The sequence below is a fragment of the Plantibacter sp. genome (assembly GCF_059073635.1).
This window is the reverse complement of record NZ_JCACOF010000012.1, coordinates 168699-225378: the sequence shown is the minus strand read 5'-3', so window position 1 is coordinate 225378 and position 56680 is coordinate 168699. Positions and strand designations below refer to the sequence as shown.

Below are 56680 nucleotides of genomic sequence, written 5' to 3'. Positions count from 1 at the left end.
CTGCCCGACGTCGTCGAGGACGAGGTCGGGTGGCCCGTCGGCGAGGACACCGCCGTCGGCGTCGAGCACGACGACCCTGGTCATCAGCTCGCGCCAGACGTCGACGCGGTGTTCGATGACGACCAGGGTGGACGAACCGTCATCGACCAGCCGAGCGACGGCGTCCCGCACCTCGGCCACCCCGGCCGGGTCGAGGTTCGCGGTCGGTTCGTCGAGCAGGAGGAGCGAGGGGTGCATGGCGAGTACGCCGGCGAGGGCCAGCCGCTGTTTCTGACCGCCGGACAGCGCCGAGGTCGAGTGGTCCAGCGGCAGGTCCAGTCCGACGGCCTCCAGCGAGGCGTCGACGCGGCGCCAGATCTCCTCGCGCTCGACGCCGAGGTTCTCGCAGCCGAAGGCGACGTCGTCGCCGACCTTGGACAGGATCACCTGCGAGTCGGGATCCTGCAGCACGAGCCCGATGCGACCCCTCGCTCGTTCAGGCGGAACGCCGTCCACGAGGAGCGAGCCGTGGGACTCCCCCTCGTCCGCACCGCCGAGGACGCCGGCCAGTGCGTGGATCAGCGTCGACTTGCCGGCACCGGACGCCCCCAGGAGGAGGACCCGCTCGCCCGGTTCGATCACGAGGTCGAGGTCGCGCACCGCCCAGGCCTTCCGACCGGCATGACGCCACCCCCAGTCCCGCGCGACGACGCGCGCCGGACCGGTCGCAGCCGCTCCCGGCACGATCAGACCTCGCGCCGAGCGTCCCGCCCCGACGCGAACCGACTGAGCGCTCCGGTCGACGCGAGTGCCCTGACGAGTGCCCAGCCGACGACACCGGCGAGGATCGCGCCCGAGACGAGCAGCGAACCGAGGTAGATCGCGTTGAACTCGACACCCTTCTCGAGGTTGCCCGACATCACGAGCTCGAGGAGCCACGCGCCGGCCCCGGCGCCGGCACCGGCGAGGATCGCCGGAACGAGGCCGAAGCGCTTGTACGCGAGCGCCGCGAACACCAGCTCGGCACCGAGGCCCTGAGCGAGGCCGGAGTACACCGTCGTGACGCCCCATGCGTTGCCGATGAGGGCGGAGACGATCGCACCGATGGTCTCGACGAGGAGTGCTGCGCCGGGCTTCCGGATGATGAGTCCGCCGAGCACCCCGCCGAGGAGCCAGATCCCGACGGCGATCCCGCCGAAACCGGGCGTGACGGCGCTGGCACCCGCGTACCAGAGTGATCCGAGCGTGTTCCACGCCCAGAAGATGAGGCCGGTCGCGACGCCGAGCACGGCGACCACGACGATGTCGACGACCCTCCAGCGCAAGGTCCGCGACGCAGCGCGTTCAGAGGGTGAGATCTTGGTCGATGCTGACACGATACGTGCCCTTCCTGTAGACGGAAAAGAGCACGGGATAGCGAGAAATGGTCTCCCTGCGCTGGCATGATCCAGATCAGGTTCGACGGTCGAAGGCGAATACCTTCCTCTCAGCCCGGTTCACCGGACTCCCGTGGTGGCACGAGTCTAACCCCTGCCGTGCGCAGTCGCACGACAGGGGTTCGACGGGGAGGGCTACTTCTTGAGGGCCTTGATGAGGCCGGCCAGCGCCTTGCCGCTCACCCAGATGAACGGGATCGCGACGGCGATGAGCGAGATGAGGTTCGGGTCGAAACGGAGACCCTCGTCGGTCTTGATGTAGGCACCGACCGGGATCGAGACGCCACCGCCGCCACCGCCGCTCGGGGCGTCGTCGCCGTCGCCCTCGGAGCCGCCGCCGAAGCCGTAGTACGTCAGCGCGACGGGCACGAGCTTCGTGCCGTCGACGTCCTGCTGCTCCCCGTAGGCTGCGGACACGCCGAGCCCCTTCGCCTGTTCTGCCAGCTTCTCCACGAGATTCGTCATACCGCGAGGCTACCGCTCGGTATCCACCGGTCCAAGGGGTTGATCCGTGCTCCCAGCACCCTGCGAGTCTCCGCGACTGCCGAGTCCGCGACGCCTCGGCTTGCCGAGGAGGGAGGCGGGAGCGATCGCGAGATCGCCGAACCGGCTCGCGACCCGGTCGATCGTCTGCTCGGCTTCACGCCACTCCTCGTCCGGGTCCCAGAGCCCGGCACCGGCCTCATCGGCGGGGACGAGCTGGTCGACCTTCACCCCGACGAGGCGCACGAGACGCCCACCGCGATCGAGGTCGTCGAACAACGACGCCGCCTCGTCGTAGACCCGACGCCCGACGTTCGTGGCCTCGCCGATGGTGCGCGACCGGGTGATGACGCTGAAGTCCGCATAGCGGACACGGATGCTGATCGTCCGGCCGGCGTAGCCGCCCTTCCGGAGCCGGATCGCGACGAGACCGGCGAGGTTCAGCAGCTCGCGCTTGAGGATGGTCGGGTCGGAGACGTCCGTCGGGAAGGTCACCTCGTGGCTGACGCTCTTCTCGCGTCGTGCCAGCTCGATGCCGCGCGGATCGATCCCGTTCGCGAGCTCGAGGAGTCGGCGACCGGAGGCCTCACCGACCGCGCGCTGGAGCATCGACAGCGGGGTGGAGGCGAGCTGACCGATGGTCCGGATGCCCCGGTTCGTCAGCTGCTCCTCCGTCCGACCACCGACGCCCCACAGCGCGCCGACCGGCAACGGGTGGAGGAACGCCAGGGTCTCGTCGGCGGGCACGACCAGCAGGCCGTCGGGCTTCGACAGGCCGGAGGCGAGCTTCGCGACGTACTTCGTCGATGCCAGGCCGACCGAGCACGGCAGACCGGTCGCGTCGAGGACCCGTTGCTTCACGAGCGCGGCGATCGTCCGTGGGCTCCCGAGCAACCGGACCGCGCCGGACACGTCGAGGAAGGCCTCGTCGATGCTCAGCGGCTCGACGAGCGGCGTGACCGACTCGAAGACCTCCATCACCCGGTCGGAGTACTCGCGGTACCTGCCGTGGTGGGGTGGCAACACGACGGCGCTCGGACAGAGGCGCATCGCCTGGGACACCGGCATCGCCGCGCGCACGCCGTACCGGCGAGCCTCGTAACTGGCGGAGGTGACGACCGACCGCCCCTCCTTGTTGCCCACGATGATCGGCAGACCGCGCAGCTCGGGCCGTTCCAAGAGCTCGACCGAGACGAAGAACGCGTCCATGTCGACGTGGAGGATGGGGGTACCGCTGTCGTCGGCATCGTGCGCCGAGACGCGACGAGACGCTCCATCCTGCCGACTCATGCCTCCATTGTCGCAGTCGCCTCCGACACGCTCTCCACAAGGGCCGAGGCGGGAGGGCCCGGCGACGCTAGGCTGTCCGGCGATGAGCACGCGAACGCGGACCGGGTCGGCCCCGGCGGTCCCAGACCTCTCCGGGCGGGACCTCGCCCTCGACCTCGTGCGCGTCGCGTGCGTCGTGACGGTCGTCATCGTCCACCTCCTGATGGTCGCGGTGGCCGTCGAGCCGGACGGCACGATCGGCATCTCCCGAGCGCTCGAGCAGCAGCCGTGGTTCGACACGGGTACCTGGTTCGGCCAGATCATGCCGCTGTTCTTCATCGTTGGCGGCTTCGCGACGATCACCGGCTGGCGCAGCACCGTCCGACGTGGTGGCGGGACCAGCGACTTCCTCCGGTCCCGGGTCTTCCGACTCGCCCTGCCGACGATCCCGGTCCTGCTCTTCCTCGCCGCGGGGCTGTGGCTCGCCGGGGCGCTCGGTGTCGACCCCGCCATCATCGAGGCCGTCGCCGCAGGCGTCGGCTCCCCGCTCTGGTTCCTGGCCGCCTACCTGCTGTGCCAGGCGGTCGCCCCGTTCCTCGCCACCTGCCACGACCGCCACCCCGTCCTGACCTGTGCGGCACTGCTGGCCGGCGTGATCCTCGTCGACGTCGTCCGTTACTCGACCGGTCTCCTGGGCATCGGTCTCGTCAACCTGGTGTTCGTCTGGCCGCTGCTGCAGCAGTTCGGGTTCTTCCTGGCCGACGGACGTCTCCGCTCCGTTCCGCGCCTCGTCCTCGTGGCCGTGGTGCTCGTCTCCTACGGTGCGCTCGTGCCGATCACGACCTGGCTGCCGTACTCGACCAGCATGCTCGGCAACCTCAACCCACCGACCCTCCCCCTCGTCGTCCTCGGCGTCGGGCAGCTCGCCCTGCTCGCCCTGGTGCACCCGCTGCTCACCGCCGATCATGCGGACCCGCGCCGCGCGAGCGGTCGTCTTCCTCATCGGGTCCCGGCTGATGACGGTGTACCTCTGGCATCTCCCCCTGATCATCGCGGTCGCCGGTCTCCAGCTCGCCCTCGGCATCCCCTTCGCGGAACCGCTGAGCGCGGCATGGTGGTGGACCCGACCGGTCGTACTGCTCGTCGTCGCGGTCCTGCTCGCGGGCGTCGGCACACTCCTCGGCCGCGTCGAGCACCCCCGCAAGCTGCGCCTCGACCCGGAGCGCAAGCCTGCACACGTCGCCGTGTGGATCGCGCTCGCGAGCGCCTTCATCATGCCCTTCGCGGAGATCTCCCACCCGCTCACCGCCGCGATGGCGGCTGCCGGCGCTGTCGGCTCGATCATCGCGGTCGTGCTCCTGAACCCGACCCGTCGGCCGGTCGAGCGCGTCGCGAGCGGATCAGACCAGGCCGTGGACCAGCGGCCGTAGCCATTCGCGGAAGGCCTCCCGGTCGTCCCGGAGCGACTCACTGACCACGATCGTGTCGGGCGCGACCACCCAGGCCCCCGGTCGGCAGATCGGGAGCACCTCGAGGTCCAACCGGAACGAGCTGGATTGCCGGCGCAACTCGAACTGGCGCTCGCGGATGAGTTCGTAGACGTCGGTGAGGCGGCTCGGCGATCGGCCTGCGAGCGCGCGCTCGTACTCCCGGATGCGAGCCGCCGCCCACCGGTGCGCCTCGTCGTACGCCCGGTAGGCGAGCTCCTGCAGGTCGAGGGCTCGATCGAACACCTCGAAGTGTGGTGGACGGACCTCGGCCATGAAGAGGCGCGTGTCGCGACGGGCGATCCCGGTCCACCAGCCGTCGAACTGGACCGCGAGCGCGTCGAGGTCGAGGCCGGCGACGTCGACCCGCTCCAGCCCCGGCGTGACCGCGGGAAGCTGCGCGACGCATCGCTCGCCGAGCCCTGCCATGTCGCGGAACGCGAGCGCCAGCATGAGGGCCATCGGAGCGTCTTCCGTGACCTGCCACCGCATGGTGCCTTCGACCAGCATGGCGGAAGTGTATGCCGGGCCAGCAGTCGGCACCAGGGCTTCCCCTGGCCGACGACATCGGGCCCGAGCCGCCGTCATCGACGGTGGCGCGGGCCCGATGGTGCAGCAGTGACCGCTACTGCGAGGCGCGCTCCAGGACGAGTTCGCGCACACGCGCCGCATCGGCCTGTCCGCGCATCGCCTTCATCACGGCGCCGATGACCGCGCCGGCGGCCTGGACCTTGCCGTCGCGGATCTTGGCGAGGACGTCCGGCTGAGCGGCCAGTGCCTCGTCGATGGCGGCGATCAGCGGACCGTCGTCGGACACGAGTGCGAGACCGCGAGCGTCGATGACCTCCTGAGGAGTGCCCTCCCCGTCGATGACGCCCTCGAGCACCTGGCGTGCGAGCTTGTCGTTGAGCGTTCCGGCCTCGACGAGCGCCGCGAGTGCCGCGACGTGCTCGGGTGACACGAGGCTCGTCGCCTCGACATCGCGCTGGTTCGCGATCCGCGAGATCTCGCCCGTCCACCACTTCCGTGCGGCGGCCGGAGCGGCGCCGGCCTCGACGGTGGCCGTGATCTCGTTCAGCAGACCACCGTTCACGACGTCCTGGAACTCCAGGTCGGTGAAGCCCCACTCGCTCTTCAGCCGACGACGACGGACGGCCGGCTGCTCGGGCAGGGCCGCTCGGAGTTCCTCGATGAGTTCGGGCGACGGCACGACCGGGAGCAGATCGGGCTCCGGGAAGTACCGGTAGTCGTCGGCGTCGCTCTTCGGCCGGCCGGCGGACGTCGCACCGGTGTCCTCGTGCCAGTGCCGCGTCTCCTGGACGATGGATCCGCCGTCCTTGAGGATCGCCGCCTGCCGCTGGATCTCGTAGCGGACGGCGCGCTCGACGGAACGCAGGGAGTTGACGTTCTTCGTCTCGGTTCGCGTGCCGAGCTTCTCCTGGCCGCGCGGGCGCAGCGAGATGTTGGCGTCGCAGCGGAGGTTCCCGCGCTCCATCTTCGCGTCGGAGATGCCGAGCGCCACGACGATGTCGCGGATCGCGGAGACGTAGGCCTTCGCGATCTCGGGTGCCCGGTGCTCGGTGCCGTAGATCGGCTTGGTGACGATCTCGACGAGCGGCACACCCGCGCGGTTGTAGTCGACGAGCGAGTACTCGGCACCCTGGATACGGCCGGTGGAACCGCCGATGTGCGTGAGCTTGCCGGCGTCCTCCTCCATGTGCGCGCGCTCGATCGGCACCGTCACGATGGTGCCGTCCGCCAGCTCGACGTCGACCGAGCCCTCGAAGGCGATCGGCTCGTCGAACTGCGAGATCTGGTAGTTCTTCGCGAGGTCGGGGTAGAAGTAGTTCTTCCGCGCGAAACGGCTCGAGGGTGCGATCGAGCAGCCGAGGGCGAGCCCGAGGCTGATCGAGTACCGCACCGCCTGCTCGTTCACGACCGGGAGCGACCCGGGCAGACCGAGGCAGACCGGCGAGATGTTCGTGTTCGGAGCGTCGCCGAAGCCGTTCGGCGCCGAGGAGAACATCTTCGTCTTGGTGTTCAGCTCGACGTGCACCTCGAAGCCGAGCACCGGCTCGTACAGTTCGAGGGCTTCTTCGTAGGAGAGGAGCTTGTCCTTGGCCATGGGTTACCGACCTCCGAGAGCGGGTGCCTGCGAGATGAGGGTGTGCCCCCACGTCGATTCGAGAAGCGCCTCGAGAGCGGCGCCGACCCGGTAGAGCCTGGCGTCCTCCCGTGCTGGCGCCATGAACTGGATGCCGACGGGCAGACCGTCTTCCGGGGCGAGCCCGATCGGCACGCTGATGCCGGGCACGCCGGCGAGGTTCGCCGGGATGGTGGTGACGTCGTTCAGGTACATCGCCAGTGGGTCGTCGATACGCTCGCCCAGCTTGAACGCCGTCGTCGGGGCGCTCGGGCTCACGAGGACGTCGACCTGGTCGAACGCCGCCGCGAAGTCGCGCTGGATGAGCGTCCGGACCTTCTGGGCGCTGCCGTAGTAGGCGTCGTAGTAGCCCGCGCTGAGCGCGTACGTGCCGAGGATGATCCGTCGCTTCACCTCGGGACCGAAACCGGCCTCGCGCGTCGCGGACATGACCTGCTCGACCGTGCCGCCACCCTCGGGCGTGACCCGCATGCCGAAGCGCACCGAGTCGAACTTCGCGAGGTTGCTCGACGCTTCGGCGGGGAGGATGAGGTAGTAGGCGGCGACGGCGTACTCGAAGTTCGGAGCGGAGACCTCGACGATCTCGGCACCGTTCGCCTCGAGTACCGCGAGCGCCTCCTGGAAGCGGCTCTTCACGCCGGCCTGGAAGCCCTCACCGTTGAGCTCGGTGACGACGCCGACCCGGAGGCCGCGCAGCACGTCGCCGCGCGCGCCCTCGCGGGCCGCAGCGGCCATCGACGGCCAGGCGTCGCGGAGCGAGGTGGAGTCGAGGGCGTCGTGCCCGGCGATGACGTCGTGGAGGAGGCCCGAGTCGAGGACCGTGCGGCTGACCGGCCCGACCTGGTCGAGCGAGGAGGCGAGCGCGATCGCCCCGTAGCGGCTGACCGCGCCGTAGGTCGGCTTCACGCCGACCGTGCCGGTCACGTGCGCCGGCTGGCGGATGGACCCGCCGGTGTCGCTGCCGAGGGCGATGGGCGCCTCGAACGCGGCGACCGCGGCAGCGGAGCCACCGCCGGAACCGCCGGGGATGCGGTCGAGGTCCCACGGGTTGTGGGTCGGGCCGTACGCGGAGTGCTCCGTGCTCGAGCCCATGGCGAACTCGTCCATGTTCGTCTTGCCGAGCGGCACGAGACCGGCGGCACGCGACCGGGCGACGACGGTCGCGTCGAACGGTGACAGGTACCCCTCGAGGATCTTGCTCCCCGAGGTGGACGGCATGTCCGTCGTGACCAGCACGTCCTTGATGGCGAGCGGGACGCCCGCCAGCTCGCCGAGGTCCTCGCCCGCGGCACGGCGTGCGTCGATGTCGGCGGCGACGTCGAGTGCGTGGTCCGACACGTGGAGGAAGGCGTGGACGTCGCCGTCGACCTGCGCGATGCGGTCGAGGTGCGCCTGGGTGGCTTCGACGCTGGAGACCTCGCCAGCGCGGAGCTTGCTCGACAGCTCGGCTGCCGTGAGACCGATCAACCCGCTCACTGCTCCTCCCCCAGGATCGCCGAGACCTTGAAGCGACCGTCGGCCGATTCCGGCGCGTTCTGCAGCGCCTGCTCCCGCGTGAGCGTGTTGCCGACGACGTCGTCGCGGTACACGTTCTCGAGCGGGATCGGGTGGCTCGTCGCCGGGACGTCAGGCGTGGCCACCTGCTGCACCTTCTGGATGTTGTCCACGATGGAGTCGAGCTCCGTCGTGAGGTGGGCGATCTCGTCCTGGCTCAGGGCGATTCGAGCGAGGTTCGCGAGATGCGCGACCTGCTCGGTAGTGATTTCCGACATGCGTCTCCCGTACGTGTAGCGGTGGCGGTCGCTCCAGTCTATTCGCCAGGGACGTGGTCGTCCGTCGGGCTCCGCCCCTACAGTGGGACGGTGACCCAGAACGACTCGAGCAGCCGTCCCCGTCCCCCGCACGAGCGTCCCTGGCTCGCGAGCTACGCCGCCGACGTGCCGGACGACATCCCCGAGCAGACCGGCAGCCTCGGCGATCTCGTCGAAGCCTCCGCCGCGAGCTACCCGGACGCCGTCGCGCTGGAGTTCTTCGGGTCGACCACCACCTACACGGAGCTCGAGGCGCTCATCGCCCGTGCCGCCGCCGGCCTGCGCGCACTCGGTGTCCGGGCGGGAGACCCCGTCGCCCTCATGCTCCCGAACTGCCCGCAGCACATCGTCGCGTTCTACGCGGTCCTCAGGCTGGGCGCCGTCGTCATCGAGCACAACCCGCTCTACACCCCCCAAGAGCTCCGCCACCAGTTCGAGGACCACCGCGCGACGTTCGCGATCGTCTGGGACAAGGTCGCCGAGCACCTGCAGGACTTCCCGGCCGACCTGGCGGTGCACTCGCTCGTGACGATCGACGTGACCCGGGCGATGCCGCTCCACATGCGCGCCGCTCTCCGTCTGCCCATCCCGAAGGCGAGAGCCTCACGGGCTCAGCTCACCGCGCCGGTCTCGGGCACCGTGCGGTGGGAGCAGCTCCTGACCTCGGGGCCGCTGCCGGCGAGCCACCCGAAGCCCGCGACCGACGCCCTCGCACTCATCCAGTACACGAGCGGGACGACGGGCTCGCCCAAGGGTGCCGCACTCACCCACGGCAACCTGCTCGCGAACGCGGCGCAGTCCCGCGCCTGGGTGCCCACGGTCAAGCGTGGGGAGGCCGTCGTCTACGCGGTGCTCCCGATGTTCCACGCCTACGGCCTGACGCTCTGCCTGACGTTCGCCATGAGCATGGGCTCGCGCCTCGTCCTCTTCCCGAAGTTCGACCCGGCGCTCGTCCTCAAGGTCATGAAGAAGCGACCGCCGACCTTCCTGCCCGCCGTCCCGCCCATCGCCGACCGACTCCTGACCGCGGCGACCGAGCAGGGCGTGTCGCTGCAGGGCACCGAGATCGCCATCTCGGGCGCGATGCCGCTGCCGCACGACCTCGTCGTCCCGTTCGAAGCCGCGTCCGGCGGCTTCCTCGTCGAGGGCTACGGGCTCTCCGAGTGCTCCCCGGTCATCTCCGCGAACCCGGTCTCGACCGCACGGAAGCCCGGGACCATCGGCCTCCCGCTGCCGAGCACCGAGGTGCGCGTCGTGGATCCCGACGACCCGGAGACCGACCGTCCGGCCGGCGAGGCGGGCGAGTTGCTCGTCCGCGGCCCGCAGGTCTTCAACGGCTACTACAACAAGCCCGAGGAGACCGCCGCCGTCCTGCTCCCAGGCGGTTGGTTCCGCACCGGTGACATCGTGTCCATCGACGAGGAGGGGTTCATGACCGTCGTCGACCGGATCAAGGAGCTCATCATCACCGGCGGGTTCAACGTGTCGCCGAGCGAGGTCGAGCAGGTGCTCCGCGGGCACGCGTCGGTCGCTGACGCCGCCGTCGTCGGGCTCCCCGATCCCCACTCCGGCGAGCAGGTCGTCGCGGCCGTCGTCGCGGCTCCCGGTGCCACCGTGGATCCGGATGCCCTCCGAGCCTGGGCGCGGGAGATCCTCACCCCGTACAAGGTGCCGAAGCGGGTCGTCGTCGTCGACGAACTCCCCAAGTCGCTCATCGGCAAGGTGCTGCGGCGCCAGGTCCGCGACGAGCTGCTGCAGGCCGACCAGGACTGAGGTCAGTCCGTCGGCACCTCGTCGGCGGACGCCGCACCCTCGGCCTCATCCGCGGCCGGGGCCTCCGGCTCGCCGAGCGCCGCCGGACCCTCGGAGACGAGCAGGGCGAACTGCTCGGCGTCGATGATCCGCAGACCGAGTGCTTCGGCCTTCGCGAGCTTCGACCCGGCACCCGGGCCGGCGGCGACGAAGTCGGTCTTCTTCGAGACGCTCGACGCAGCCTTCCCGCCCGCCTGCACGATCGCTTCCAGCGCACCCTCCCGGGTGAAGCCCTCGAGCGAACCGGTGGCGACGACGGTGACACCGGACAGCACACCACCGGCCGCGACCGCCGCGCCAGGCCCCGGGTGTCCGGGTGTCGCCCACTGCACGCCCGCCGCAGTCCACTCCTCGACGATCTCGCGATGCCAGTCGACCTCGAACCAGGCGATGAGGGCGTCGGCGATGATCCCGCCCACGCCGTCGACCTCTGCGAGCTCGTCGCGGGTGGCCGCACGGATGGCGTCGAGCGAACCGAAGTACTCCGCGAGTGACCGGGCGGCGACCGGGCCGACGTGGCGGATGTTGAGTGCCACGAGCAACCGTGCGAGCGGGCGGGTCTTCGCGCCGTCGAGGTTGGCGAGGAGTTCGATCGCGTTCTTGGACGGCACCGAGGACTCGTCGCCGTCGAACTCGGCCGCGGCCGGATCGTGCACGCCGTCCTTCTTGGCGCGTCGGCGGCGGAAGGGCGTGACGCGCTTCTCGGATCCGTCCTCGTTGAGCTTGGGCAGCCCGGTCTCGTTGTCGCGGACGATCACCGTGACCGGGAAGATGTCGGCCATCGTGAGCGAGAAGAGTCCGGCCTCGGTCGTCAGCGGTGGTTCCGCGGGCTCCACCGGCTGGGTGAGCGCCGCTGCCGCCACCTCGCCGAGCGCCTCGACGTCGAGCGCGCCACGGGAGCCGATGTGCTCGACGCGTCCGCGCACCTGCGCCGGGCAGCTCCGCGCGTTCGGGCAGCGCAGGTCGATGTCGCCCTCCTTCGCGGGGGCGAGGGTGGTACCGCACTCGGGGCAGTGCTCGGGCATGACGAACTCGCGCTCCGAACCGTCGCGGAGCTCGACGACCGGGCCGAGGACCTCGGGGATGACGTCGCCGGCCTTCCGGAGGACGACGGTGTCGCCGATGAGCACCCCCTTCGCCTTCACGACGTCCTGGTTGTGCAGGGTCGCCTGACGCACCTCGCTGCCGGCGACGAGCACCTTCTCCATGACGGCGAACGGGGTGGCGCGACCGGTGCGCCCGACGCTCACGACGATGTCGAGGAGCTTCGTGTTCACCTGCTCGGGCGGGTACTTGTAGGCGATGGCCCATCGCGGAGCACGACTCGTCGCGCCGAGCTCGCCGTGGAGCGCGAGATCGTCGACCTTCACGACGACGCCGTCGATCTCGTGCTCGACGCTGTCGCGGTGGGCGCCGAAGTACTCGATGAACTCCGCCGCACCGGTCGCCTCGTCGTGGACCCGGTAGTGCGAGGAGGTCGGGAGCCCCCAGCTGTGCAGCAGCTCGTAGACCTGTGACTGCCGAGCGACGGGCGGCTGTTCCCACGCGCCGATGCCGTGGACGAGCATCTGCAGGCGGCCGAGCCGGTCGTGCATGAGTGCGAGCTGGGCCGGGTTCTTGCTCTCCGCCTTCTGGCGCAGGGAACCGCTCGCCGCGTTGCGCGGGTTGGCGAAGACCCGTTCACCGGCGGCCGCCTGGTTGGCGTTCAGTTCGCGGAAGGCCTCGACCGGGAAGAAGATCTCGCCCCGGACTTCGACGACCTCCGGGAACTCGACCTCGGGGTCGGACGACGTCAGGCGTTCGGGGATGGAACGGATGTACCGCACGTTCTCCGTGACGTCCTCGCCGACGACGCCGTCGCCGCGCGTGGCCGCGCTCACGAGGCGGCCGCGCTCGTACCGGAGGTTGATGGCGAGGCCGTCGATCTTCAGTTCGCAGAGGTACTGGACGGACCCTCCGGCGTCGCGCTCGACCTTGGCGGCCCAGGCGAGGAACTCCTCGATCGAGAAGACGTTGTCGAGGCTGAGCATGCGCTCGAGGTGGGTGACCGGGGCGAACAGCGTGGTCTCGGCACGCCCGCCGACGGTCTGGGTGGGGCTGTCCTGGCTCTGCAGCTCGGGGAAGAGACGCTCGAGCTCCTCGAGCCGACGGAGCATCGCGTCGTACTCCTCGTCGGAGGCGAGCGACTCGTCGCGCTCGTAGTACGCGTCGCGAAGCTCGAGGATGCGCGAGGTGAGTTCCTCGGCCTCGGTCGATGCCTGCTGGAGGGTCTGTCCGGTGCTGTTCGCCACGGCGTCCAGTCTACGAGCGGCGTCCGACACCGGCGGGCGCTTGACACCCGGCACGTCCTCCCAGATGTGCGCAACCGGGTCGGGGCGGGTCTCATCGAGGAGTAGGGTGTCGCAGTGCCGCAGGAACCATGCGCGCGGAATCGGAGGAACCATGTCCCAGTCCAGCAGTCCGGGAACGGGGGCGGCTCCTACCAGCAAGCAGCTGACCGCGCGCGTCATCGGCATCTCCGTCTCGGCCGCGGTCGGTGGCTTCCTCTTCGGGTTCGACTCCTCCGTGGTGAACGGCGCGGTCGACGCGATGCAGGACCACTTCGCGCTCAGTGAGGCGCTCATCGGCTTCGCGGTCGCGTCAGCGCTGCTCGGTTGCGCGCTCGGCGCCTACCTCGCGGGCCGGATCGCCGACAGCCGCGGCCGCATCTTCACGATGCTGCTCGGTGCAGGCCTGTTCTTCATCTCCTCCTTCGGAGCCGGCTTCGCCTTCTCCCCCTGGGACCTCGTGATCTGGCGCATCGTCGGCGGGCTCGGTATCGGCATCGCCTCGGTCGTGGCTCCGGCGTACATCGCCGAGATCGCCCCGAGCGCCATCCGCGGCCGTCTCGCCTCGCTGCAGCAGCTCGCCATCACGCTCGGCATCTTCGCCGCGCTCCTGTCCGACTCCGTCCTGGCGGGCGCCGCCGGCGGCGCCTCGAACCCGCTGTGGTTCGGCGTCGAGGCCTGGCGCTGGATGTTCATCGCCTGCGCGCTCCCGGCCGTGGTCTACGGCGTGCTCGCGATGCGGCTCCCCGAGTCGCCCCGGTTCCTCGTCCGCAAGGGCAAGTCGGACGAGGCCCGTCGGATCTTCGCGACCGTCTGGCCGCAGGAGGAGGTGGATCGCGCCGTCAAGCTCGCCGAGCAGGCGGTGAAGGACGATGAGCAGCAGAAGAAGGCGACCCTCTGGGGCGGACGCTTCGGGCTCCTGCCGATCGTCTGGATCGGCATCATCCTGTCGATCTTCCAGCAGTTCGTCGGCATCAACGTGATCTTCTACTACTCGACGACGCTGTGGAAGGCCGTCGGGTTCCAGGAGTCCGACTCGCTCCTCATCTCGGTCATCACCTCGGTGACGAACGTCGCGGTCACCGTCGTCGCCATCCTGCTCGTGGACCGCATCGGTCGACGGCCGATCCTCCTCGCGGGTTCCATCGGTATGACGGTCTCGCTCGGCGCGATGGCGATCGCGTTCACGCAGTCGGTCACCGACAGCGCCGGCGAGGTCTCGCTGCCCCAGCCCTGGGGCACGATCGCCCTCGTGGCCGCCAACGTGTTCGTCGTCGCGTTCGGCGCGTCGTGGGGACCGCTCGTCTGGGTGCTCCTCGGCGAGATCTTCCCGAACCGCCTGCGCGCGAAGGCGCTCGGTGTCGCGGCGATGGCGCAGTGGATCGCGAACTTCCTCATCACGGTCAGCTTCCCGGCCCTCGCCGCGTTCTCCCTGCCGGTGACCTACGGCATGTACGCGCTGTTCGCGCTCCTCTCGTTCGTCTTCGTCCTCGCGAAGATCCCCGAGACGAACGGCCTGACGCTCGAAGAGGCGGAGACCCTCTTCGTCAAGAAGCCCAAGAAGTCCAAGGCGGGCGCACAGACCCGATCCTGACGACCGACGCAGAACGCCCGACGAGCCTGGCTCGTCGGGCGTTCCGTCGTTCCTGGGGTCCTCAGGCGGAGGCGGCGGCTCCGACGGGCACCGCACTGACGGTGCGGTCGATCGTGAACTGGCCGAGGACGCGCGTCCCGCTGTACAGCACGGCGGTCTGTCCGGGAGCGACGCCGTCGAGTGGCGTCTCCGGGTGGACGACGAGCTCGCCGTCGACGAGCGTCAGCGCGGCGGGGACCGGGTCGGCGTGCGCACGGATCTGGACGTCGCACGGGATCGGTGCGACACCGACCTCCGGCGTCCTCCCCGCCCAGGTGAAGCGCGAACCGGCGATCTCGCCGATGGCGAGCGCCTCCTTCGGCCCGACGACGACCGTGTTGTCCTTCGGACGCACCTCGAGGACGAAGCGCGGACGTCCATCCGGCGCCGGCACGCCGAGGTGCAGGCCCTTGCGCTGGCCGACGGTGAAGGCGTGGGCACCCTCGTGCGAACCGACGACGGCTCCGTCTCGGTCGAGGACCTGGCCGGTCTCGGTGCCGACCCGCTCCCCCAGCCAGCCCTTCGTATCGCCGTCGGGGATGAAGCAGATGTCGTGGCTGTCGGGCTTGTTCGCCACCGTGAAGCCGCGCTCCGCGGCCTCGGCTCGGACCTCGGCCTTCGACGGTGTCGCGCCGAGCGGGAACATCGAGTGCGCGAGCTGTTCGGCGGTGAGCACGCCCAGGACGTACGACTGGTCCTTGGCCCAGGCACTCGCGCGGTGCAGCTCACGATCGCCCTCGGGGCTCGTGACGATCGTGGCGTAGTGACCGGTCACGACCGCGTCGAACCCGAGGTCGAGCGCCTTCTCGAGCAACGCCGCGAACTTGATCTTCTCGTTGCAACGCATGCACGGGTTCGGGGTCCGGCCGGCGCGGTACTCGGCGATGAAGTCGTCCACCACGTCGAGCTTGAAGCGCTCCGAGAAGTCCCACACGTAGTACGGGATGCCGATCAGGTTCGCCGCACGCTGGGCGTCCATCGAGTCCTCGATGGTGCAGCACCCGCGACTGCCGGTCCGGAGCGTGCCCGGCATCCGGCTGAGCGCCAGGTGGACGCCGACCACCTCATGGCCTGCGTCGACGGCGCGTGCCGCTGCCACGGCGGAGTCGACTCCGCCACTCATCGCTGCCAGAACTTTCACCGGGCAAGTCTACGCGCCAGCCGCTGGACGGCCACCCGCAAGCGGTGACGGGACGGCTGCTCAGGGACGAGCGCCCAGCGCCGTGTCGCGGTCGGCGGAACCGGCCCGACTCGCCTGTGCGTACGCGCGCGGCAGGGCCTGGAGGAAGTCGTCCACGTCCGTCTCGGTCGTCGTCCGACCCAGCGTGATCCGGAGGACCGATCGGGCCTCCGTCTCCGGGCGTCCCATCGCGAGCAGGACATGCGACGGTTCCGGGACGCCGGCCTGGCAGGCGGAACCCGTCGAGACCGCCACCCCTGCGAGGTCGAGGAGGAAGAGCATCGAGTCTCCCTGTGCGCCGGGGAACACGAAGTTCGCGTTCGACGCGAGTCGCTCGCTGGGATCGCCCGTCAGCTCGGCCTCCGGAACGGTCGCCCGCACGCCGGCCACGAGTCGGTCGCGCAAGGTGCCGAGACGCTCCTGCTCCGCGGTCCGCTCGAGCGCCATGAGCTCCGCGGCGACGGCGAATCCGACGGCTGCCGCGACGTCCTGCGTGCCGGAGCGGAGTCCGCGCTGCTGTCCGCCACCGTGCTGCAACGGCTCCACCACGGCTGCGCGGCTCACGACCAGCGCTCCGATCCCCACGGGACCACCGATCTTGTGCGCGGAGACGCTGAGCGCGACGAGACCACTGGCACCGACCGATCCGGATGCGGCGCGAAGGTCGGCGAGGTCGATGGGGAGGTGTCCGTAGGCCGAGACCGCGTCCAGGTGGAACGGCACCGCGGCCGCTGCGGCGAGCGCCGCCAGCCGGACGACGGGCTGGATGGTGCCGACCTCGTTGTTCGCCCAGAGCGCCGTCGCCACGGCGATGTCGGGGCCGTGGTCGGCGAAGCGCTCGGCCGCCGTGTCGAGTGAGACCCGGCCCAGGTCGTCGAGCGGGATCCAGAGCGGGGATGCACCCTCGTGGCGCTCGAGCCATTCGACGGTGTCGAGCGTGGCGTGGTGCTCCCCCGCGGGTGCGAGCACGGCGGCGCGGCGTCGATCCTGCTGGCGGTGCCAGTAGAGCCCCTTGAGGGCGAGGTTGATGGATTCGGTGCCGCCGGAGGTGAAGACGAGTTCGATGGGGTCGCACCCGAGGGTCGCAGCGACCCGCTCACGTGCCTCTTCGAGGAGGCGGCGGGCCTGTTGCCCGGGGCCGTGGATGGAGGCCGGGTTGCCGACGGTCGCCATCGCGGACGCGTAGGCCTCGATCACCTCGGATCGCACCGGGGTCGTCGCGGCGTGGTCCAGGTACACCACCATGCCGCTCCTCCCCTCGCCGCGGTGTCCGCGGATCTTCGCGCACTCCCGCACTCACTACTGTAGAACCCATGAACGCTGGTGACCCCTTCCACGATCTCGGCGTCCGCCTCGGCCCGTCCGGTGGTGAGCTCCGTGTGTGGTCCGAGCATGCGGATGCCCTCGAACTCGTGATCTTCGACGACAAGGATCTGAACTGGATCACCCACTCGGTCGAGATGACCCGCGACGACGACGGGGTCTGGAGTGGGAGTTCCGAGGAGCTGGTGCTCGGCCGACGCTATGCGGTCCGCGCCTCCGGGCCGTCCTCGCCGAACAACGCCTTCGACCCGAGCCTGCTGCTGCTCGACCCCTACGCCCGCGGGCTCGCCCGCGTGTCGGCCGAGCAGTGGCGTTCCGTCGTCGTCGACGACGCGTTCGACTGGGGCGGTGTGCAGAAACCCCGTGTCCCGCTCGACCGGACCGTCGTGTACGAGGCGCACGTCAAGGGGCTGAGCAAGCTGCACCCCGACGTGCCGGAGGAGCTGCGGGGCACGTACGCGGGCCTCGCCCACCCCGCGATGATCGCGCATCTGCACGATCTCGGGGTGACGAGCGTCGAACTGCTGCCGGTGCACGCGTTCACCTCTGAGCAGCGTCTCATCAAGCAGGGCCTCGTCAACTACTGGGGCTACAACACCCTGAACTTCTTCAGTCCACAGGCCTCCTACGCGACGAAGACGGCTCAGGCGGGTGGCGCGGACGAAGTCCTCCGCGAGTTCAAGGGCATGGTGAAGCTGCTGCACGAGGCCGGCCTCGAGGTCATCCTCGACGTCGTCTACAACCACACCGCCGAAGAGGGGCCCGGCGGCCCCCGCACGAGCTTCCGCGGCATCGACAACGCGACCTACTACCGTCAGGACGCCACCGGCGCCTACATCGACGTGACGGGCTGCGGCAACACCGTGGACTTCGGCCACCCGGTCCCCCAACAGCTCGTGCTCGACTCGTTGCGGTACTGGGCTGACGAGGTGCAGATCGACGGCTTCCGGTTCGACCTCGCTGCGACGCTCGGTCGGAACGAGGCGGTCGAGTTCACGCCCGACCACCCCCTGCTCGAGGCGATCGTCCACGACCCGTCGCTCGTCGACGCGAAGATGATCGCCGAGCCCTGGGACGTCGGGATGGGCGGCTGGCAGACGGGGAACTTCCCTGACGGTTGGCACGAGTGGAACGACCGGTACCGGGATCGTGTCCGCAACTTCTGGCTCTCCGACATCGACTACGCGAGACGGGCGGACGCCCCGGTCGGGATCGGTGGGTTCGCGACCCGTCTGGCCGGATCGAGCAACACCTTCTCCGCTGAGCGCGGTCCGCTGGCCTCCGTCAACTTCATCACGGCCCACGACGGGTTCACCCTGGCCGACCTCGTCTCGTACGACGTCAAGCACAACGTCGGGAACGGCGAGTCCAACCGCGACGGGACGGACAACAACCGCTCCTTCAACCACGGTGCCGAGGGCCCGACGGACGACCCCGCGATCCTCGCCGCTCGTCGCAAGGCGATGCGGAACCTGCTCGGCACGCTCCTGCTGTCGGCGGGTGTCCCGATGCTCACGGCAGGCGACGAGTTCGGGCGGAGTCAGCGCGGCAACAACAACGCGTACTGTCACGACTCCGAGCTGACGTGGGTCGGATGGACGAGGGAGCCCTGGCAGGACCAGTTGCTCGCGCACAGCCGTCGGCTCCTCGAACTCCGGCGCGAACACCCCGCCCTCCGACCGGAGCACTTCGCCGCCGCCGGGACGACGGTGCCCGGCGCGAGCGTCATGGACTGGTTCGACGCTTCGGGCGCGACCATGAGCACCGAGGACTGGACGAGTCCGCGGAACCGGACACTGCAGTTCTTCTCGACGAGCACGCCGGAGTCCGAGGAGCTCGACCGCGTGCTGCTCATCGTGCACGGCGTCGAGCAGCCGGTCGAGGTCACCTTGCCCGAGCACGAGGGCGTGACCGCGTTCGTGCGCATCTGGAACTCCGCGGACGACGCACCGATGTCCGAGGAGGAGCAGTTCGTCCCCGGCCAGACGGTCCCGGTCTCCGCCACGTCGATGCAACTCTTCCGAGCCGTCTGACGATGGCGAAGCGCAGGGCCGAGGGTGGCGGCACGCCGGCGACGGTGACGTTGACCTCGCTGGGCATCCCCTTCACCCCGCGCGCCTACCGACACGACCCGTCGGTGACGGCCTTCGGTCTCGAAGCCGCCACGGCGCTCGGCGTCGACCCGCCCAGGGTGTTCAAGACCCTGCTGGCGGAGGTGGACGGGTCGCTCGTCGTCGCGATCGTCCCGGTCGCCGACCAACTCGACCTCAAGGCGCTCGCGGCGGCCCTCGACGGGAAGCGGGCGACGATGGCGGACCCTGCCGTCGCCGAGCGGAAGACGGGCTACGTGGTCGGCGGCATCAGCCCGATCGGGCAGCGCACCACGCTCCCGACGGTGCTCGACGAGAGCGCCTTCGAGCACGAGACGGTGTTGGTCTCGGGTGGTCGGCGCGGGTTCGACCTCGAACTCGCCCCGTCCGACCTCGGATCGGCCGTCTCCGCCGTCGTCGCGCGGATCGCCAGATAGTCGGATCCCTCGACGCACCGGTCCGAGGGTCGCACCGGCGCGTCGGAGGAGATCGCCCTACTGGTCCGCCACGGCGACGAGCCCGAGTTCCGCGGGGGTGAGGAGCAGCTCGTGTCTCGGCACGATGCGCACCGTGTACCCGAACCCGCCGGCCCGATCGAGGGGAAGCGTCCCGGCGTACTCGAGCGTGTGCTCCGGCCGACTCGTCGACGGGGACTGCTGCTGCTCGAGCGGCTGCGTCCGGATGTCGAGCAGTTCACCCCCGGCACCGGGTACCCCGCAGACCACCTCGACGGTCACGTCCTCGGGTGACAGCGATCCCAGCTGGACGTAGGCGCGCAGCCGCAGCACGTCACCGACCTGCGGGACCGCGTCGACACCGCCGCTCTCGACATGGGCGACCGCCAGCTGCGGCCAGGCCTCGCGCACCCGCTGCTTGTAGGCTGCCAGCTCGCGCGCCCGCTGCTGATCGGACGCGTTCAGCTCGCGCTCCATCGCCGCCGCCGGGAGGTACATGCGCTCCGTGTACTCGCGGACCATGCGGTCGGCGCTGAGCGGTTCGGACAGCGTCGAGATCGTGTGTCGCACCATCTGCATCCAGCGCTGCGGCAGCCCGTCGTCCTCGCGCTCGTAGAACCGCGGCACCAGCTGGTGCTCGAGGATCTCGTACAGCGCCGTGGCCTCGAGGGCGTCGCGTTCCTCGTCGTCCGCCGCCCCGTCCGCCGACGGGATGACCCAACCGTTCTCGCCGTCCGCGTACTCGTTCCACCATCCGTCGAGGATCGACAGGTTCAGGGCTCCGTTGAGTGCGGCCTTCATGCCGGACGTCCCGCAGGCCTCGAGGGGACGCAGCGGGTTGTTCAACCACACGTCACAGCCGGGGTAGAGCGTCTTGGCCATCCCGATGCCGTAGTCCGGCAGGAAGACGATGCGCGATCGGAGCTCGGGATCCTGGGCGAACTGTACGAGGCGCTGGATGAGCCGCTTGCCGTCGTCGTCCGCCGGGTGTGCCTTGCCCGCGACGACGATCTGGACGGGCCGTTCGGGGTGGAGCAGGATCGCGCGCAGTCGGTCGGGATCGCGCAGCATGAGGGTGAGCCGCTTGTAGCTCGGCACCCGCCGGGCGAACCCGATCGTCAACACCTCGGGGTCGAGCAGTTCGTCGATCCAGGACGGGAGCACCGCTTGCGGGTTCTGGGTCCGATACCCATCGGCGATCCGGCGTCGCACGTCGGCGACGAGGCGCTCCCGCATCCCGTGCTTCCGCGACCAGAGCTCGGCGTCCGAGAGCGAGGGATCGGACCAGTCCGCCCGACTCGTGTCGGTCGTCCCCCACCGGTCCACGGCGAGGTCGACGAGCGACGGATCCGTCCAGCTCGGGGCGTGGACACCGTTCGTGATCGACGTGATCGGCACGTCCGAGACGTCGAAGCCGGGCCAGAGCCCTCGGAACATCGCCCGGCTCACCTCGCCGTGCAACCGACTGACGCCGTTCGCGCGCTGCGCCAGACGCAGGCCCATGATCGCCAGGTTGAACACGTCGGCCGAGCCGCCGTTCGCCGTCTCGTCGCCGAGTGCGAGGACGTCCGGTGCGGCGACGCCCGGGAGCAGGTCACCGCTGAAGTAGCGCGTGATCACCTCGCGGTCGAACCGGTCGATCCCGGCTGGAACGGGGGTGTGCGTCGTGAAGACGGTCCCGCCGCGCACGAGCTGCAGCGCCTCGTCGAAGGAGAGTCCGTTCCCGACGAGGTCGCTGATCCGCTCGAGCCCCAGGAAACCGGCGTGGCCTTCGTTGGAGTGGTAGACCTGCGGCAGCGCGTGGTCCGTGAGCTCGCTCCACTGCTTGATCGCTCGGACGCCGCCGATGCCGAGGAGGAGTTCCTGCAGGAGTCGATGCTCGCCACCCCCGCCGTACAACCGGTCCGTCACGCCGCGCAGGTCGGCGACGTTCTCCGGGATGTCCGTGTCGAGCAGCAGCAGTGGCACCCGACCGACCTCGGCGATCCAGACCCGTGCCGACAGGCTCCGGTCGTCGGGGAGCGCCAGGGTGACGGTGACCGGTGTCCCGTCCGGTTCCCGGAGCACGGTGACCGGGAGTCCGTCGGGGTCCTGCACGGGATAGGACTCCTGCTGCCAGCCGTCGTTCGTGATCGACTGCGCGAAGTATCCGGAGCGGTACAGGAGACCCACGCCGACGAGCGGCACCCCGAGGTCGGAGGCGCTCTTCAGGTGGTCGCCGGCGAGGATGCCGAGTCCGCCCGAATACTGCGGCAGGGCCGCGGCGATACCGAATTCGGGCGAGAAGTAGGCGATCGTCTGTGGTTTCGGGTCCGGGAGGCCCTGGTACCACCGCGGCTCCTCCAGGTACCGGCGGAGGTCGGCGTGCAAGGCGTCGGCCCGGCCGACGAAGTCCGCATCGGCGGCGAGTTCCGCCAGTCGCTCCGGTGTCACGAGTCCGAGGCCGCTGATCGGATCGTGGTCGGACTCGCGCCAGACGTCCGGTGCGATCTCGTCGAACAGGCGCTGCGTCGGCTCGTGCCACGACCACCGCAGGTTCGCAGCGAGGGCGGTGAGCGAGGTCAGGGACTCGGGGATGAGCGCGCGGACGGTAAACCTGCGGATAGCCTTCACGCGCTCACTCTATGGCAACCGCGGAACGCACCCGAACGCTCATCGGGCGGCCACCCGGGACACGGCAGCGCCCAAGGCCTTAGCATGACGCGCGACACCCCGCGCGCCCCTTCATCGGTGGTCGTTTCGCGGTACGGTCGGACCAGTGGCACCGAAGGAGATGGAACGCACTATGCCGAAGTCAGTACCGCAGTCCTCCACCGTCGACGACGCCGTACCGGTGTCGCTCACGCTGTCCCCGAGCATCGGGCGCATCCCGATCCTGGATCCGACGCCCTCGGTCGAAGGTGGCCGTTGGCCGGCCAAGGCGTTCTCGGGCGAGGTGGTGCCGTTCGGCGCGACCGCGTTCCGCGAAGGACACGACCTCATCGGCGTCGAGCTCCTGCTCACCGATCCGCGCGGGAAGACGGTCGCGCATCGGATGGCTCCGGGCGCCCCGGGCACGGACCGCTTCGAGGTCGAGGTCCAACTCGCGACCGAGGGCACCTGGCGGTACCAGGTCCGCGCCTTCGCCGACGAGTTCTCGACCTGGGAGCACAACGCCCGGGTCAAGATCGAGGCCGGCGTCGACGTCGAGCTCATGTACCTCATCGGCGCGGAACTCCTCGAGCGCGCCGCGACGGACAAGCTCCGCCCGGCGAAGGACCGCCGCTTCCTCACCGCCGCCGCCAAGCTCCTCCGCGACACCGACGCCGAGCCGGCAGCCCGGTTCGCGGTGCTCGACGACCCCGAACTCCTGGCCATCGCCGACCGCCGGCCGTTCGCCGGTCTCGCGAGCACGAGCGACGAGCGCGTGGTCCGCGTCGAGCGAACCCGGGCCGGCGTCGGTTCCTGGTACGAGTTCTTCCCGCGGTCGGAGGGTGCCGAGCGGAACCCGGACGGCTCCTGGACGTCGGGCACCTTCCGCAGCGCAGCCGGTCGGTTGCCGGCCGTCGCCGCGATGGGGTTCGACGTCCTCTACCTGCCGCCCATCCACCCCATCGGCGTGACGTTCCGCAAGGGGCCGAACAACACCCTCACGCCCGGCGAGCACGACCCGGGTTCCCCCTGGGCGATCGGTGGTGCCGCGGGCGGTCATGACGCGATCCATCCCGACCTCGGCACGGAGAAGGACTTCGTCGCCTTCGTCCGCCAGGCGAAGAAGGTCGGCCTGGAGGTCGCCCTCGATCTCGCGCTGCAAGCGTCGCCGGACCACCCCTGGGTGACCGAGCACCCCGAGTGGTTCACGACCCTCCCCGACGGCACGATCGCGTACGCCGAGAACCCGCCGAAGAAGTACCAGGACATCTACCCGGTCAACTTCGACAACGACCCCGAGGGCATCCGGGCCGAGGTGCTGCGCATCGTCCGGCACTGGATCTCGCTCGGTGTCCGCATCTTCCGCGTCGACAACCCCCACACCAAGCCGCTCGACTTCTGGGAGTGGTTGCTCGCGACCGTCAACCGGACGGACCCCGACGTCGTGTTCCTCGCGGAGGCCTTCACCCGTCCGGCCCTGCTGCAGGGTCTGGCGAAGGTCGGGTTCCAGCAGAGCTACACCTACTTCACGTGGCGCAACACGAAGGAGGAGCTCGAGGAGTTCCTCGGCGCGGCAGCGACCGAGACCGCCGACTTCCTCCGGCCCAACCTGTTCGTCAACACGCCGGACATCCTCACCGAGTACCTCCAGTTCGGTGGCCGGGCGGCGTACAAGGTGCGTGCGGCGATCGCCGCGACCGCCGCGCCGACGTGGGGGGTCTACGCCGGGTACGAGCTCATCGAGAACGTCGCCCGTCCCGGTGCCGAGGAGAACATCGACAGCGAGAAGTTCGAGTACCGTCCGCGGGACTGGGCCGCTGCGGAAGCCGCCGGCACCTCGCTGTCGCCGTACCTCACCCTGCTCAACCAGATCCGGCGTGCGCATCCCGCCCTCCGGCAGTTGCGCAACATCAGCTTCCACTGGAGCGACGACGACCAGATCCTCGTCTTCAGCAAGCATCTCGACCAGCGGTTCACCGGCACCGGTGAGCACGACACCCTGCTCGTCGTCGCCAACCTCGATCCGCACTCGGTCCGACAGACCATGGTGCACCTCGACCAGACCGTGTTCGGTGGCGTCCCGGGCGGCAGCTTCGACGTCACGGACCTCGTCACGGGAGCCGAGTGGATCTGGTCCGACAGCAACTTCGTGCGCCTCGACGCCTTCACCGAGCCCGTGCACATCCTGAGCGTGAGGATCCGACCATGACGACCAGCCCTGTGACCCCAGACGGAGCCGCTGCACCGAAGCGCTCCGGCCGTCGAGCCGCACCGATGCCGGTCGACGCCACACCGGCGCCCCGGGAGCTCCCGCTCCCCTCCGTCGAGGACTGGATCCTCGACGCCGTCGCGGAGGGCCGCTACCACGATCCGCACCAGATCCTCGGCCAGCACCTCGTCGACCTCGGCGGGGTGAGCGACCCCCTCGTGGTCGTCCGCGCCAGACGCCCGCTGGCCGAGCAGGTGACGGCGGTGCTCGCCAACGGTGCGCGCGTGGAGCTCGCGCACGTCCGCGCCGGCATCTGGCAGGGCTTCCACGTCGACGGCATCATCGACTACACGCTCGACGCCCGCTACAGCGACGGGTCGATCTGGAACGCCGACGACCCGTACCGGTTCGCGCCGTCGATCGGCGAACTCGACCTGCACCTCATCGGCGAGGGTCGCCACGAACGACTCTGGGACGCCCTCGGCGCACACGTCACCGAGCTGCGTGGGGTCACCGAGTCGGTCGCCGGCACCGCGTTCGCCGTCTGGGCACCCCACGCGCGCGCGGTCCGGGTCATCGGCGACCTCAACTCCTGGGACGGCACGGCGCACGCCATGCGCAACATGGGTGCGACGGGTGTCTGGGAGCTGTTCATCCCCACCATCGGCGCCGGCGAGCTGTACCGCTTCGAGATCCTGACCCAGCACGGCGACTGGGTCCGTCGGTCCGACCCGATGGCCCGGTTCACCGAGCGCTCCCCCGCCACCGCATCCGTGACCGGTGTCAGCGACTACCGCTGGACCGACGAGGCGTGGCTCGATCGGCGGGCCGCGAGCGATCCGCACAACGGACCCATGAGCGTCTACGAGCTGCACGTCGGCTCCTGGCGTCCCGGGCTCGGCTACCGGGACCTCGCGGACCAGCTCATCGAGTACATCGCGGAGCTCGGCTACACGCACGTCGAGTTCATGCCGCTCGCCGAGCACCCCTTCGGCGGCTCCTGGGGCTACCAGGTCACCGGCTACTACGCGCCGACCAGCCGCTTCGGTTCGAGCGACGACCTCAAGTACCTGATCGACCGTCTCCACGGCGCGGGGATCGGCGTCCTCATGGACTGGGTGCCCGGCCACTTCCCCAAGGACGAGTGGGCCCTCGCGAACTTCGACGGTCAGCCCCTCTACGAGCACCCCGACCCGCGACGTGGCGAACAGCCGGACTGGGGCACCCTCGTCTTCGACTTCGGCCAGCCCCAGGTCAAGAACTTCCTGGTGGCCAACGCCCTCTACTGGCTCGAGGAGTTCCACGTCGACGGCCTGCGCGTCGACGCCGTCGCCTCGATGCTGTACCTCGACTACTCGCGGAAGGACGGCGAGTGGCTGCCGAACGTCCACGGCGGGCGCGAGAACCTCGAAGCGATCAGTCTCCTCCAGGAGGCGAACGCGACGGCCTATCGACGGAACCCCGGGATCGTGATGATCGCCGAGGAGTCGACGAGTTGGCCCGGCGTCACCGCGCCGACGAGCGAGGGCGGACTCGGGTTCGGCCTGAAGTGGAACATGGGCTGGATGCACGATTCGCTCCAGTACATCGAGCACGACCCGCTCTACCGGTCGCACCACCACGGCGAGATCACCTTCTCGATGGTCTACGCCTTCAGCGAGAGCTTCCTCCTGCCGATCAGCCACGACGAGGTCGTCCACGGCAAGGGGTCCCTCCTCGCGAAGATGCCCGGTGACCACTGGCAGCAACTCGCGAACATGCGGGCCTACCTCGCCTTCATGTGGGCCCACCCCGGCAAGCAGTTGCTCTTCATGGGCCAGGAGTTCGGTCAGCCCTCCGAGTGGTCGGAGGAACGCGGTCTGGACTGGTGGATCCTGGACCAGCCGAGCCACCGGGCACTGCTCGGCCTCGTGTCCCGACTCAACGCCGTGTACACGGAGCACCCGGCTCTCTGGGCCCTCGACCACGACGCCGCCGGCTTCGAATGGCTCGACGCCGGGGACGCACAGAACAGCGTGCTCTCCTTCCTGCGCTGGGACGACGACGGCAACGTGATCGCCGCGCTCGTGAACTTCTCCGGTGCCCCCGTCGGGCCGTACCGGGTCGGTCTGCCTCGCGCGGGTCGGTGGGAGGAACTGCTCAACACCGACGCCGTGGAGTACGGCGGATCCGGCGTGGGCAACTACGGATCGATCGAGGCGTCGGCGTCACCGTGGGCGGGACGCCCGGCTTCCGCCGAGCTCACGCTCCCTCCGCTCGGCATGATCTGGCTCAAGCACGTCGGCTGACCAGGCTTCCGCAGCACCCGGATGCACGACGAAGGCCCGCCTCCTGAGGGAGGCGGGCCTTCGTCGTGCATCGGTCCGGTCAGTAGAGGAGGCCGGTCAACCGGGCCCTGGCCTTCATGACGCGCGGATCGGTGACGCCGGCGACCTGGAACAGCTCGAGCAGGCGCGTCCGGACGGTGTCCTTGCCCGACTGGTCGAGGTCGGGGAACAGCGTCAGCAGCCGGTCGAAGGCGTCCTCGAGGTGTCCTCCGGAGAGGTCGAGGTCGGCGACGGTCAGCTGGGCGTCGAGATCGTCGGGAGCGGCGGCCGCTCGTCCGCGGATCTCATCGAGGGTCTTCCCCGTGAGGCGGTGCAGCAGACGGACCTGGGCGAGGCCGGCCACAGCCATGTCGTCCTTCGGGTTCTGCGCGATGGCCTTCTCATACGCGGCGATGGCCGTCGGGTAGTCGGCGCGCTCGATGGCCTCGTACGCCTCGGCGTGGAGGGGCGGCAGCGGCTCTTCCACGGGCTCGGCGGGGGCTGCAGCGTCGCCATCGGCGACGACGGCCCGACCGGAGACCCCGTTCTGCTCGGCCAGCTGCAGCAACTGCTCGATCACGTCGCGCACCTGCGACTCCGGGATCGCGCCGTTGAACATCGGCACCGGGCGTCCGCCCACGACGGCGACGACCATCGGGATCGACTGCGCCTGGAAGGCCTGGGAGAGCTGCGGGTTCGCGTCGACGTCCACCTTGGCGAGCACGAAGCGACCGGCGTATTCCGCGGCGAGGCGCTCGAGTACCGGCGAGAGCTGCTTGCACGGTCCGCACCATTCGGCCCAGAGGTCGATGACGACGGGGACCACGGAGGACAGCTCGACGACCTGTCCGAACCCGTCGTCCGTCGCGTCGAAGACGAGGGACGGGACCTGGACGGTCTGGTCGGTCGTCGCGCCGGGCGCTTCTGCAGGCGCGCCTGGCTGGGTCGGCGCACCGGCGGGCGGCGTCTGGTGGCGACGCGCGAGGCCGGAGAGGTCGACGGCGCCGCGCAGGTGTGCCGCGCTCGGCTCCGCGGCACTCACGGGAGCTCCGATGCGGCGATGAGGGTCTGGGTGAATCCGAGCAAGGTGATCTTCTCTCCGGAGTTGACGGCTGGCACGTAGAACAGGAGCTGGTCGCCGTAGGTGGCCTGTGTCCCCTTCGCGCTCTCGGTGATCCCGGAGAGCGCGGCGACCGCACCCGAAGGTTTCACGGTAGCACCGGCTGTGACGACGGAGACCACCTCGCCCTCCTGCACGTTGACGGCGACGATCGCGCCGGAGTCGTTGGTCGCCAGCGCGACGTTCGGGCCGGTACCGGCGGCCGCCGAGAAGGCGATGCTCGCCGTCGTCGGCAGGTTGGCGGCCTTCGTCGCGCGGTCCGCGGCGACCTGCGTGCGGAAGACGTCGCCATCGGCGTTGAACAGGCCGGCGAAGGTGCTCGCGTCGCCGTTCGTGATGATGTCGGCGTAGGCCGCGGCGATCTCCTCCGGCGGCATGACGAGCAGCTTCGAGTCCGGCGGGACGCTCGCGGCACCGATGGTCGCGGGCGCGACGTTCTCGAGTCGGGCGCCCTCGAGGAGCTTCTCCGCGTAGACGACCTGGTAGTTCGACCGCGGGTCCTGCTGGGTCATCACGAGGACCGTCGGCGACACCGTCTCGTCGGCCTTGTCCTGGATCGCGGTCATGACCGTCCGTGGCCAGGCGTCCGTCGCCTGAGGCAGGGTGAGCGTGACGGGCGAGGCGGGGATGGGGGTCGCTCCGGCGGCGTCGGCCACCTTCGAGCGGAGGGCGTAGTTCGCGGTGCGCTCCTCGAGCGCCGGCCCGGAGAACCGGACGGCCGCAGCGGTGCCGTCGAGCGCAGCATCGGCCTCGGACGCCGCCGTCGAGATCCGCGACACGATCCGTTCGACCTGTGGCACGGTGACGACGGGCGCCGCGAAGTCCTGGTCCTGGCTGTCGGCCGGCAGGTCCGTCGCGGTGACGGTGGGCGTCGGTGACGGCGCTCCGATGGTCGGCCAGTAGTCCTGGGAGCAGCCGCTCAGGCCGAGCGTGCCGATGAGGACGAGCGGGACGCCCACGACGAGGGAACGGCGGAGCGGGGAGCGCTTCGTCTTGCCGGCTCCGAGTTCACGGGGGCGGCGCGGCTTCGGTTGTCTCGACATCTTCGTGATGCCCTTCTGTCCTTGTCCCGGACCCTTGCGACGCGGGCCTCGCGAGCGACGCATGCGCTGGATCCCCGAGAGGTAGAGCACGATGCCGGCGAGGAGCACGAGGATGCCACCGGCGATCAGCGGGCCGGCCCACGGGGTGGCGTTGTCGAGTGGCCAGGAGAGGCGGAGGGAATCCGGAGCGGCGGCCGTACCGTCGGTCGCGATGAGCACGTCGATGTCCTTCGGCAGGTTCATCGTCGCGATGACCGCGCCCGCCTCGTCGTACTCGCCGAGCCAGAGGTCGGATCCGCGCGGGTCCGGGCCCTTCTCGGAGGTGGTGGTGTCGTCGGTGGCCTCGGGGGCCGGCGTCGCCGACGGCTCCGGACTCGGGGTCGCCCCGTCGTCGGTCGCGTCCGCCTCGGCGGTGACGGTGGTGGTCGTCAGGGCGGTGCCGGCACTGTTGACGCCGACGCGGCTGTAGGGCTCGTCGCCGAGCCAGGCCGTGATGTCGTCGGAGCGCCCGTAGCTCATGAACACCTGGGTGTCGCCGCCCGCGCCCGCCACGATGGACTGCGCTCCCGGCTGCGACTGCAGCACGCTCCCGGGGATGACGATGAACCGATCACCGCTGTCGACCGTCGTGGACAGGCTGAAGGTGCCGGGCGAGAGGAACACGGTCCGTTGCGCGATTCCCGTCACGATCATGACGGCTGCCACGACGAACGCGGCGATGGCGAGAACGAAACGCACGGATTACTCTCCTCTGGCGTCGGAGCGACGCGGGTGATCCTGCGTCCGACGGGATCCGGCGGGTCGGGCCGGCAGGAGACGCAGGTGGTTCAGGCTATCGGAAATGACTGGGAGGCGGCTAGACGGCCGCTGAGAGGCCGGGGGCCGGCCAGTGGGTCGGGAGCGGCAGCGCCTCGGGACGCACTGCAGCGACGATCTCGGTGAGCACGCGTCGGGTCTGGCTCTCCCCCACCCACAGGTGCTTGGCACCGTCCACCGGGACGAGGGTGGCCCCGGGGAGGACGCCGAACCGTTCCGCCGCTTCCGCGGGTCGGAGGTAGTCGTCGAACTCGGGCACGAGGACGACCATCGGCCGGTCGTCGCCGGCCCAGGCCCGGAGCTCGTCCTCCGTCGTGCGGTGCAGCGGCGGAGAGAGGAGGATCACGCCGTCGACGGCCGGGTCGCGCCCGTACTTCAAGGCCAGCTCGGTCCCGAACGACCATCCGACGATCCACGGATGCGGAAGCCCGCGCTCGGCCACGAACGCCAGCGCGGCCTCGACATCGGCCCGCTCGCCGACGCCGCCGTCGAACGCGCCGTCGCTCGTCCCTCGCGGAGACGAGGTGCCGCGGGTGTTGAAGCGGAGCACCGCGATCCCCGCGAGCGCAGGCAGGCGCGCCGCGGCCTTCCGGAGCACATGGGAGTCCATGAACCCGCCGGCGGTCGGCAGCGGGTGGAGCGTCACCAGGGTCGCGACGATCTCGCCGTCGGCCGGCACCGCGAGCTCGCCGACGAGGGTCAGGCCGTCGGCCGTGTGCAGCTCGATCTCCTCGCGGACGGCGGGGAGCTCGGCGCCACCACGGATCTCGATGGTGTCGGTCATGAGTCAGTCCTCCGGGGCAGTGTGGTCGGGTCGTTTCGCGGCGTGCGTGCGTTCACCGGATCCGCCAGCAGTGGGAGTGCCAGTGCCGCCGGGCAGCGATGTCGGCCTGGTCGCCCAGGACCCCGTCAGCGCGCCACGTCACCACATGGGCGGTGCCGGGCGGGATGGACTGTCCGCATCCAGGACACACATAGGTCTTCTGCGCACTGGAACCGCTGACGGGCTGGACGAACCAGGATCCGTCTCGATGGTCCTCGGTGCGTTTCCACCCCGCCATCAGCCGTTCGAGACCGTTACCCTCGTCGTCGCCGGGCCGTGGCCGGTGGCGGTGGTGTCGGGGCATGGGTCAAGTCTAGGCTCAGCCTCCACGACCGTGTCGGGAGGCGGTTCCGGTCAGTACCAGCCGTTGGACTCCGAGTGGGCCCACGCGCCACACGGCGTGCTGTACCGACTCGTGATGTATCCGAGACCCCAGGTGATCTGCGTCGCGGGGTTGGTCGCCCAGTCGGCTCCGGCCGAGGCCATCTTGGAGCCGGGAAGCGCCTGCGGGATGCCCGTGGCGCCGGAGCTGGCGTTGTAGGCGTACACGTTCCAACCCGACTCGCGGTTCCACAGGGAGACGAGGCAGCTGTACTCGCCCTCGCCCCAGCCGTTGGCCATGACCATGTCGTAGGCGATGGCCTGAGCCGTACCCGGGTCGGGCGTGCCTGCCGCGGGAGCGCTGCCCGTGGACGAGGAACCGCCGCCGGTCGCGGCCGGCGTCGCCACGGGAGGCGGCGGAGGCGGAGCGACGACCTCGTAGCTGTCGCGGGCGAAGGTGTACTGGTAGTTCGAGCTTGCGACGACGGACTGCGCGGCGTTGCCACCGAACTGCGCCTGCTTCTCCGCATAGGAGGACGCCACGACGCTCGAGGTCGGGTCGACCATCGTCACGGCGACGAAGCCGAACGCAGCCGTCGCCGCGAAGATCCCGAGGACCTTCTTGCCGCGAGAGCGCGGCCGACGGTAGGGCTGAACCGCCTTACCGGTGTTCGGCTGGGCTGATGGTTTCCACGGGGTCACGTCAGTTGAGTCTTGAGGCACGATGCATCGATGGTAGCCGAGAATGCCTGATCAGGCCACCTGGTCGGCCGACGCTCAGCGAACCGCCAGCATGACGTCCACGACGCTGTCGAGCAGTGCGTCGACCTGGGACTCGCGGTAACCGGCCCATTCGTTGCGGAACACGGCCGTGCGGACGCGGTCGACGTTGAGCGGCGTGCCGTCGTGGAAGTAGGCGACGAGGCGATCCGCGAGGGCGTCCACGTCCTTCCGGCTGTAGCCGCGGGCGAGCAGGCTCACGCGCTGGAACCGCTGGCCCTCCGGCCTCGTCAGCCGGTTGAGGATGACCTGCGCGGTGCCGCGGGCGTCGCGCAGCCACTCCTTGGCACCGCGCTCCTCGACCGACCGCTCCCGCTCGCGGAGCGAGAAGGCGTCCTCGAGTCGCTCGAGCGCCGCGTCGACGTGCTCGGTGCTGTAGCCACCCCGGACGAGCCGGAACGCCACGTGCCGGATGTCCTCCGCGCTCAGGATCGCATCGGCGTCGGCGTCGGTGTCCTGCCCGTAGGCGGCGCGAGCGCGGTCGAGGAACTCGTCGACCTCGGCCGGATCGTAGCCACGCTTCGAACGTTTTGCGGTGGGGAAGATCGTGCTCACCGGACCATTCTCCCCCATGAGGGGCTGATCGGGCGAAATCGGACCGAGCCGGGACTCAGACCGCGAGTCCGCCGAACAGGAGGTAGACCACGTAGGCGACGACCGCCGACGGCAGGATCGAGTCCAGGCGGTCGAGGAATCCCCCGTGCCCGGGAAGCCACGAGCTCATGTCCTTCACGCCGATGTCGCGCTTGATGAGCGACTCCGCGAGGTCGCCGACCGTGGCACTGCCGAGGAGCAGCAGACCGAGCAGGACACCGACCCACCACGGGACACCGAGCATGAGGATCGCGAGCAGCACGCCGGCCACGACCGAGACGACCCCCGCCCCGGCGAAGCCCTCCCAGGTCTTGTTCGGGCTGATCACCGGCGCCATCTTGTGCTTGCCGAACGACAGGCCGCTCACATAAGCACCGACGTCGACGCAGATGACGAGGATCAGGAACGCCAGCGTCCACCATTCGCCCTCGGGCTGGGCGACGAGGAACACGGCGAAGGAGGCGAGGAAGGGGACGTAGACCTGGATGAACGTCCCGGACGCGAGGTCGCGGACGAGCGTGGGAAGGTCGGTCCGCTTCGAAGCGATGGCCTGCTCGGCCACGCGCCAGACGATGACGAGCAGGATGCCGAGCAGGACGACGGACCAACGCCAGACGTCGTGGAGGAAGAACGCCGCCGGCTGCATCGCGACGGCCGAGATGACGGTCGGGATCGCCGGCACCCGGCGCCCGGTCTGCTCGAGGGCCTTCCGCAGCTCCAGCGTGGCGAAGGCCACCACGGCCGAGGCCAGGACGACGAAGATCACCTTGAAGATGATCAGGCTCACGAGCATGATGCCGCCCGCGGCCACCCCGATGAGGATGGCGTTCACGAGGTTGCGGCCGACCCGCGCCTCGATGCGTTCGTTCGTCGCGTCGAACTGCGCCTTCGTCGCCTGGACCTGCCGTTCGATGTCGGCACGTTTGGCGTCGACCTGCCGCTCGAACTTCGCGCGGCGGTCCTTCAGCTGGGAACGCAATTCCTGCGGACCCGACTTGCCGGACCGGCCGGGTTCGGGCTTCGACGGATCGCTCGATCGCCCGGGAGCGACATCGTCTTCCACAGGTACCTCCAGCGGGCGTGCCGTCGGTCGAGGGACCGGTCGGCGAACGGAATCAGCGGTGGGACAGCGGCTCAGATGGAGAGCAGCTCGGTCTCCTTGGCCTTCAGCGCGGCGTCGACGGCGTCGATGTGCGACTTCGTGACGGCCTCGAGCTCCTTCTCGCCGCGTGCGACGTCGTCATCGCCGACCTCGCTCTTGAGCGCCTCGAGGTCGTCCTTGCCCTTGCGACGGATGTTGCGGATCGACACCTTCGCGTCTTCACCCTTGCCGCGGACGATCTTGACGTATTCCTTGCGACGCTCAGCGGTCAGTTCGGGCATGGTGACCCGGATGACGGTGCCGTCGTTCGTCGGGTTGGCGCCGAGGTTCGGGATGTCGCGGATCGCCTGCTCGATGTCGCGCAGTGCGGACTTGTCGTAGGGCGTCACGACGATCGTGCGAGCTTCCTGGTTCTGCAGGGAGGCGAGCTGCGCCAGCGGCGTCGGCGTGCCGTAGTAGCTCACCAGGACCTTCTGGAACAGCTGGGGGTTGGCGCGACCCGTACGCACCGTGGCGAAGTCATCCTTCGCGGCCTCGACGGCCTTCGACATCCGGGTACCAACATCCGAGAGGACATCCGCGATCACGAGCACTCCTTTGATTGCATTACTGGGTTCAGTCTAGTCGGGCGGCGGGCCTCGGCCTGGCCGCCCTGCCGCCTAGGCGGAGGTGACGAGGGTGCCGATCGCGGCACCGCGGATGGCCGCCGTGACGTTGCCGGCCGGCTCCATGCCGAAGACGCGCATCGGCATGCCGTTGTCCATGCAGAGGCTGAAGGCCGTCGAGTCGACGACCTTGAGGCCGCGCTGGAGCGCCTCCTGATAGGAGATGGTGTCGATCTTCGTCGCCGTCGGGTCGACGCGGGGGTCGGCGGTGTAGACGCCGTCGACGCCGTTCTTGGCGACGAGGACCTCGACGGCTCCGATCTCGAGCGCGCGCTGTGCCGAGACGGTGTCGGTCGAGAAGTACGGGAGTCCGGCGCCCGCTCCGAAGATGACGACGCGACCCTTCTCGAGGTGTCGCTCGGCACGGAGCGGGATGTACGGCTCGGCGACCTGCGTCATGGCGATGGCCGACTGCACGCGCGTGGCGGCGCCGGCCTGTTCCAGGAAGTCCTGGAGCGCCAGGGCGTTCATGACCGTTCCGAGCATGCCCATGTAGTCGGCTCGGCCGCGGTCCATGCCGCGCTGGCTGAGCTCGGCTCCGCGGAAGAAGTTGCCGCCTCCGACGACCACTGCGACCTCGACCTCGGCGGTCGCTTCAGCGATCTCGCGGGCGATCGACCCGACCACGTCGGGGTTGACGCCCAACTGGCCGCCTCCGAACGCCTCACCTGACAGCTTGAGCAGTACCCTGCGCTTCTTCTCCGGCATCCGCCTGTCCTTCCTCGTCCCTCACACAACTTAGCGTCAGGAGCCGCCCGCTGTCCGCGACAGCCGTCGACTCGCTGGCTGGATCGTCACCGATCCCACGTGCACGGGTATGCCCGCGCACGCAAAGGGGTCCGGATCGCCACTGGCGATCCGGACCCCGTCACAACTGCTACGCGCCGACCTTGAAGCGGGCGAACCCGGTCACGGTGAGGCCCGCGTCAGCGAGCACCTTCTGCACGGACAGCTTGTTGTCCTTGGCGTAGTCCTGCTCGAGGAGCGCGACCTGCTTGAAGTACGAGGTCACGCGGCCCTCGACGATCTTCGGCAGTGCGGCCTCGGGCTTGCCCTCGTTCTTCGAGATCTCGGTGACGATCTCGCGCTCCTTCTCGACCTCGTCGGCCGGGACGTCGTCGCGGCTGAGGTAGGACGGGTTGGCGAACGAGATGTGCTGCGCGATGCTGCGAGCCGTCTCCGCGTCGTCGCCCGTGTAGCCGACGACCACGCCGACCTGCGCGGGCAGGTCCTTGTTGGTCTTGTGGAGGTAGACGGCGAAGTGCTCACCGTGCACCACCGCGAGGCGGCGGAGCTCGAACTTCTCACCGATGATCGCAGCGGAGTCCGCGATGACCTCGGCGACGGTCTTGCCGTCGGCCGGAGCCGCGTTCCCCTCTTCGACGGTGGTCGCGCCGGCGGCGACGACCGCGTCGAGGACGAGGTCGGCCAGAGCGAGGAACTTCTCGCCCTTCGCGACGAAGTCGGTCTCGCAGGCGAGCTCGATGAGCGTGGCGGTGTCGCCGTTCTCCTTCGCGGCGACGAGGCCCTCGCTCGTGGAGCGGTCGGCACGCTTCGCGTTGCCCTTCGCACCCTTGAGACGCAGGATCTCGGTCGCCTTCTCGACGTCGCCATCGGCTTCGACGAGTGCGTTCTTGGTGTCGACCATGCCGGTGCCGAGCTGCTCGCGCAGCACCTTCAGGTCAGCGAGAGAAAAGTTGGCCATTGCTGGTGTCCTCCTTGATTACTTCTCGTCGGCGACGACGGCGGCAGCTGCGCCCTCGGCGTCGGCGGCGGACTCGGTTGCAGCGACCTCGACGTCTTCGACAGCCGGGGCTGCCTCGACGGCGTCGGTTGCGGCGATCGCCTCATCGGCGACCTTCTCGGTCTCGGCGGAACCCTGCTCGCCGCCCTGGAGCAGCTCCTGCTCCCACTCGGCGAGCGGCTCGGCCGGGGCGTCGCCCTCGGTCGGCTTCTGGTGGCGCTGGATGAGACCCTCGGCGGCGGCGTCGGCGATGATGCGCGTCAGCAGGCCGACGGAACGGATCGCGTCGTCGTTACCCGGGATCGGGTAGGTGACCTCGTCGGGGTCGCAGTTGGTGTCGAGGATGCCGATGACCGGGATGCCGAGCTTGCGCGCCTCGTCGATCGCGAGGTGCTCCTTCTTGGTGTCGACGACCCAGAGCGCCGACGGCGTCTTCGAGAGGTTGCGGATACCACCGAGCGACTTGTGGAGCTTGTCCAGCTCGCGCTTCTTGATGAGGAGTTCCTTCTTGGTGAAGCCGCTCTTGGAGGCGTCTTCGAAGTCGAGCTCCTCGAGCTCCTTCATGCGGGCGAGTCGCTTCGACACCGTCTGGAAGTTGGTGAGGAGGCCACCGAGCCAACGCTGGTTGACGTAGGGCTGGCCGACGCGCGTCGCCTGCTCGGCGATGACTTCCTGCGCCTGCTTCTTCGTGCCGACGAAGAGGATGGTGCCACCGTGGGCGACCGTCTCCTTGACGAAGTCGAAGGCCTGGTCGATGTAGCCGAGCGACTGCTGCAGGTCGATGATGTAGATGCCGGAACGCTCGGTGAAGATGAAGCGCTTCATCTTCGGGTTCCAACGGCGGGTCTGGTGCCCGAAGTGCACGCCGCTGTCGAGCAGCTGGCGGATGGTTACGACGGCCATGAGCCGTTCTCCTGTTCTGCGCTCGCCACCGCACCGCTGACGCGGACGGGTGGGAGTGCCTCGGTTGTCTGACGGACCGGATGGCCTCGTCCCTGGTGCCCGGCGCACGTCCGCCACGCTCCGGAGAGCGAGGACCGATTGGAAGTGGTGGCCGAAATGGCACGCGTAGTCACCCCGACGAGCGAGGTGCTCCGTTCAGCATAGCATCAGGCCACCGTGATGACGGCGCTCCACAGGCCGTCCGACCAGCGTCCGTCTCCCCGCTCCGAGGTGCCCACCCGCCCTCGCTCTCCCGAGCCCGTCAGGCTCGGATCATGATGACCTCGATCGCCAGTTGGTTCCTCGTCTCCTGCCTGGTGCTCCTCGCACCCGTGAGCACGTCTGGGGCGGCGCCGGCCTGGAGCTGGCCGATCGCTCCCCCGCACGTCGTCACCGAGCCGTTCGTCGCGCCGCCCGACCCGTACAGCGCCGGCCACCGGGGTATCGACATCGCGGCATCAGCCCGGTCAGCCGGTCGCCGCAGCAGCCGCCGGCGTCGTGACGTTCAGCGGGACGGTGGTCGACCGCCCACTCGTCGTGATCCGGCACGACGACGGACACGTCTCGAGCATCGAGCCGGTGGTGGGTTCGGTCGACGTCGGTAGCCGCGTGACCCGCGGGGCACCGATCGGGACGGTCGGCGTCGGCGGACACTGCGCCGACGGCTGCGTGCACTTCGGGGTGCGGCTCGACGGCGTCTACGTCAATCCGATGCTGCTGCTCGGCGAGGTGCCTCCGGCCGTCCTGCTCCCACTGACCGCGACCGCGGGGGCTCAGGCCCGCGGGTGGGCGTTGCGGTAGCTCTCCTTGATGCGTTCGACGGAGACGTGCGTGTAGATCTGCGTCGTCGCGAGACTCGCGTGGCCGAGGAGTTCCTGGACCGCGCGGAGGTCCGCTCCCCCGTCGAGCAGGTGCGTCGCGGCGGTGTGCCGTAGGGCGTGAGGCCCTGCCGGACCACCACCGGGCACGGCGTCGAGGAGCCGGGCGACGAGCGTGTAGACGGAGCGCGGGCCGAGCCGCCCTCCGCGCGCGCCGAGGAAGAGGGCTGCGCCGGGCGTCGGTCCGCGGTCGTTCGCGGCTGCACGGGCGACCAGCTGCGGGCGGGCGCTCGTGAGGTAGTCGACGATCGCCGACTGAGCGGGGACGCCGAACGGAACGACCCGCTCCTTGTCACCTTTGCCCGTGACACGGACGGTGAGCCGATCGAGGTCGAGGTCGTCCCGGTCGAGTCCGCACAGCTCGGACACGCGAAGCGCTGACGCGTAGAGCAGTTCGACGACGGCGAGGTCGCGGAGGGCGTTCGGCTCCCCCGATGCGGCGCGGTCCTCGAGCCCCGCGAGGAGGTCGTCGAACGGGCCCCGGCCGACGACGCGTGGCAGGGTCCGACCCGTCTTCGGACTCCGGAGACGTGCCGCGACGTCCGAATCGACCCTGCCGGTGCGCAGGAGCCAGGCGCTCCAGGCCTTGGCCGTGGCGGTGCGTCGCGCGAGCGTCGCCTTGGACGAGCCTGCCTCGGAAGCTGCCCAGAGCCAGTCGCGGAGGAGGTCCAGCGTCACGCCGTCGACGCCCTCGACATCGCGTCCGGTGGCGAAGTCGGCGAGCTGCCGGAGATCGGATGCGTAGGCGCGAACGGTCTGCGGCGACAACCGACGCTCTGAAGCGAGGTGCTCCGAGAACCCGTCGATGCTACTCCAGATGTCCACGTGGACAGCATGCCCCACGCGTCCGACGCCGTGGCCTTCCCCCGCCGACCGATCACCTCACGCCCGTCCGCCGACGAGCACCCAACCCTCGTTCGCGTTCCTCGACGGCCCCGGCGAGATCGAGCGCACCGAGCACGCCGGTGACCTCACGAGGACTCAGACCACTCGCTTTCGCAAGCGCCTCGACGGTGCGCGGCGAGCGAGCGCTCATCACATCACGGACCCGGCGTTCCTCCGGTGAGGCGAACGCCTGCGCGTCCGCGTCGACCGCGGTCCACCCGGCGAGCTCCGCCATCTGCGCGGCGTTCGTCACGCAGGTGGCGGCGTACTCACGGATCAGGCGGTGACAGCCCGCCGACGACGGACTCGTGACCGGGCCGGGCACGGCTCCGAGCGGACGCCCGAGGGACGCAGCGTGACCCGCCGTGTTGATCGACCCGGAGCGGTCTCCGGCCTCCATGACCACCGTCGCAGCCGAGGCTGCGGCGATGAGTCGGTTCCGCTGCAGGAATCGCCATTTGGACGGTGTGGACCCGCACGGTGATTCGCTGATGACGGCTCCACCGGCCTCGCGGATCCGACGGATGAGCGCGTCGTGACCGGCAGGGTACGGCCGATCGACCCCGCCTGCGAGGTAGGCCACGGTCACGCCTCCGCTCCCGAGGGCGGCTCGGTGCGCCGCGCCGTCGATGCCGTACGCGGCACCCGACACGATCGCGAAGCCCCGGTCGACGAGCCCGGCCGCCGCCTCGAGGGTGACGTGCTCGCCGTACCCGGACGCGGCCCGGGCCCCGACCAACGCGATGGCGCGTTCTCCCGCAGGCACGTCGGGAGAACCGCGCAGCCAGAGGGCGTGCGGCGCGTGCACACCGAGGTGGTCGAACCCCGCATGCCAGCCCGGAGCGCCTGGCAGGAGTAGTCGTACGCCGACCTCGATCGCGGTCTCGCACGCGGCGACGAGGTCAGCCGAGACGAGACGGGGGCGCCAGCGTTCCAGCGCACTTCCGAGCACGCGGGAGGCGGGAATCGCGGCGGGATCCTCGGACTCGGCATCGGCATCGGCCGACGTCGAGCCCGAGCCACTGGACCACTCGCTGCCGAGGATGCGGCGCTGCAGTTCGGTCGGCCCCACCCGGTCCAGGACCGCTGACAGTGCGCCCGCAGGGCCGAGCGCACCGACCACGAGCCCGGCCACGCCATCGCCCGGTTCGGCGATCATCGTCCAGGCCGCCCGAGCGAAGGCCGCCCGGATCCCGGTGTTGCCGACGTTGTCGTCGGCCACCGAGACGTGCTCGGCACCTCCATCCGCGCGAGGACTACCCACGGCCTCGGCCGGCTCCAGGCCGCCGAGTCCGCGGACGAGGCGTTCGACCAACTCGCGGTCCAAGCCGAACCACGCACTCATGAGATGCCCTTCCGCAGGAAGAGGGCGCGCCCCAAGTGCTCGGCTGTGGGGCTACCGGCCCCGTCGAGGTCGGCGAGCGTCCAGCTCAGTCGGAGGATGCGGTCGTAGCCACGCATGGTGATGCCTCCCCGCTCGAGGGAGCGGTCCAACGCGCTGGTGACGGATCTGGGCAGCCGCATCCGCGGGCTCCTGAGCCAGGTGCCGCTCGCCTGTGCGTTCGTGGTCCAGCCGGTGCCGGCCAACCGCTCGGCACTCGCGGCCCGCACCGCTTCGACGCGGGAACGAGCCTCAGCGGTGGAGACCCCGCCCTCCTGCGAGAGACTCGTCAGTGCCGAGGTGATCCGGTGCACCCGCACGCGGATGTCGATCCGGTCGAGGAGCGGCCCCGAGATCCGCCCGAGATAGCGTCGACGGGCCTGCGGTGGACAGGTGCAGACGCCGTCCGCCGTGCCGTACTGACCGCAGGGGCAGGGGTTCGCGGCGAGGACGAGTTGGAAGGCGGCCGGGAACGTCGCGCTGCCGTGCGCACGATGCACGGTGACCACGCCGGCTTCGAGTGGCTGACGCAGCGAGTCGAGGACGTCGGCGCGGAACTCCGGCGCTTCGTCGAGGAAGAGCACGCCGTGCGCCGCGCGCGCGGCTGCTCCGGGCCGGATCTGGCGCGAACCGCCACCGATGATCGCCGCCGCCGATGACGAATGGTGCGGGCTCTCCCACGGTGGTCGTCGGGCGAGCGCGCCGTCCGGCGGCAGACCGATGAGCGAGCGGAGGCAGCTGACCTCGACCGCGGCCTCGGGCTCGAGGTCGGGAAGGATCTCGGGGAGCCGGGCGGCCAGCATGGTCTTGCCGGCACCGGGAGGTCCGACCATCATGACGTGGTGCCCGCCGGCCGCCGCAGCGACCATCGCGTCGACCGCCTCCGGTTGTCCGACCACGTCCGCGAGATCGAGTGGGTCGGGCGTGGGCAGCCGATCGACCCGCTGTCGGACGGGTTCGAGGTCGATCGCGGAGAGTTCTGCACCGTGCCAGATGGCCGCATCACGCAGCGAGGTCGCCCCGATCACCGTGACGCCGGGCACGAGCTGCGCCTCCTCGACGTTGGCGGTCGGCACCATCACCGCGTCGTAGCCGGCGCGGGCGACGGCGAGGACGGCCGGCAGCACGCCGACGAGCGGACGGAGCCGACCGTCGAGCCCGAGCTCACCGAGATGGACGACCCGCTCGGCGGACTCCCGGCGGACGAGGCCGCCCACGGCGAGGCAGGCGATCGCCATGGAGAGGTCGAATGCGCTCCCCTGCTTGGGCAGCGACGCGGGAGACAGGTTGATCGTGAGCTTGCCACCGGGCAGCTCGCAGCCGGAGTTCGCCGTCGCACTCTTGATGCGGTGCGCGGCCTCACCGAGCGACTTGTCGGGAAGGCCGACGATCGCCATGCCCGGTACGGTCGCGGCGGCCGACGCCTCGACCTCCACGATCGCGCCCGTGAGGCCGGCGAGCGCGACCGACCAGGTGCGTGCGACGGCCATCAGGAGACTCCCCGCAGGTGCTGGAGTCGCATGTCCCCTTCGGACGGCAGCACGATGCCGACGACGTCGACGCGCATCCGCCGCGAGCGCGGTCGGTGCTCAGCGCACCAAGCCCCGGCGAGACGACCGATCCGGGCCAGCTTGCTCGGCGTGACCGCCTCCGCGGGATCGCCGAAGCCGACGCCGGAACGGGTCTTCACCTCGACGAAGACCAGCGTGCCGTCGTCGTCCGCGACGAGATCGAGTTCGCCCTGCGGGCATCGCCAATTGCGGTCGAGGATGCGGTATCCGCACGCCTCGAGATGATCCGCCGCCACTTGCTCGCCGCGTCGGCCGAGCTCGTCCTTCCGTGCCATGTGCACCTCCTGGCATCCAGCCAAGCGTGCAGACGAGGCTCGTTACCCAGAGGTGGGTCTGTCGTCGACGATCGCGCGGCGAGGCGTGCCTGTGGAGCGCTGTCGGTCGCGGGGGCCTCGCCCTACTCGTCGAGCGTGAGTTCCTTCGGGAGCTCGAAGTCACGCGAGGACAACTGCTCGACGTTGACGTCCTTGAACGTGAGCACCCGGACGCTCTTGACGAACCGGTCGGAACGGTAGACGTCCCACACCCACACGTCGGTCATGGAGAGCTCGAAGTAGAAGTCGTTCGCCGTGTCGCGTCGCACGAGGTCGACCTCGTTGGCGAGGTAGAACCGGCGCTCGGTCTCGATCACGTACTTGAACTGCCCCACGACATCGCGATACTCGCGGTAGAGGGCCAGTTCGACCTCGCGGTCGTAGTCTTCGAACTCGTCTTCGTCCATGGTCTCTCCAGTCTACGTGTAGGCGGGCAGCCAGCTGCTCCGGTGGTGGAGGGTCAGGCCGTGCTCGGAGAGGGCCGACAGATGCTGCGCCGAACCGTATCCCTTGTTGCCCTCCCACCCGTACTCCGGCAGTGCCTCGTGCAACTCGATCATCAGTCGGTCGCGGTGCACCTTGGCGAGTACGGACGCCGCGGCGACCGAGGCGCAGTCCCGATCCGCTTTGACCCTCGTGGCGATGGTGAGCGGTCGCTGGAGCGCCCGGCTCAGCCAGTCGCTGTTGCCGTCGAGCAGGACGGTCGATCCCGTGACGTCCGCGCCGACGGCGTGCAGTTCGAGCAGTGCCCGACGGCCCGCGAGTCCGAGACACGCGGTGATGCCGAGCTCGTCGACCTCCGCCGGACTCGCGAGTCCGACGGCCCCGTACAACACCCACTCGCGGGCCAGCGGTTCCAGGCGGGTCCTCGCTCGCTCGCTCAACAGCTTCGAGTCGCGGAGTCCCTCAGGGAACGGCCCGCACGCCGGGGCGACGACCGCGGCGCCGACGGCCACCGGGCCGGCGATGGCTCCGCGACCCACCTCGTCCATGCCGATGACCGACGGGACACCCGCAGCGAACAGTTCGTGCTCGACCTCGAGGGTCGGTTCGCTGACGGCCATCACTCCTCTTCTGGGGCGGGGATGCCCTGGAAGACGGACGGGTAGTTGTCGAGCCAGGCCCAGTTGCTGGACGGCCAGGTGATGACGAACGCACGCCCCACGACGTTGTCGATCGGGACGAAGCCCCCACCGGGGGTGTCGCCGTTGTACCGGGAGTCCTTCGAGTTGTACCGGTTGTCGCCCATGACCCAGAGCGAGCCCTCCGGGACGACGATGTCGAACGGGTCTCCGGACACCTTCTCGGTGCCTGCCGGAAGCTTCACGTACGGTTCGTTCAGCGGAACCCCGTTGACCGTCATCTGCCCGAGCGGGTTGCAGCACGACACGTGGTCGCCCGGCAGGCCGATGACGCGTTTGATGAGGTGGTCGTCGCTGTCGGGAGCGACGAGGCCGAAGATCGACAGCACCCATTCGACGGCTGCGGTGACGGGAGGCTGCGGAGCCTCGACCGTCTGCGGGAGCCAGCCGCCCGGATCCTGGAAGACGACCACGTCGCCTCGATTCAGCGAGACCACGTCGGGGACGAGCTCGTTCACCAGGATGCGGTCCTGGATCTGCAGCGTGTTCTCCATCGACCCGGACGGGATGTAGAACGACCGCACGAGGAAGGTCTTGATGAGGAAGGAGACCAGCAGCGCGACCACGAAGATGATGAGGAGGTCGCGAAGGAAGAGCAGCGCTCCGCGTTTGCCGCGGGGGCGCTGCTGGTGGTCGGGCGACGCGTCTGCCGCCAGGGAATTGTCTGTCATTTAACCGCCTGAGCTCCCCACCAGCTTATCCGGTGGGGAGCTCAGGAATGATCGCGGAGGGCGACCGGGAGGACGACTAGTTGTCGCGCTTCTCCTTGATCTTCGCCTTCTTGCCACGGAGCTCGCGGAGGTAGTACAGCTTCGCGCGACGGACGTCACCGCGGGTGACGACCTCGATGTGGTCGATGTTCGGGGAGTGGACCGGGAAGGTGCGCTCGACGCCGACCTGGTAGCTCACCTTGCGGACCGTGAAGGTCTCGCGGACACCCTCGTTGGAGCGGCCGATGACGACACCCTGGAAGACCTGGATACGGGACTTGTTGCCCTCGATGATGTTCACGTGCACCTTGACGTTGTCGCCGGCGCGGAAGTCGGGGATGTCCGACTTGAGGGATGCTGCATCGACTGAGTCGAGAATGTGCATGATGATTCCATCTCTGCGACCGCCACAGGTCGACCGCTGAATACGTTCGGAAGGAAGGGTGTGCCCGATGCCGGCGTTCCCCTGTGGCAGAACTGCGGAGGCACAAACAGCAATTGTGTCATGAAAGGGCCTCGGATGGGAAACCGGGCCCCGGTACGGCGCAGGCGACAGCGGCGGATACGGCCGCTCAGCGACGCTCGTCGGGCTTGGACTCCTCGATCACGATGAACTCGCCGCCGTCGATCGGACCGGGATCGAACCGCGGCTGCGGCGGGATCGCCGATCCGGGGACCGTGCCTGGCCCGGCGGCAGCGGCCATGCGCTCGAATTCGGCCATCGTCTCCCGGGCGCGGCGTGCCGTCTCGGAGATGAGTTGCGCGATGACGCCCCAGAAGGCGGCGAGGCCTGCGACGACGCCGAGGACCGCCCAGAGGGCGACGCCCGAGCTGAACGAGCCGAAGCAGATGATCGTGACGTGCCAGAGCGTGAGCAGGCCGACGTCCGTCCACGACACGAGCTTCGTCGTCCGGACGCTGGCCCTGGCGGAGATGAGGAACGCGATCGCGGCGAGCGCGATGGCGAGGATCGGCATGGCGATGAAGAGCCCGAACAGGCTCCAGCCGCTCTCACCGAAGAGTCCCCATCCGACGAACGGCCAGGCGGGCAGCACGAAGATCGCGGCGAATCGCCAGTAGTAGAACGCCCGACGGATGATCATGCCTCTCAGGCTACCGCCGGGCTCCTGAGCGCGCACTGGTCGTTCGCTGTCGGCCGATGTCGGTTCCGGGCCCGAGTGGTCAGAGGAGCTTGCGCTGCAGCGCCCAGGCGGCGAGTTCGTGGCGCGAGGACAGCTGCAGCTTGCGCAGCACGCTCGACACATGGGTCTCCACGGTCTTCACGGAGATGAACAGCTCTGTCGCGACCTCCTTGTAGGCGTAGCCGCGGGCGATGAGGCGCATGACCTCCTGCTCACGGGCCGACAGCCGGTCGAGCTCGTCGACGGACTCCGCCGTCTCCCCCGTCACGGCACCGAAGGCGTCCAGGACGAATCCCGCGAGCCGGGGTGAGAAGACCGCGTCGCCGTCGTCGACCCGCCGTGCGGCCTCCGCGACCTCGGCACCCGAGGAGCTCTTCGTGATGTAGCCGCGTGCACCGGCCCTGATCACCCGGACGACGTCCTCGGCGGCGTCCGAGACGCTGAGCGCGAGGAACCGGGTGGCGGGCGCGATCGACACCGAGCCGGCGATCACGTCCGCGCCACCGCCGCCGGCGCCACCCGGCAGGTGGACGTCGAGCAGCACGACCTGCGGGCGCGTCTCCCCGATCACCCGGATCGCCTCCTCCACGTCGCCGGCCTCCCCCAGCACCTCGATGCCGGGATCGAGTTCGCTGCGCAGTCCGGAACGGAAGATCGAGTGGTCGTCGACGATCACGACGGTCAGTGGTCGGTCGCTCATGGTCGGCTCCTCGGAACGGTCGGGACGGTGTCGGGCTGCGGCGCAGTCGGCGCGGCGTCGTGGACGGGCAGGACGAGACGGACCTCGGTACCTCGTCCGCCGGGCCCCGGACGGATGGTCGCCTCGCCACCGATGCGCTGCATCCGGCCGATGATCGACTCCCTGACCCCGAGGCGGTCCCGCGGGACCTGTTCCAGGTCGAAGCCGGGGCCGCGGTCGGAGATCGACACCTCGATCCGCTGCGGTGCCGTCTCCAGATAGACGGAGACGTCGCCGCCGGCGTGACGTGCCGCGTTGAGCACGGCCTCACGTACGGCGGCGAGGAGCGGCTCCGGAGCGTCGTCGATCGCACGCCCGACCGCGACGACGTCGACGCGCACCGCGTGGTCGGCCTCCACCGCGGCCGCGATGGTCCGCAGCTCGGTCGCGAGGTCGCCCGTCGGAGCGGTCCCGCCGGAGAAGAGCCAATTCCGCAGCTCGCGCTCCTGCGCCCTGGCGAGACGGGACGCCTCGCTCCCCGGACCGGCCTGCTGCTGGATGAGCGCGAGCGTCTGGAGCACGGAGTCGTGCAGGTGCGCGGCGATCTCGGCGCGGTCGGCCTCGCGCATCCGCGCGGCGCGCTCGTCGGCGAGGTCGCGATTGAGCTGGAGCGCCCAGGGGGCGATGACCACGGCGACCCCGAGGAGCACGGCGATCGCGGCGACGATGACCGTCCACATGTTCGGGCGGTCACCGGTGACGAAGAACAGGAGGATGCCGAGGACGACGAGGACGAGCGCTCCGAGTACGCGGATCAAGAGGGCACGTGAACCCTCACCGCGACCACGCTCGCCGAACTGCCGCCAGGCGAGTGCAGCTCCCGCGAGGACGACGATGACGGGGATGACGGCCTCGAGTGGGATGTCCAGCCCGGTCCGGGTCGCGATCAGCGCGGTCCCGGCCGCGAGCAGGGCGATCCCGAGCAGCACCTCCGTGATCGGCGCGCGACGGGGGCCGTCGAGGTCGCCTCCGTCATCGGTCGAGGCCGGCCGGAGCAGGTGCTCCCGAGGATCGAGCGGTGCGTCCGCGCCCTGCGTCGGCGTCATGACCCACAGCCACACGTAGAGGAGCAGGCCCGCTCCGCCGCAGCACGCGAGGATGACCGTCGCCGTCCGCACCGCAGCGACGGGGAGACCGGTGTGCTCGGCGAAGCCGGCGCAGACACCGCCGAGCAGGCGGCGCCTCGGCCGGATCATCACCTCGGTTCCCATGGAGCCATCCAAGCAGTTCGGGGTGCGGTCGGCACCCTGGGACAGCAGGATCAGGGTGCACTCAGGGTCATGCCGGATGGGCCCGACCCGGACGCTTCGCCAGAATCGGACCATGACGAACCACAGCACGCCGCCCACCGGAGCAGAACCGGGGGCACCCGCCCCGCAGGATCCGACGACCCGCTTCTTCGACTGGTGGCGGTCCACCGGTCTCCGTCGCTCGAGCGACTCGTGGCTCGGCGGTGTCGCCGGGGGTGTCGCGGCCCGGCTCGGCCTCGATCCGATGATCGTGCGCGGAGCCCTCATCGTCATCGCGATCCTGGGCGGGCCGGTCCTCTTCGTCTACGCCGCGGGCTGGGCGCTCATCCCCGACCAGCAGGGTCGGATCCACCTCGAGCGTGCGATCCGGGGCGTCTTCGACCCGGCGATCGTCGCGATCGGTATCCTCGCGGTCCTCACCGCCGTGCCGTTCATGCGCGGCCTCTGGTGGGACGGCGTGCCGCATGCGTGGAACCTGCCGGGGTGGCTGGAGTCGACCATGACCGCCGGTTGGGTGATCGCCTTGGTCGCCGCGGCGGTCTGGCTGATCGTGATGTTCTCCCGCCGCGACCCTGGGCGGGCGACTCCGCCTGAGACACCGCCGCAGCGCGACCCGTGGACCAGCGACGCCTCGATCCCGAAGCCGACGGCACCATCGCCCACGGCCTCCCCCTCGGGCCCTGCCGGCTCGGCCCCGGCCTCCCCCGGTGCCGCGAACCCGGTGTCGCTCGCGAAGGTCGACGGTTCGCCAGGTGATGCGGGCGCGACCGTCCCGCTCCCTGGAGCCACCACCGCCACCGCCACCGCGTGGGACGGGGCTCCGAGCCAGCAGCGCGGCTGGACGAGTCAGGAGTTCCGGGACGAGATGAGCCGCCAGCGAGCCGAGCAGCAGGCCGAGCGCGAGACGAAGGCTCGTGAGCGTCGTGCGCAGCACCCTGGAGCGGCCTTCGTGGCGATCACCCTCGGACTGGCGCTGCTCGCCGGTGCCGGCGCGGCCGTCATCGCGGCGAGCGCCGGGTTCTCGATCCCGGTCGTCGTGGTCATCGGGCTCGCCGCAGCGCTCGGTGCGCTCGCCGTCGCGACGATCGTCGCGGGCATCAGCGGACGGGAGAGCGGCTGGCTCGGGCTCTTCACCTGGGCCGCCGTGATCTCCTTGCTCGCCACCGGGGTGTTCCCACTCGGCTCCTCCTTCCTGCCGGTCGGACGCACGACCTGGACCGTGACGTCGACGGATGCGGACGACCGACGCGGCTACGTGATGATCGCCGGCCAACCCACGCTCGACCTCGGGGAGCTCGCCGACGACGACGCGTTGCGCGGTGGGACGATCGACGTGTGGATCCTCGCAGGCGAGGTCGACGTGCTCATCCCCGAGGACGTGCCGGTGATCGTCGAGTTCTCAGCGATCGCGGGCACCCTGGAGACGGGACGCGATGGTCGGGACCGGACGGACCGACGCGGCGGAGCCCTGTTCCAGGATGAGGCACGGTACGGACGAACGGCGTCAGGAGACACGACACGGGTACGGGTGTGGACGGTCGCCGGCAGCGCTGTCGTGACCGAGGAAGCGGAGGCGGGACGATGAGCGAGCAGGACGACCGGACCGGAGCGGCGGACATGTCGTCCCCAACCGACGCGGCGACGGGATCGGCTCCGTCGGAGACCGATCAGACGGCCACCACGGAGTCGACCAGAGCGCAGCCGGCCACAGCGCAGCCGACCACTGCACAGACGGCTGATGAGCCGAGGACCGATGCTGGCCCGAAGGATCGAGGCGGTCGACCACCGCGCTTCGGCACGATCCTCTGGGGCGTGCTCCTGCTCGTCTTCGCCGGCGCCATGCTCGTCACCAACCTCACCGAGGTGCGCATCGACCCCCTGGGGTGGATCACCGGGGCGATCATCGCGACCGGGGCCGTCCTCGTCGTCGCCGGCATCGCCGCCGCCGTGCGACGTCGGCCCTGACAGCCGTCACGCACAGGACCCCGGCGCGCTCAGGCGTCCGGCTCGTCGGCGGGCAGCAGATCCGGGCGGACCTCGCGGGTCCGCTCGATCTGCTGCTGACGACGCCAGGTGGCGATCGCACCGTGGTTGCCGCTCAGCAGCACCGGCGGTACCGGGAGTCCTCGCCACTCGGCAGGCTTCGTGTAGCTCGGGTACTCGAGGAGCCCGTCTTCGTGCGACTCCTCGACGAGACTCTCGGGGTTGCCGACGACGCCCGGGACGAGCCGACCGATCGCCTCGATCATCGCCATCACGGCGACCTCTCCCCCGTTGAGGACGTAGTCGCCGAGGCTCACCAGGCGGACCCGCGCTCGGCTGGCGGTGTGGTCGAAGACGCGGTGGTCGATGCCCTCGTACCGGCCGCAGCCGAAGACGAGGTGCGGCTCGGCCGCGAGCTCGCGGGCCATGGCCTGCGTGAACACCTCACCCGCAGGAGACGGGAAGATGACCAGCGGCTCCTCCTCGGTGTCGTCACCCAGGATGCCGTCGAGCGCCTCACCCCAAGGCTCCGGCTTCATGACCATGCCGGCTCCCCCGCCGTACGGGGTGTCGTCGACGGTGCGGTGACGGTCGTGCGTCGAATCCCGCAGGTCGTGGACGTCCAACTCGATGAGCCCGCTCTGCTTCGCCTTGCCGAGCAGTGAGAGGTCCAGGGCATCGAAGAAGGTCGGGAAGATCGTGACGATGTCGATGCGCATGAGGAGCAGTCTATTCGCGCGACGGTCGTCGTCCCGGTCGCGCCGGTCAGCCCGACAGTCCGGCCGAGGCCTCCTCGTAGCGGTCGACCACGAGGTCGACGATGCCCGGATCGGGAACCTCGCCGAGGTGGAGGAGCGGCGGCGTCACGAGGTCCGCTCCCGCCTCCTCGAGCAGCCGCGCGAAGTAGCCGGGCGCCAGCAGGTAGGTGGCGATGATGACCCGCCCTCGCGGTCGACTCGTTCGAGCCGCGACCACCGCATCGGGCACCGACGGCTGAGCCGCGGAGACGAACGCCGTCTCGACCGGCACCCGCAGTCGCGACTCCAGTCGACGTCCCATGTCGACGCAGTCGGCGACGGCCCTGGCGTCGGTGGACCCGGCCGCTCCGAGCACGATCCGATCGTCGGGCGTCACGTGCAGCGCCTCCAGTCGCCTGGCGAGGACCGCTACGAGGCGGTCGTCCGGTCCCATCGCCCGTCCGAGTGCCGTCGGCCGATCCGTCGCCTCGAGGTCCTCGACGAGGTCGACGTGGACGTGGAACCCCGCGGACAGGAGCAACGGCACGACCACCGCGGGCCGCTCGGGCTCGATCGAACCGAGGGTGGCCGGGACGTCGGGCTGCTGGACGTCGACGAAGCCACCGGCGACGTGGAGATCGGCACGCGATCGTCCGACGGCGTCGACGAGCGCGGCGACGGAGGCCTGTCCGATCGGGCAACTCGTCCCGTGGGACACGGCCAGGAGCGCCGGACTCGTCCGCGGACGCGTCTGCGGGCGGCGCACCGCGGTCTCGAGCAAGGTCATGCGTCCTCCCCCAGCTCGATCTCCACGAACCCGCCCACGATGCGGGTGCGGAACGTCTGGAGGAAGAGGTTCGGGTCGGTGAAGCACTCACCCGTGCCGAGGTCGTACACCTGCTTGTGCAACGGTGACGCGATCGTCGGTCGCTCCCCTCGAGAACCGACGATGCCGCGAGCCATCACCGGCGCGGCCGTGTGCGGGTCCCGATGGTCGACGGCGTAGACCTCATCTGCGCCGATGCGGAACACCGCGATCTGCCGGGCGCGGAGCAACGCCACCTCGCCCCAGGAGAGTTCGAGGTCGTCGATGGCGCAGACGCGTCGCCACTCGGCGAGCGCCGTCCGCCCGGTGTGCTCCTGCATCGTGATGCTCATCGTCGGCCTCCTGGTCGTGCGTCGGAGCACCGACGCTACGGGCGGGGTGTTTCGTCGGATCACCCGTGACGTTTCGGTGAGGTGAAACCGACCTCACATCCGCCCGGGCGTCGTGTGCGGTCCTGGACGCGTTCGGGACACATGCGGGCAACGGTCCGGAAACGCCGCGTCAGTACGCTCGCTGGAACACGAGCCGAGGGGGCCCATGATGATCGATCCCACCGCAGGAGATCTGCCGCGTCGCGTCGTCGTGGTCGGCGGCGGCCCGGCCGCACACCGTCTGGTCGATGCCCTGCACAGTCGCGACGCCGGGCGCACCATGCACATCACGGTCGTCTGTGAGGAGCTCCACCGTCCCTACGATCGTGTGGCACTGAGCAAGCGTCTCGACGATGCGGCGATCGACCTCACGCTCGCGCCGACGGGTGTCTGGGACGAGCAGCACGTGTCGCTCCTGCTGGGCGAACGCGCCGAACGGATCGACCGCGAGGCCCGGACGGTGCACACCTCCCTGGGGAGGGTCGTCTCATACGACGAGCTGGTCCTGGCGACCGGCTCCTCGGCCCCGGTGCCCGAGATCGACGGTTCGGAACACGCCCTCGTCTACCGGACGATCGACGACGTGGACCTGCTGGTGTCGGAGATCGCGCGCATCGGCTCCCTGCGAGGTCGTCCCGCCCGGGTGATCGTCGCCGGCGGCGGGTTGCTCGGGCTCGAGGCCGCCGGTGGTGCGGCACGGCTCGGTGCCGAGGCGAGCGTCGTGCACTCCGGGTCGTGGCTCATGTCCGCCCAGCTGGACGAGGGAGCCGGTCGAGCCCTCGGGCGCATCATCGGCGGCCAGGGCATCGGTCTGCACCTGGGGACGAGGCCCCGGTCGATCCTCGTGGACGAGCAGGGCGGTGTCTCGGGCGTGAAGTTCTCGAGCGGCCAGCAGGTCGACGTCGACATCGTGGTGTTCGCGATCGGGATCCGCGCCAGGGACGAGCTGGCCCGCGATGCCGGGATCGAGCTCGGTGACCGCGGCGGTGTCGTGATCGGGACGGACTGCAGGACGTCTGCGCCGGGTGTCTGGGCCATCGGCGAGGTCGCCTGCTTCGACGGTCGATGCACCGGTCTCGTCGCACCGGCGAACGCGATGGCCGAGGTCGTCGCGGATCGGCTGCTCGGTGGCGAGGCGGAGTTCACGACCGTCGACGACGCCACGAAACTCAAGCTGTCCGGTGTCGACGTCGCGAGTTTCGGCGACGCGCTCGCGCGCACCGAGCACAGTCTCGAGATCGTGTACGCGGACCCGGCACGCGGGCTGTACCAGAAGCTCGTCATGACGGACGACGCCAAGACCCTCCTGGGCGGGGTCTTCGTCGGCGACGCCTCGCCCTACGCCTCGCTGCGCCCGCTCCTCGGCGCCGAGCTGTCGAGTGAGCCGGCCGCCTACCTGTCGGCGTCAGGGATCGAGGCACCGGCCGGGGACGAGCTCCCCGACGCAGCGCTCGTCTGCGCATGCAACGCCGTCACCGCGGGGACCGTCCGCGACGCGATCGCGGGCGTGCACGGCGAGGCGTGCACCGAGTTGGGGGCGCTCAAGACCTGCTCCCGCGCCGGGACCCAGTGCGGCTCCTGCGTCCCGCTCGTGAAGAAGATCCTCGAGACGGAGCTGACCAAGTCCGGCATCGCCGTCTCGCGCGCACTCTGCGAACACTTCGAGCTGTCCCGGCAGGAGCTCTTCGAGACCATCCGGGTGCTCGGTCTCACCTCCTTCGACGAGATCCTCGCTCGCTACGGCACCGGACGCGGCTGCGACGTGTGCAAGCCGGTGATCGGTTCCATCCTGGCCAGCCAGCAGGGTGGGTACATCCTCGACGGCGGCCGGGGGACGCTGCAGGACACGAACGACCGGGCGCTCGCGAACATGCAGAAGGACGGCACCTACTCCGTGGTCCCCCGGATCCCCGGTGGCGAGATCACACCGCAGAAGCTCGCGGTGATCGCGCAGGTCGCCACCGACTACGGGCTCTACACGAAGATCACGGGCGGTCAACGCATCGACCTGTTCGGCGCCCGCCTCGAACAGCTGCCCGACATCTGGCGCATCCTCGTCGACGCCGGCTTCGAGTCCGGACAGGCGTACGGGAAGTCGCTCCGCAACGTGAAGAGCTGTGTCGGGTCCAGCTGGTGCCGCTTCGGCGTGCAGGACTCCGTGGGCATGGCGGTCCACCTCGAACTCCGGTACCGCGGCCTCCGGGCACCGCACAAGTTCAAGTTCGGGGTGTCGGGGTGCGCGCGCGAGTGCGCTGAAGCACGTGGCAAGGACGTGGGGATCATCGCCACCGAGCAGGGCTGGAACCTGTATGTGGGCGGCAACGGAGGGTTCCAGCCGACCCACGCGCAGCTCCTCGCCGGAGACCTCGACGACGAGACGCTCATCCGGTACATCGACCGGTACCTCATGTACTACATCCGGACGGCGGACCGACTGCAGCGCACCGCCAGGTGGATGGAGGACCTCGACGGCGGACTCGACCACGTGCGGGAGGTCGTCGTCGAGGACTCGCTCGGACTCGCCGCCGAACTCGAACAGGCCATGGCCGCACATGTGGACGGGTATGAGGACGAGTGGGCGGCGACCCTCGCCGACCCGGAGCGCCTCCGCCGGTTCCGTTCCTTCGTCAACGAGCCGGGCGATGCCGAACCGCGACTCGCGCGGGTCGCGGAGCGAGGCCAGTACCGGCCCGCGACGACGGAGGAGATCGAGCGCGGCGAGGCCGTCTATCTCGCAGGGCCTACCATTCCAGTGAGGGAAGGGGCATAGATGTCGGGTCCAGGCAGGGTCACGCTCGTCGGCGGCGGACCGGGCGATCCCGCGCTGCTGACCGTCGCTGCCGTCGAGGCCCTCCGAGACGCGGACGTGGTCCTCTACGACCGGCTCGCACCCCACGACACCCTCCCCGAGCTCGCCCCGAACGCGCTCCTCGTCGACGTCGGCAAGCGCCCCGGCCATCACCCGATCGGACAGGACGGTATCGAGACCGTCATGGTGCAACACGCGCTCGACGGCGCGGCGGTCGTCCGCCTCAAGGGAGGCGACCCGTACGTCTTCGGGCGCGGCAGCGAGGAAGTCCTGGCCTGCCACCGCGCGGGCGTCCCCGTCCGCGTGATCCCGGGCGTCTCGAGTTCCGTCGCCGTGCCCGCGGCTGCCGGGATCCCCCTCACGCACCGGAACCTGAGTCATCTCTTCACCGTGGTCAGCGGTCATGCGCCGCTCTCCGACGAGGAACATCGTCACCTCGCCGGCCTCGGTGGGACGATCGTCGTCCTCATGGGTGTCGGCACGCTGCCCTCCATCTCCCACGGGCTCCTCACCTCGGGGCTCGCCGCCGACACACCCGTCGCGATCATCGAGCGCGGCTACAGCGAGACCCAGCGCACCACCGTGGCCGACCTCGGGACGATCCTCCACGTCGCCGCGGCCGCCGGCGTGCGGTCACCGGCCGTCATCGTGATCGGCCACGTCGTCGCCTTCGCCTTCGACGGTGACGCCGAGGCCTCGGAACTGCTGGCGCGGGCCGAACGTCTGGGGGCATCGGCGTGACCGACACCACCCCGCCGGCCGCTGACGCCGGCCCGGACGTCACGACCCCGGTCCCGGGATTCCGCGCGGACCAGCTCGAGGGCTTCCGGATCGGCGTGACGAGCGACCGTCGATCGCAGGACCTCATCGACGCCTTCGAGCGGCGCGGCGCCACCGTCGTGCACGCACCGACGCTGCGGATCGCACACGCACAGCACGACGAACCGCTCATCGACGACACGCGCGACATCATCGCCGCACGCCCCGACGTCCTGCTCGCCACGACCTCGTACGGCATCCGACGGTGGTTCGAGGTCGCCGACGCCGCTGGACTCGGCGACGAACTCCTCGAGGCGCTCGCCGAGACGGCCATCCTCGTCCGTGGTCCCAAGGCACGCGGTGCCATCCGAGCAGCCGGTCTGAACGACGTGGGCATGAGCGACCGCGAGACCACCGCCTCCCTCGTCGACAAGGTCGTCGCCGACTACCCGGCCGGTCTCCGCGTCGCCGTCCAGCTCCACGGGTACACCGACGAGCGCCAGCTCGAACGGCTCCGTGCCGTCCACCAGGAGGTGCACACGGTCGCCCCCTACCGGTGGACGGACCCCGATGCGACCGACGAGCGCGTGCGGCGACTCGTCGAGGCGATCGTCAGTGGCTCGCTCGACGCGGTCACCTTCACGAGCGCCCCGTCGGTCGTCGCCCTGTTCACGGCCGCGGAGGCACTCGGTCAGGAGGACGCCGTCGTCGACGCCTTCCGTCGCGACGTGCTGTGCGCGGCCGTCGGCCCGGTCACGGCGGCGCCACTGCTCGCCCAGGACATCGAGCCCATCGTCCCCGAGCGGTTCCGCATGGGGGCACTCATCCGGCTGCTGTGCGAGCATCTCGAACAGCACGCGATCCTCCGAGCCGAGACGCTGCACGGCCCGATCGCCATCCGTGGCGCCATCGTGGAGCTGCCCGGCTCGCGGGTCCGGCTCCCCCCGAACTCCCTCGCGCTCCTCCGCGCCCTCGTCCGTGCGAACGGAGCCGTCCTCTCGCGCTCCGCGCTGGCCGACGCGCTGCCCGCAGCCGCGGACCACCACGCGCTCGAAGTACAGATGAGCCGCCTCCGCCAGACGCTCGGCGTCCCCGGACTCATCAACACGATCGTCAAGCGCGGCTACCGCCTCGACGTCTGACGGCGGCCGGTCCGGCTCCTGGACCGCGCGCGGTCATCCGCCTCACCGGGGTGATGAGTGCCTGTGAGCAGGCGGTGATCCAGGTGTTACCTCGCGGGTGGGGCCCCGAAACACGGCGTCGGTAGCTTCGGAGACAGCACACGTCCCGTCCCGCTTCACCGAACGCTCGGAGCAGCCATGACCACGAACCTCGAAGCAGTCGACGCCCCACCGACCACGGCGACACCGACCGTCACCCCGGTCGCACTGACCCACCGCCCCGGTCGTTGGATCGACGGGTGGAACCCCGAGGACAGCGCGTTCTGGGACCGGGAGGGCCGCGGCATCGCCGGGCGGAACCTCCGGTGGTCGATCTTCGCGGAGTTCCTCGGCTTCGTGGTCTGGCAGCTCTGGAGCATCGTCGTCGTCATGCTCCCGACGGCCGGGTTCTCGTTCTCCACGGCCGAGACCTTCTGGCTCATCTCGATGCCGAGCCTCGTCGGTGCGACCCTCAGGTTCCCGTACTCGTTCATGGTCCCGCGCTTCGGCGGGCGGAACTGGACGATCATCTCGGCGGGGCTGCTCCTCATCCCGTCCATCGCGCTCGCGCTGTGTGTGGGCAATCCGGACACCCCGTTCGGCGTCATGCTCGTCGTCGCCGGACTCGCCGGGTTCGGCGGTGGCAACTTCGCCAGCTCCATGTCGAACATCACCTACTTCTACCCGCAGCGGGAGAAGGGCTGGGCGCTCGGGCTGAACGCGGCGGGCGGCAACCTCGGAGCAGCGGTCGCACAGTTCGTCGTCCCCATCGCGGTCACCGTCGGAGCCGCCGCCACCCTCAACCTGAGTCTCGCCGGATGGATCTGGGTCCCCTTCATCCTCCTCGCGATGTTCGGTGCCTACCGCTACATGGACAACCTGTCGTCAGCGAAGGCGGACCTCCGCGGATCCGCCGCCGCGCTGCGGGAACCGCACCTCTGGCTCCTCGCACTCCTGTACATCGGCACCTTCGGCTCGTTCATCGGCTTCGCGAGTGTGTTCCCCAAGCTCATCGCGGACCAGTTCCCCGACTTCTCCTCCTTCGCCGTCGGTTCCGCGTCGATCTCGCTCGCGTTCCTCGGAGCCCTGATCGGTTCGCTGGCACGCCCCTTCGGTGGGCGTCTCGCCGACCGCTTCGGTGGGGCCGTCGTCACGATGAGTGCGTTCGCCGTCATGGCCCTGGGAGCGCTCGCGGTGCTGTGGACCCTGCCGCTGGCGAACTTCTGGCTGTTCCTCGGCTGCTTCCTGCTCCTGTTCGTCGCCGCCGGTGTCGGGAACGGCTCGACGTACCGCATGATCCCGAGCGTCTTCGCGGCGCGATCCGGCCTGCGCGACGCCCACCACCGCAGCGGCGACGTCGGGACGCAGCGCAAGGCCGCCGCCGCGCTCGGGCTCATCTCCGCGATCGGTGCCTACGGCGGCTTCGTCATCCCACAGATCCTCGGGCTCTCGCACGGCGCGACCGGTAGCTACTCGGC

General features: G+C 70.0%; 51 protein-coding genes, 2 pseudogenes and 1 riboswitch (2 of these 54 only partly in view). Of the genes and pseudogenes, 15 read left to right on the top strand and 38 right to left on the bottom strand.

Annotated elements, in window-relative coordinates; all coding sequences use genetic code 11:
* The 4 genes from AC5JOC_RS18360 to dinB all read right to left on the bottom strand — a co-directional run.
* Nucleotides 1–639 carry the beginning of an ABC transporter ATP-binding protein gene (locus tag AC5JOC_RS18360; protein ID WP_229938569.1) on the bottom strand. It extends 759 nt beyond the left edge of the window, so only the first 639 of its 1398 coding nucleotides appear in the window; the start codon lies at nucleotides 637–639; its stop codon lies off the left edge, out of view.
* Between the two features lie 86 nt (nucleotides 640–725).
* A complete protein-coding gene (locus tag AC5JOC_RS18355) occupies nucleotides 726–1355 on the bottom strand; it encodes an ECF transporter S component (protein ID WP_086473536.1) in 630 nt (209 codons plus the stop codon).
* Between the two features lie 36 nt (nucleotides 1356–1391).
* Nucleotides 1392–1500, bottom strand: a riboswitch (TPP riboswitch).
* A 50-nt stretch (nucleotides 1501–1550) separates the two neighbouring features.
* Nucleotides 1551–1880 carry a hypothetical protein gene (locus AC5JOC_RS18350; RefSeq protein ID WP_079705686.1) on the bottom strand — a complete coding sequence of 110 codons (330 nt, stop codon included), beginning with the start codon at nucleotides 1878–1880 and terminating at the stop codon, nucleotides 1551–1553.
* Between the two features lie 9 nt (nucleotides 1881–1889).
* Nucleotides 1890–3188, bottom strand: coding sequence for a DNA polymerase IV (gene dinB, locus AC5JOC_RS18345; RefSeq protein ID WP_079705685.1), 1299 nt, complete (start codon nucleotides 3186–3188; stop codon nucleotides 1890–1892).
* On the opposite strand from dinB, the pseudogene AC5JOC_RS18340 reads away from it, so the two are divergent.
* Nucleotides 3106–4056: pseudogene (locus AC5JOC_RS18340) on the top strand (acyltransferase family protein); the annotation flags it as partial. The gene dinB and the pseudogene AC5JOC_RS18340 overlap by 83 nt on opposite strands.
* A 127-nt stretch (nucleotides 4057–4183) precedes the next feature.
* Nucleotides 4184–4597 carry a hypothetical protein gene (locus AC5JOC_RS18335; RefSeq protein WP_494246994.1) on the top strand — a complete coding sequence of 138 codons (414 nt, stop codon included), beginning with the start codon at nucleotides 4184–4186 and terminating at the stop codon, nucleotides 4595–4597.
* Here AC5JOC_RS18335 and AC5JOC_RS18330 read toward each other — a convergent pair.
* The 4 genes from AC5JOC_RS18330 to gatC all read right to left on the bottom strand — a co-directional run bounded on the left by AC5JOC_RS18330 (nucleotide 4568) and on the right by gatC (nucleotide 8590).
* Nucleotides 4568–5164: a hypothetical protein gene (locus AC5JOC_RS18330; protein ID WP_411558219.1), complete on the bottom strand. Its 597-nt coding sequence runs from the start codon at nucleotides 5162–5164 to the stop codon at nucleotides 4568–4570. The genes AC5JOC_RS18335 and AC5JOC_RS18330 overlap by 30 nt on opposite strands.
* A 115-nt stretch (nucleotides 5165–5279) precedes the next feature.
* Nucleotides 5280–6779, bottom strand: coding sequence for an Asp-tRNA(Asn)/Glu-tRNA(Gln) amidotransferase subunit GatB (gene gatB, locus AC5JOC_RS18325; protein ID WP_079705682.1), 1500 nt, complete (start codon nucleotides 6777–6779; stop codon nucleotides 5280–5282).
* A gap of 3 nt (nucleotides 6780–6782) precedes the next feature.
* Nucleotides 6783–8294 (bottom strand): Asp-tRNA(Asn)/Glu-tRNA(Gln) amidotransferase subunit GatA, encoded by a 1512-nt coding sequence (gene gatA, locus AC5JOC_RS18320; protein WP_064295121.1) that lies wholly within the window; start codon nucleotides 8292–8294, stop codon nucleotides 6783–6785.
* Nucleotides 8291–8590 carry an Asp-tRNA(Asn)/Glu-tRNA(Gln) amidotransferase subunit GatC gene (gene gatC / locus AC5JOC_RS18315; RefSeq protein WP_064295120.1) on the bottom strand — a complete coding sequence of 100 codons (300 nt, stop codon included), beginning with the start codon at nucleotides 8588–8590 and terminating at the stop codon, nucleotides 8291–8293. The genes gatA and gatC overlap by 4 nt, the downstream gene beginning before the upstream one ends.
* Nucleotides 8591–8680: 90 nt before the next feature.
* Between gatC and AC5JOC_RS18310 the strand changes: the two genes are divergently transcribed.
* Nucleotides 8681–10402, top strand: coding sequence for a long-chain-fatty-acid--CoA ligase (locus AC5JOC_RS18310; RefSeq protein ID WP_411558218.1), 1722 nt, complete (start codon nucleotides 8681–8683; stop codon nucleotides 10400–10402).
* A 2-nt stretch (nucleotides 10403–10404) separates the two neighbouring features.
* On the opposite strand, the gene ligA is transcribed toward AC5JOC_RS18310, so the two are convergent.
* Nucleotides 10405–12732 (bottom strand): NAD-dependent DNA ligase LigA, encoded by a 2328-nt coding sequence (ligA, locus tag AC5JOC_RS18305; RefSeq protein ID WP_494246963.1) that lies wholly within the window; start codon nucleotides 12730–12732, stop codon nucleotides 10405–10407.
* 151 nt (nucleotides 12733–12883) lie between these two features.
* Here ligA and AC5JOC_RS18300 point away from each other — a divergent pair, with 151 nt between their 5' ends.
* Nucleotides 12884–14362 carry a sugar porter family MFS transporter gene (locus tag AC5JOC_RS18300; RefSeq protein ID WP_079705678.1) on the top strand — a complete coding sequence of 493 codons (1479 nt, stop codon included), beginning with the start codon at nucleotides 12884–12886 and terminating at the stop codon, nucleotides 14360–14362.
* A 61-nt stretch (nucleotides 14363–14423) separates the two neighbouring features.
* On the opposite strand, the gene mnmA is transcribed toward AC5JOC_RS18300, so the two are convergent.
* Together mnmA and AC5JOC_RS18290 are read right to left on the bottom strand one after the other, a co-directional pair.
* Entirely contained in the window at nucleotides 14424–15542 is a 1119-nt protein-coding gene (gene mnmA / locus AC5JOC_RS18295) for a tRNA 2-thiouridine(34) synthase MnmA (protein WP_240043902.1), read from the bottom strand.
* Between the two features lie 60 nt (nucleotides 15543–15602).
* On the bottom strand, nucleotides 15603–16826 hold the full coding sequence (locus AC5JOC_RS18290) for a cysteine desulfurase family protein (protein ID WP_159878423.1): 1224 nt from the start codon (nucleotides 16824–16826) through the stop codon (nucleotides 15603–15605).
* 68 nt (nucleotides 16827–16894) lie between these two features.
* Between AC5JOC_RS18290 and glgX the strand changes: the two genes are divergently transcribed.
* Together glgX and ybaK are read left to right on the top strand one after the other, a co-directional pair.
* Nucleotides 16895–18937, top strand: coding sequence for a glycogen debranching protein GlgX (glgX, locus tag AC5JOC_RS18285; protein ID WP_494246962.1), 2043 nt, complete (start codon nucleotides 16895–16897; stop codon nucleotides 18935–18937).
* A gap of 2 nt (nucleotides 18938–18939) precedes the next feature.
* The gene (ybaK, locus tag AC5JOC_RS18280; protein WP_494246961.1) at nucleotides 18940–19431 is read left to right on the top strand and encodes a Cys-tRNA(Pro) deacylase; all 492 of its coding nucleotides are present in this window, start codon (nucleotides 18940–18942) and stop codon (nucleotides 19429–19431) included.
* A gap of 57 nt (nucleotides 19432–19488) precedes the next feature.
* On the opposite strand, the gene glgP is transcribed toward ybaK, so the two are convergent.
* Nucleotides 19489–22062, bottom strand: a complete 2574-nt coding sequence (gene glgP, locus AC5JOC_RS18275) for an alpha-glucan family phosphorylase (protein ID WP_494246960.1) — start codon at nucleotides 22060–22062, stop codon at nucleotides 19489–19491.
* Between the two features lie 172 nt (nucleotides 22063–22234).
* Here glgP and AC5JOC_RS18270 point away from each other — a divergent pair, with 172 nt between their 5' ends.
* A complete protein-coding gene (locus AC5JOC_RS18270; RefSeq protein ID WP_494246959.1) occupies nucleotides 22235–24289 on the top strand; it encodes an alpha-1,4-glucan--maltose-1-phosphate maltosyltransferase in 2055 nt (684 codons plus the stop codon).
* A gap of 65 nt (nucleotides 24290–24354) precedes the next feature.
* Complete coding sequence (gene glgB, locus AC5JOC_RS18265; RefSeq protein ID WP_124770159.1) at nucleotides 24355–26577, top strand: 1,4-alpha-glucan branching protein GlgB; 2223 nt, start codon at nucleotides 24355–24357, stop codon at nucleotides 26575–26577.
* A gap of 79 nt (nucleotides 26578–26656) precedes the next feature.
* Here the strand turns inward: glgB and AC5JOC_RS18260 are convergent, their stop codons facing one another.
* The 12 genes from AC5JOC_RS18260 to AC5JOC_RS18205 all read right to left on the bottom strand — a co-directional run bounded on the left by AC5JOC_RS18260 (nucleotide 26657) and on the right by AC5JOC_RS18205 (nucleotide 36996).
* Entirely contained in the window at nucleotides 26657–27637 is a 981-nt protein-coding gene (locus AC5JOC_RS18260) for a tetratricopeptide repeat protein (protein WP_494246958.1), read from the bottom strand.
* Nucleotides 27634–29496 carry a DUF8094 domain-containing protein gene (locus AC5JOC_RS18255; protein ID WP_138946842.1) on the bottom strand — a complete coding sequence of 621 codons (1863 nt, stop codon included), beginning with the start codon at nucleotides 29494–29496 and terminating at the stop codon, nucleotides 27634–27636. Before AC5JOC_RS18255 ends, AC5JOC_RS18260 begins: the two co-directional genes overlap by 4 nt.
* Before the next feature lie 118 nt (nucleotides 29497–29614).
* The gene (locus tag AC5JOC_RS18250) at nucleotides 29615–30358 is read right to left on the bottom strand and encodes an alpha/beta hydrolase (protein WP_124769142.1); all 744 of its coding nucleotides are present in this window, start codon (nucleotides 30356–30358) and stop codon (nucleotides 29615–29617) included.
* Nucleotides 30359–30410: 52 nt separating this feature from the next.
* Nucleotides 30411–30701 carry an Rv1322 family protein gene (locus AC5JOC_RS18245; RefSeq protein WP_071260877.1) on the bottom strand — a complete coding sequence of 97 codons (291 nt, stop codon included), beginning with the start codon at nucleotides 30699–30701 and terminating at the stop codon, nucleotides 30411–30413.
* Between the two features lie 50 nt (nucleotides 30702–30751).
* A complete protein-coding gene (locus AC5JOC_RS18240) occupies nucleotides 30752–31420 on the bottom strand; it encodes an aggregation-promoting factor C-terminal-like domain-containing protein (RefSeq protein WP_079705666.1) in 669 nt (222 codons plus the stop codon).
* A gap of 75 nt (nucleotides 31421–31495) precedes the next feature.
* Nucleotides 31496–32053, bottom strand: a complete 558-nt coding sequence (locus AC5JOC_RS18235) for a DivIVA domain-containing protein (RefSeq protein WP_236555416.1) — start codon at nucleotides 32051–32053, stop codon at nucleotides 31496–31498.
* Nucleotides 32054–32108: 55 nt separating this feature from the next.
* Nucleotides 32109–33155 (bottom strand): phosphatidate cytidylyltransferase, encoded by a 1047-nt coding sequence (locus tag AC5JOC_RS18230; protein ID WP_241160866.1) that lies wholly within the window; start codon nucleotides 33153–33155, stop codon nucleotides 32109–32111.
* A 71-nt stretch (nucleotides 33156–33226) separates the two neighbouring features.
* Nucleotides 33227–33781, bottom strand: a complete 555-nt coding sequence (frr, locus tag AC5JOC_RS18225) for a ribosome recycling factor (protein WP_064295107.1) — start codon at nucleotides 33779–33781, stop codon at nucleotides 33227–33229.
* Between the two features lie 72 nt (nucleotides 33782–33853).
* Nucleotides 33854–34567, bottom strand: a complete 714-nt coding sequence (pyrH, locus tag AC5JOC_RS18220; RefSeq protein ID WP_056006822.1) for a UMP kinase — start codon at nucleotides 34565–34567, stop codon at nucleotides 33854–33856.
* Between the two features lie 169 nt (nucleotides 34568–34736).
* Nucleotides 34737–35564, bottom strand: coding sequence for a translation elongation factor Ts (gene tsf, locus AC5JOC_RS18215; RefSeq protein ID WP_064295106.1), 828 nt, complete (start codon nucleotides 35562–35564; stop codon nucleotides 34737–34739).
* Nucleotides 35565–35582: 18 nt separating this feature from the next.
* The gene (gene rpsB / locus AC5JOC_RS18210) at nucleotides 35583–36506 is read right to left on the bottom strand and encodes a 30S ribosomal protein S2 (protein ID WP_064295105.1); all 924 of its coding nucleotides are present in this window, start codon (nucleotides 36504–36506) and stop codon (nucleotides 35583–35585) included.
* 301 nt (nucleotides 36507–36807) lie between these two features.
* Nucleotides 36808–36996 (bottom strand): hypothetical protein, encoded by a 189-nt coding sequence (locus AC5JOC_RS18205; protein WP_494246957.1) that lies wholly within the window; start codon nucleotides 36994–36996, stop codon nucleotides 36808–36810.
* A 17-nt stretch (nucleotides 36997–37013) separates the two neighbouring features.
* On the opposite strand from AC5JOC_RS18205, the pseudogene AC5JOC_RS18200 reads away from it, so the two are divergent.
* Nucleotides 37014–37346 (top strand): annotated as a pseudogene (locus tag AC5JOC_RS18200) (peptidoglycan DD-metalloendopeptidase family protein); the annotation flags it as partial.
* On the opposite strand, the gene AC5JOC_RS18195 reads toward AC5JOC_RS18200, so the two are convergent.
* From AC5JOC_RS18195 to AC5JOC_RS18145, 11 genes are all read right to left on the bottom strand, one after another.
* The gene (locus AC5JOC_RS18195) at nucleotides 37319–38248 is read right to left on the bottom strand and encodes a tyrosine recombinase XerC (protein WP_137241864.1); all 930 of its coding nucleotides are present in this window, start codon (nucleotides 38246–38248) and stop codon (nucleotides 37319–37321) included. The pseudogene AC5JOC_RS18200 and the gene AC5JOC_RS18195 overlap by 28 nt on opposite strands.
* A 52-nt stretch (nucleotides 38249–38300) precedes the next feature.
* Nucleotides 38301–39653 carry a DNA-processing protein DprA gene (gene dprA / locus AC5JOC_RS18190; RefSeq protein WP_494246956.1) on the bottom strand — a complete coding sequence of 451 codons (1353 nt, stop codon included), beginning with the start codon at nucleotides 39651–39653 and terminating at the stop codon, nucleotides 38301–38303.
* On the bottom strand, nucleotides 39650–41179 hold the full coding sequence (locus AC5JOC_RS18185; RefSeq protein WP_494246955.1) for a YifB family Mg chelatase-like AAA ATPase: 1530 nt from the start codon (nucleotides 41177–41179) through the stop codon (nucleotides 39650–39652). The genes dprA and AC5JOC_RS18185 overlap by 4 nt, the downstream gene beginning before the upstream one ends.
* Nucleotides 41179–41535, bottom strand: a complete 357-nt coding sequence (locus tag AC5JOC_RS18180) for a YraN family protein (protein ID WP_064296323.1) — start codon at nucleotides 41533–41535, stop codon at nucleotides 41179–41181. Before AC5JOC_RS18180 ends, AC5JOC_RS18185 begins: the two co-directional genes overlap by 1 nt.
* A gap of 122 nt (nucleotides 41536–41657) precedes the next feature.
* Nucleotides 41658–41981: a DUF2469 domain-containing protein gene (locus tag AC5JOC_RS18175; RefSeq protein WP_071260887.1), complete on the bottom strand. Its 324-nt coding sequence runs from the start codon at nucleotides 41979–41981 to the stop codon at nucleotides 41658–41660.
* 12 nt (nucleotides 41982–41993) lie between these two features.
* Nucleotides 41994–42638, bottom strand: a complete 645-nt coding sequence (gene rnhB / locus AC5JOC_RS18170) for a ribonuclease HII (protein ID WP_463528853.1) — start codon at nucleotides 42636–42638, stop codon at nucleotides 41994–41996.
* Entirely contained in the window at nucleotides 42638–43387 is a 750-nt protein-coding gene (lepB, locus tag AC5JOC_RS18165; RefSeq protein ID WP_064296320.1) for a signal peptidase I, read from the bottom strand. The genes rnhB and lepB overlap by 1 nt, the downstream gene beginning before the upstream one ends.
* Before the next feature lie 76 nt (nucleotides 43388–43463).
* The gene (rplS, locus tag AC5JOC_RS18160) at nucleotides 43464–43811 is read right to left on the bottom strand and encodes a 50S ribosomal protein L19 (RefSeq protein ID WP_056006851.1); all 348 of its coding nucleotides are present in this window, start codon (nucleotides 43809–43811) and stop codon (nucleotides 43464–43466) included.
* 187 nt (nucleotides 43812–43998) lie between these two features.
* Nucleotides 43999–44529, bottom strand: coding sequence for a hypothetical protein (locus tag AC5JOC_RS18155; RefSeq protein ID WP_137241868.1), 531 nt, complete (start codon nucleotides 44527–44529; stop codon nucleotides 43999–44001).
* Nucleotides 44530–44608: 79 nt separating this feature from the next.
* Nucleotides 44609–45268: a LuxR C-terminal-related transcriptional regulator gene (locus AC5JOC_RS18150; protein ID WP_064296318.1), complete on the bottom strand. Its 660-nt coding sequence runs from the start codon at nucleotides 45266–45268 to the stop codon at nucleotides 44609–44611.
* Nucleotides 45265–46518 (bottom strand): ATP-binding protein, encoded by a 1254-nt coding sequence (locus AC5JOC_RS18145; RefSeq protein WP_494246954.1) that lies wholly within the window; start codon nucleotides 46516–46518, stop codon nucleotides 45265–45267. The genes AC5JOC_RS18150 and AC5JOC_RS18145 overlap by 4 nt, the downstream gene beginning before the upstream one ends.
* A gap of 112 nt (nucleotides 46519–46630) precedes the next feature.
* On the opposite strand from AC5JOC_RS18145, the gene AC5JOC_RS18140 reads away from it, so the two are divergent.
* Nucleotides 46631–48142, top strand: a complete 1512-nt coding sequence (locus tag AC5JOC_RS18140; RefSeq protein WP_494246953.1) for a PspC domain-containing protein — start codon at nucleotides 46631–46633, stop codon at nucleotides 48140–48142.
* On the top strand, nucleotides 48139–48522 hold the full coding sequence (locus AC5JOC_RS18135; protein WP_494246952.1) for a hypothetical protein: 384 nt from the start codon (nucleotides 48139–48141) through the stop codon (nucleotides 48520–48522). Before AC5JOC_RS18140 ends, AC5JOC_RS18135 begins: the two co-directional genes overlap by 4 nt.
* Nucleotides 48523–48551: 29 nt before the next feature.
* Here AC5JOC_RS18135 and trmD read toward each other — a convergent pair whose 3' ends face one another.
* The 3 genes from trmD to nirD are packed head-to-tail and all read right to left on the bottom strand — an operon-like array spanning nucleotide 48552 to nucleotide 50435.
* On the bottom strand, nucleotides 48552–49259 hold the full coding sequence (gene trmD, locus AC5JOC_RS18130; protein ID WP_085510627.1) for a tRNA (guanosine(37)-N1)-methyltransferase TrmD: 708 nt from the start codon (nucleotides 49257–49259) through the stop codon (nucleotides 48552–48554).
* Nucleotides 49260–49305: 46 nt separating this feature from the next.
* Nucleotides 49306–50064: a sirohydrochlorin chelatase gene (locus AC5JOC_RS18125; protein ID WP_079705655.1), complete on the bottom strand. Its 759-nt coding sequence runs from the start codon at nucleotides 50062–50064 to the stop codon at nucleotides 49306–49308.
* A complete protein-coding gene (gene nirD, locus AC5JOC_RS18120; protein ID WP_079705654.1) occupies nucleotides 50061–50435 on the bottom strand; it encodes a nitrite reductase small subunit NirD in 375 nt (124 codons plus the stop codon). The genes AC5JOC_RS18125 and nirD overlap by 4 nt, the downstream gene beginning before the upstream one ends.
* A gap of 205 nt (nucleotides 50436–50640) precedes the next feature.
* Between nirD and nirB the strand changes: the two genes are divergently transcribed.
* The 4 genes from nirB to AC5JOC_RS18100 form a co-directional block, all read left to right on the top strand.
* Nucleotides 50641–53244: a nitrite reductase large subunit NirB gene (gene nirB / locus AC5JOC_RS18115; RefSeq protein WP_441005549.1), complete on the top strand. Its 2604-nt coding sequence runs from the start codon at nucleotides 50641–50643 to the stop codon at nucleotides 53242–53244.
* Nucleotides 53245–54024: a uroporphyrinogen-III C-methyltransferase gene (cobA, locus tag AC5JOC_RS18110; protein ID WP_121290213.1), complete on the top strand. Its 780-nt coding sequence runs from the start codon at nucleotides 53245–53247 to the stop codon at nucleotides 54022–54024.
* Nucleotides 54021–55184: a uroporphyrinogen-III synthase gene (locus AC5JOC_RS18105; protein WP_079705653.1), complete on the top strand. Its 1164-nt coding sequence runs from the start codon at nucleotides 54021–54023 to the stop codon at nucleotides 55182–55184. The genes cobA and AC5JOC_RS18105 overlap by 4 nt, the downstream gene beginning before the upstream one ends.
* Nucleotides 55185–55361: 177 nt before the next feature.
* On the top strand, nucleotides 55362–56680 hold the 5' portion of the coding sequence (locus AC5JOC_RS18100; protein ID WP_124769098.1) for an MFS transporter. The gene runs 100 nt beyond the window's last position; only the first 1319 of its 1419 coding nucleotides appear in the window; it begins with the start codon at nucleotides 55362–55364; its stop codon lies off the right edge, out of view.

Bases quoted from the DNA above. Each gene is read 5' to 3' on its own strand.
- AC5JOC_RS18350 (WP_079705686.1), bottom strand. From the start codon at position 1,880: ATGACGAATCTCGTGGAGAAGCTGGCAGAACAGGCGAAGGGGCTCGGC.
- dinB (WP_079705685.1), bottom strand. From the start codon at position 3,188: ATGAGTCGGCAGGATGGAGCGTCTCGTCGCGTCTCGGCGCACGATGCC.
- AC5JOC_RS18335 (WP_494246994.1), top strand. From the start codon at position 4,184: ATGACGGTGTACCTCTGGCATCTCCCCCTGATCATCGCGGTCGCCGGT.
- AC5JOC_RS18330 (WP_411558219.1), bottom strand. From the start codon at position 5,164: ATGCTGGTCGAAGGCACCATGCGGTGGCAGGTCACGGAAGACGCTCCG.
- gatB (WP_079705682.1), bottom strand. From the start codon at position 6,779: ATGGCCAAGGACAAGCTCCTCTCCTACGAAGAAGCCCTCGAACTGTAC.
- gatC (WP_064295120.1), bottom strand. From the start codon at position 8,590: ATGTCGGAAATCACTACCGAGCAGGTCGCGCATCTCGCGAACCTCGCT.
- AC5JOC_RS18300 (WP_079705678.1), top strand. From the start codon at position 12,884: ATGTCCCAGTCCAGCAGTCCGGGAACGGGGGCGGCTCCTACCAGCAAG.
- AC5JOC_RS18290 (WP_159878423.1), bottom strand. From the start codon at position 16,826: ATGGTGGTGTACCTGGACCACGCCGCGACGACCCCGGTGCGATCCGAG.
- glgX (WP_494246962.1), top strand. From the start codon at position 16,895: ATGAACGCTGGTGACCCCTTCCACGATCTCGGCGTCCGCCTCGGCCCG.
- ybaK (WP_494246961.1), top strand. From the start codon at position 18,940: ATGGCGAAGCGCAGGGCCGAGGGTGGCGGCACGCCGGCGACGGTGACG.
- AC5JOC_RS18270 (WP_494246959.1), top strand. From the start codon at position 22,235: ATGCCGAAGTCAGTACCGCAGTCCTCCACCGTCGACGACGCCGTACCG.
- glgB (WP_124770159.1), top strand. From the start codon at position 24,355: ATGCCGGTCGACGCCACACCGGCGCCCCGGGAGCTCCCGCTCCCCTCC.
- AC5JOC_RS18250 (WP_124769142.1), bottom strand. From the start codon at position 30,358: ATGACCGACACCATCGAGATCCGTGGTGGCGCCGAGCTCCCCGCCGTC.
- AC5JOC_RS18245 (WP_071260877.1), bottom strand. From the start codon at position 30,701: ATGCCCCGACACCACCGCCACCGGCCACGGCCCGGCGACGACGAGGGT.
- pyrH (WP_056006822.1), bottom strand. From the start codon at position 34,567: ATGCCGGAGAAGAAGCGCAGGGTACTGCTCAAGCTGTCAGGTGAGGCG.
- tsf (WP_064295106.1), bottom strand. From the start codon at position 35,564: ATGGCCAACTTTTCTCTCGCTGACCTGAAGGTGCTGCGCGAGCAGCTC.
- rpsB (WP_064295105.1), bottom strand. From the start codon at position 36,506: ATGGCCGTCGTAACCATCCGCCAGCTGCTCGACAGCGGCGTGCACTTC.
- AC5JOC_RS18205 (WP_494246957.1), bottom strand. From the start codon at position 36,996: ATGTCGATACCCCGGTGGCCGGCGCTGTACGGGTCGGGCGGCGCGACG.
- dprA (WP_494246956.1), bottom strand. From the start codon at position 39,653: ATGAGTGCGTGGTTCGGCTTGGACCGCGAGTTGGTCGAACGCCTCGTC.
- AC5JOC_RS18185 (WP_494246955.1), bottom strand. From the start codon at position 41,179: ATGGCCGTCGCACGCACCTGGTCGGTCGCGCTCGCCGGCCTCACGGGC.
- AC5JOC_RS18180 (WP_064296323.1), bottom strand. From the start codon at position 41,535: ATGGCACGGAAGGACGAGCTCGGCCGACGCGGCGAGCAAGTGGCGGCG.
- AC5JOC_RS18175 (WP_071260887.1), bottom strand. From the start codon at position 41,981: ATGGACGAAGACGAGTTCGAAGACTACGACCGCGAGGTCGAACTGGCC.
- rnhB (WP_463528853.1), bottom strand. From the start codon at position 42,638: ATGGCCGTCAGCGAACCGACCCTCGAGGTCGAGCACGAACTGTTCGCT.
- lepB (WP_064296320.1), bottom strand. From the start codon at position 43,387: ATGACAGACAATTCCCTGGCGGCAGACGCGTCGCCCGACCACCAGCAG.
- rplS (WP_056006851.1), bottom strand. From the start codon at position 43,811: ATGCACATTCTCGACTCAGTCGATGCAGCATCCCTCAAGTCGGACATC.
- AC5JOC_RS18155 (WP_137241868.1), bottom strand. From the start codon at position 44,529: ATGATCATCCGTCGGGCGTTCTACTACTGGCGATTCGCCGCGATCTTC.
- AC5JOC_RS18150 (WP_064296318.1), bottom strand. From the start codon at position 45,268: ATGAGCGACCGACCACTGACCGTCGTGATCGTCGACGACCACTCGATC.
- AC5JOC_RS18145 (WP_494246954.1), bottom strand. From the start codon at position 46,518: ATGGGAACCGAGGTGATGATCCGGCCGAGGCGCCGCCTGCTCGGCGGT.
- AC5JOC_RS18140 (WP_494246953.1), top strand. From the start codon at position 46,631: ATGACGAACCACAGCACGCCGCCCACCGGAGCAGAACCGGGGGCACCC.
- AC5JOC_RS18135 (WP_494246952.1), top strand. From the start codon at position 48,139: ATGAGCGAGCAGGACGACCGGACCGGAGCGGCGGACATGTCGTCCCCA.
- trmD (WP_085510627.1), bottom strand. From the start codon at position 49,259: ATGCGCATCGACATCGTCACGATCTTCCCGACCTTCTTCGATGCCCTG.
- AC5JOC_RS18125 (WP_079705655.1), bottom strand. From the start codon at position 50,064: ATGACCTTGCTCGAGACCGCGGTGCGCCGCCCGCAGACGCGTCCGCGG.
- nirD (WP_079705654.1), bottom strand. From the start codon at position 50,435: ATGAGCATCACGATGCAGGAGCACACCGGGCGGACGGCGCTCGCCGAG.
- nirB (WP_441005549.1), top strand. From the start codon at position 50,641: ATGATGATCGATCCCACCGCAGGAGATCTGCCGCGTCGCGTCGTCGTG.
- cobA (WP_121290213.1), top strand. From the start codon at position 53,245: ATGTCGGGTCCAGGCAGGGTCACGCTCGTCGGCGGCGGACCGGGCGAT.